The sequence below is a fragment of the Dawidia soli genome (genome assembly GCF_018598185.1).
Taxonomy (GTDB): domain Bacteria; phylum Bacteroidota; class Bacteroidia; order Cytophagales; family Cyclobacteriaceae; genus Ohtaekwangia; species Ohtaekwangia soli.
This window is the reverse complement of the sequence record NZ_JAHESC010000013.1, coordinates 57672-115342: the sequence shown is the minus strand read 5'-3', so window position 1 is coordinate 115342 and position 57671 is coordinate 57672. Positions and strand designations below refer to the sequence as shown.

Here is a 57671-nt window from a genome sequence, read left to right as displayed (position 1 = left end):
GGGCTGCGCCCCTACTACCCCTCACCCCATACTATTCGCGCTCACACTCACTCTATTTTTGCTCTCACACGATTGCGCACGCGCCGCCGGCGCAGGCGGCTTCGGATTGGAGGTCGGTGAGGTCGTCGGGTTCGAAGACGCGGGAGAGGTCGAGGTCTTTGAGGGTGCCTTCGAGGCGGGTGAATTCGGCGGCGGGGATGTCTTCGAAGGGGGCTTGTTTGTAGTTGCCGTTGTGGTAGGGAAGGACGCTGAGGCCGTTGTAGGAAGCTTTGTTCTGCCACATCCATTCGCCTACTTTTTCCCAGTCGCCGTCGGGGATGCTGACGGTGGCCGATACGTTGTTGGCGTTGCTGCCGTTGCGGTAGCCGTTGCGCACCCACTCGGTGTTGAATTTTTTGATCCGCTCCAGCAGGTCGAGCGCACTTTCGGTACGCAGGATGGAACCTGCCGGCGCCTGTTGCGGAATGCGGATGATGCCTTGTCTGGAGTTGAGCAGGTCGTCTTCGAGTAATTCAGGGTGGTTGTCTTTGAGGTAGTCGTAGAGCGCTTCGTTCTTGCCGATGCGTACGCGCCGCAGATAGTAGTCGTTGTGCCAGGCGTGGATGCCGGACGATGTACCCAGCACGATCGATGAGGTGCCCGAGGGCTTGACCGTTGTACACCGGGCGGCGAACTGGATGCCGATCTTACCGGAGGTGCGCATGTTGACGCGCTTCACGACCTCGGCGGCCTCCTGTAAATCGTATTTAAAGACTTCGCCGCTGGCGATGCCCGTCATGCCGACGCCGATGAGGGCTTCGTTCTCGGTCGTGGTCTTCCATACTTCGCGCAGGTAGTGGAAGTTGGTGAAGCCGGCCTGCAGCGTGCCGAAGAACGACGCTGCGCCCGCCCGTTGGTTGAGGTCTTCCTGGCTTTCGATGTCCGATGCGTTGACCTCGCAGAGGTTGCAGAACTGGAAGGGCCGTAGCGCGATCTCACAACAGGGATTGGTGCCCCAGTCGGCATTGTTGGTGAAGTAGAAACCGGGTTCGCCCGCGCCCGACAATTCGATCTTTTGCCAGAGGGCGAAGAACTGTTCGCGGGTGGTGGTGTCGCGGGGAAGTACGACGGAGTTGTTGGCGCGGCCGCGTTGCTCGTTCAGCTCCCACCAGTTCCCGAACTTGCAGGTGAGCATTTCCTCATCGTCATACGAGAACAGGGAGATCATGGCCGACCGCCGGATGCCACCCGCCAGCACGGCGTTGGCGATGTGGCACATCATGTCGTGGCACTCCAGCGACGAGAGCCGTTCACCGTCGCGTTTGCCGTCGAGCATGGCGGAGAGGCGGGCGATGCAGATCTTCAACGGCTCGGGGCCGGGGGCCTTGCCGCCGGCGGTCACGAGGCGTGCGCCTTTCGGGCGGATGTCGGAGTAGTCGAAGTCGGGCAGATACGCGCTCAGACCGAAATAACCTTTCAGCAATACCTTGACGCTATCGGCCCAGCCTTCGAGGCTGTCGCCGACGAGAAAGCGTTTTCGCTTCGGCGCTTTTTGAACGGCCGGTAGATTTTCGATGTGCTCGCGTTGCACGGAGAAGCCTACCCCCGTGCCGCCGAGCAGCAGGAACATGGCTTCCGAAAATGCGCGGATGTCGTCTACGGGCAGATAGGCACAGTTGTAGATGCGGCTGTTGTTGCGTTCGATGGCCGTGCCGGCAAACTGCATGGCGCGCATGGAAGGCAGTACTTTTTTATCGAGTACAAACTGCATCTGCGCGCGGATCTCTTCCTGCAGGGCCGGATAGCGCTCGATGAGCATGGTGGCATAACGCTCGCAGATCTCGGGCCACAGCTCCCGTCGTTGCAGGGCGTGAACGTACCGCGCGTATTTCATGTGGATGATCAGGTCACTCAGGATGCGCTGATTTAATTGCATAGGCTTGTTTGTTTTAGTTTAACGATAGCGATGGTGTCAAATATAAACGAGGTGATGCGCAGGCGGCATGATTTGAGTCATACATGCGGGGATGTGATATAAATCATAAGAATGATCTGTAGCCGTGAGCTATTTTTGCGTCCGTCTCATATAAAACTATATAGCTATGAACCTGGTGGCGACGGTATATGATGTCGTGGTTTTCTTCCCGCACGCGGTAGAGATCCTGGACCGGTACAATGTGGACTATTACTGCCGCGGCGCGACGCCGTTTATCGAGGCTTGCCAGGAAAAAGATCTGGACGCCGCGGTGCTGTGGCGCGAGATCGTGGCGGCAGCCCCCGCCGATAGCCGCTGGAAGCAGACGTGGGATGGATGTGCGGCGGACTTTCTTTCCGACCTGATCCTGAACCATGCGGATGTTCTGAATACGGAACTGGTGATGTTACAAGAAGTGCTCAACCAGGTGTTGAAGGAGTGTAGTAAGGCAGAGGAGCCGAAGATCTCGGCGATCCATGCGTGTTTTACGAGCTTGTGTGCGGCTTGCCGGCGGCATACACATGCAGAAGAGGAACTGTTGCTGAAGCCTTTGCGGAATAACGTCAAGGGTAGGGGGCGGCCCGCGGTGCGCGCCGGGTTGGCGAAGATGGAAAAGGAGCATTTATACCTGGCGGACCTCATCCACGCACTGCGGTGTCTGACGGGGAATTATTCGATGCAGGAGCTGTCGTCGCCGAGTGTGGCGCTGGCGGGAGTAATGCTGCAGGGGTTGGATAAGACGCTGACGCACCGGTTGCATTTGGAGAATAATGTGTTGTTTCCGAAGCTGAAAGCATCACAGGGGTGTGTTTAGTCTGTGCGTTACGATGTGCGATTTTTTTACGTTCGCAGGCAGACCGGGCGTTTAAACCGATCTCGCAAAAAAGGAACCTTCTTTTTGAGACAGTCTCTTTTGTAAGGCTATCGACAATCGTACGCAAATGTCGTGGCGGCGGCTCCGTCAAAGCTTCGAGTCAGCGGAAGTCCTTCTTCGTTGTAGGTATAGGCAGCTGTCTCGGTGACGTTTTCAAACTCCCAGTCGTTGTAGATAAAGACCGTGACGTTGTTTTTGCTAAGCGAGTACGGGTTCATGTATTCGTAGTCCCAGCCCGTGAAGCCTACTTGTGCGTATGGGTTGGGTTTGTCGTCATATTCCATCGTCTCGGACCAGACCACTTCCTCACCGGTTGAATAGCCGTCCACCTGCGTGATATTGTCGTTTGTGTAGGTAAACACGGCGGAGTCTGTGCGTGAATCTCCGTCTTTCAAAGAGTGCCGGCCATAGCTCGTGACGCGGTCGCCGTCAAGGTAATAGATGTAGTATTGGTCCGCTTCGAAGCCGTTGTTCTGAGGGTAGCGCGTGACGATAATTGCATCGGTATTATAGGTTATGGTGATGTATCTGACCAGGACGTCGTCGTGGAAATAGTCGATACGACTGTGCTTGCCGTTGGTATACTCGAACTCCGTGCGGGAATGTAAATCGACTCCTTCTTCCGTATAGGTAATGCTGGCGACGGTATTGTCGGTGTTGTAGGTAAGGTACATCGTGCGATAGTAAAAGACTTCCGGCAGCTCCGATGGATAGCACATAATTTCTTGTTCTACCGTAATGTTTACCGTGTAGGTTTGTTTACTGTCGTCTTCCGCCGTTACCGTGTAGGTAACGGGCGCAGTAAAGTCCTGTGCTATACCGGAAGCCGGCGAAACACTGGCGTCTTTTGATACTTCGATGGTGGGAACGAGTGCTGTTACATCGGTTCCGGCCGGCACGGTCGCGGCGATGGTTTTTTCGTCGGCGTTGATCGCAGCCGTAACAACCGGCGTGAGACCCGGGAACTTAAACGAAGTGATGTTTTTTTCGGAACTTTCCTGCTCCGGATCTTTCGGGGGCGTGTCGTCATCGGAACATCGGATGCTGATTACGGCAACCACCGCCGGTATGGCAAGATAAAGGAGCGTTCTGTGTAGGTACATTACGTTGCTGGGTTGAAGTAGCACCTCTAAGGTACCTTAAAAAGCGATCTTTTGGCGTGAAAGTACGCGTGTTTTTTCTCTTTGCGGAAGAACCGGAAATATCACTCGTACACGTATTTTACGGCAGGCGACCAGGGATCGGCCCCCGGGGCGGGTTAGGTTGTCCGGGCAGCGAAGTCAGCGGTGACTTTCAGGGCCGCTCGATATAGTAGGTAGTTGTCGCCGGCCGTGAGTGCTTAGCGTGCAGTTCGTGTATGGTCCAGTGCTTCGATTTCTTTTTTATACTTCGCGGGAAGGATCAGGGCTTTCATCAGGCCGTCCAGGCGGATGGCGCGGCTGATCTTGTAGGCAATCACCACGGGGTGTAACAGGGAGGTTTTCCGGAAGGCGAGAAGCTCGCGCACGCGCTCGGGTGCGACGAGGGTCTGTGCTTCGAGGAGGATTTTATAACGTATGGCGCCGAGGTGTTTTCGGTATTGTTGAAACAGATCTGTTGTGTAGTGCGAGCGTTGCATGTTTTCGAGTACGTGCGCATGGCGCATGTATTGCCAGGTTTCGAGCGTGTCGGGTAATCCCTGTACGCCGAGCCGCGTGCCCATGCGGTGGAAGACGTCGAATACTTCGCGTTTTTCGGCCAGGGTCAATGTGCGTTCGAGCACCTCGAACGACCGGATGGAATAATCGATGAGCATGAACAATACGTCGCGGTACGCCGAGTCGGGTATCTTTGTGCCGCGTTTGTTCTCCACTTCGGCGTGGATCTTTGCCATGGCGTCGACGGCACGCAGGGCGGTTTGTTTTTCGGCGAAGACGATGGTTTGCGCATACCCCACGGTGGAGAATAGTCGGCCCAGGGGATCGGCGGGGAGGCGTCCGGTGAAGTATAGCCAGTCCACGGCTTTGTTGAGTGCGAACTCGGCGGCGGCGCCGGCAAATATCAACAGGATCGTGTCGCTCTTGCCCCAGATGGTTCGCACGACGGAGTGCTCGTCTACGAAGTACTCCATCGTTCCGGAATGGGGTATCGGGTTGATTCGTGCCACCATGATTCAGCTGTTTATTGCGGGGCGTATGCGGAGCGTTTTTTTGCGTCCATATTTTTCTACCGCCAGGACAACGGCGATGCCGGCGGTATAGCAGAGGATGTCGAGCCAGGAGAATAACGTACCGATGACTATGCGGGCGATCGTTGATTTACCCAGGCCCAACACTTCGACAATCCTGAGGTACTGAAGAAGCTCTACAAAGTATGAAAATAACAAGACTCCGATAGCCGTTGGAAGGACCGGCGTGCTGAGGAACGTTCTTACAAAGCAGTAGAGGAGAATGACCACCAGGACGTCACCGAGATAGGGACGGATGAGGGCGTCATGGACGTAGCCCGCGATGAGAAATTCGATAAGCAGAATTACCAGGGCGAGCGCACCGTATCGTTTGTTGAATGTGAGCATGCGTGTTTTGTTGCCGGACTTTGTCGTCGTTGGTTACCAGATCGTAACGGGATTCTTTTTTTATTGGTTTCAAAATAGTGAAGAACTTTTAAATTAAAAGTAAAATGATCCATTTCGGGTGAAATTGAGGGTGAATTGAACGATGGGCAGGCAACGCCTATGCGGTTGATCTTAACGCTTCGTCCAATCGGGTGTGTGGATCTCGTGGATGTCGTGGTGGCTTAAAAAAAAGAGCGAGTGTGTTCGCTTTCGCGTTCACACTCGCTCTTACGCTCGCGCGTTTTATCGTGTACTTCTATTCTTTGGTGAAGTAGCCTTCCTTCTCGAGACGGGCCATGGCTTCGATGGTGGTGGCGCCGCTGATGGCGGAGCGGAGGTCGCCCCACTTGGTGTCGCCGGTCGGGGTTTCCCACCAGGAGTAGCTGAATTTTATGCCGGCGGATTTGTCGGTGCCGTAGGCCCACAAATAGTTGGCGTTGTTTTTCAGGAACGAGATGTACCGGTTTTGGGCTGTTTCGGGCAGATCGGGGTGCTGGATCAGCAGGGTGAAGTAGCGCACGAAGATGCCTTTGAACAGGTTCACGTCGTGGCCACCGCCGTTGCCGGACTGCTCGCCAAAGTCGGTCATAACACGATTGTTGGTGTTGATGTTCGCGCCGATGTGGTAGTTTGCGACTTTGATGGCGTCGTTGAGGTATACCCGTTCCTTCGTGATATTGTACAGTTCGAGGGCGGCGCCGATGAAGGTGCCCACATCGTAGGAGTAATCGCCGTTGGTGTCGTTGAATCTCTCGTAGACGCGGCCTGTGGCCAGGACGGTGCGGTTGTATTTCATCCAGTCGTAGATGCGCTGCGCCCATTGTAGATTGTTCAGGCCGTCAACGACTTCGTCGGGATACTTCTGGTAGCGGCGGGCCGCGATGATGGCCGCGGGGCCGTTGGCCGGAATGCCTTTGGAGTTGCCTTCCTCGTCGTCGGTGTCGCGCCATTTAATGCCGCCGCCGTCGAATTCGGTCCAGCCTTCGGTGATCCAGTGCCACAGATTACGTGCGGACTCTTCGTAGCGAACGTCGCCCGTGGCTTCGAATGCGCGGAGGTGAGCCAACCCGTGCCAGCCCATGTCGTCGTAATATTCGTTCTTCCAGTTGTCGCTATACCAGTTTTTTTCGCGCACACCTTCGTAGAAGTCGTAGATCGCTTGTTTATAGACATCGTCGCTGGTGCGAGCGTAGGCATCGACTAAAACGTCCAGGCCGTGCGCTTCCGGCCAGTAGTCGTTCCAGGTAATCTGGCCGTCGTAGGTATTGTTGAAGACGTGGTACGTGGAATTGAAGTAGCGGCTCACGAATGCGCTGGTGCTGCTGTCGGCAGCAGGTTGCCAGGCAAACGTGGGGAACTTGTTCACCGGTATATATTCGTCTTCGTACGAATCACACGCGATGAGCAGCAGCGCCACGCAGAGTGTTTCTAGAAATAGTTTCTTCATGTTTAAAAGCTTTAAGCGTTATACTGGCGCCTGTTACGGCCGTACGTTGGTAAAATCGTGCGTATAGTTCTTGTCGGCCGTCAGGGACATGGTCACGTCGACGGTGTACTTGTCCAGGTCGGTGCCGTCGGCCAGCTCGCTTGGGAACTTGAATTGTGAACCACCCCACTGGCCGCCTTCCGTCGGCGCCATGTCGCGATAGCCGGGCCGGTTGATGGACGGTCTGTCGTCGAAGTGCGGGCCTTTTTGTCCCCAGTGTTGTTCGCTGCCGTTGGCCATCGTGAAGACGATCTTGTAGCGTTCGTCAAAGCCCCAGGGCGCTGCGGCCAGCTGGACGTTGTAATCTATTAATTCCCATACGCCTTTTTCTTTATACGTAAAGGCGGTGCGACGCTGTGTCCAGCTTACCACGATCTCGGCTTTGTCGATCTTTTCGACGGTAGCGGCGGCCGCGCCGAAGTCGAGGTGAATGTGGTATACGCCGGTTTCGCTTACGGTAGCGCCCTCGGGTGTTTCCAGTGTCTCTTTGAACGATGTTTCGTCCGGGTTGATAACAAAGGTTCGCTGACTGCTGCCCATCGTGGAGTAGAAGTAGTACGGTTTGTCCGCTTCGAGTTTCGTGTAGATATCGTACTCGCCGATCGCACCGCTTGCTTTTACCTGTTGGCCATCTTCCGATCCTGCGCCTGTGATATACAGGGTTCCGCCTTCCAGGTCGTCGACGCTGTTGATGCGAATGACCGCGATGCTGCGGCTTTCGTTGGCAAGGTTAAAATTCAGGCCGCGGCTCGAGCGCACCGTCCATTTCAAGGCGCCTTCTTCGGCCAGCTCGATGCCGGCCATCATGGCAATCTTGTTGAGCGTTTTGTGCGTAACGGTGGCGCCGGTCGAGGTGCCTTTGTTATCCGAGCTGACAACGTAGACCGGGTTGGTGAAATCGCCGTCGGCTTTATCGAACAGTACATCGTAATACACGATGCTGTTGTCGGCCGCAGTGGCTTTCTCCCACTCGAAATAGGTACTGCCGGCAGATTGCAGTGTTATGTGTTTGTCGTCGGCGGGTTCGTAAAATTGCTCGACGGACGTGACGGTTACATCGTTGAAGGAACCTTCATCGTCTTTACAGCCGATCAGCACGGTCATGATCAGGACGAGCAGCGTGGCAGAGGCCAGTATGTTTTTATAGAGCGTGTTCATGTTTGTTCGGTTAATGTTAGTATCCATCATTTTGTCCCAGGTTCTTATTGATCAGCCACTGTTGGCGTGGAATGGCCCACAGGTAGTCGCGGTTCTCGTTGAAGGTGTTGTTTCGGTATTCATAATACTTCAGCGAGCCGGTGCTCAGATCGAATTTCGCTCCGCGACGGGGCGCATTCATGACGGTCTCGGCAATGCGCCAGCGGCGGATGTCATAGACGCGGGTACCTTCCAACGCCAGCTCTACGCGACGCTCGTCGCGGATAATGGCGCGAAGGGCGTCTTTGCCACCGCCGGGAAAATCGCGTGCGAGGGCGGTGTTGTCAAAGCCGGCGCGTTCGCGGAGGGGCTTTATGGTTTTATCCCACACGGCGGCATCCATTTGGTCCAGCTCGTTCATCGCTTCGGCATGCATCAGCAGCACGTCGGCAAAGCGCAGCACGACAAAGTTGATGTTGCAGTTCCACGACGTGCCACCGGTCCAGGCTGCCGGGTTGGGGTCATAGAACTTGCGGTAGAAGTAGCCCGTTTGCGTGCCGTTTTCCCGGCCGATCTTATCGTTGGTGTCGTTGTCGGGGTCATTCGGATCGACGTTTACGTTATAGACGCTGTCTGGGATGTCTCTGCGGTTAATAGGGCTACCGTGGCGATAGATGGTCATGTCCAGGCGCGGGTCGCGATCGGCGTACGGGTCTTTGCTTTCATCCCATTTCGTGCCGTCTTTCATGAGGTAGGTGTCCACCAGGTCCTGCGTGGGGCTGGCCTGGATATACTGTACACCCGTCAGGCTGAAGGGAACGTAGGTGGAAATCTCACTCCAGGTACGCACTTCCGGCGCATATTGTATATCGAGGATGATCTCGGAATTATACTGGTTGGCGAAGTGGAAGATGCCCTCATAGCTTGGGAAGAGCGTGTACGTGCCGTATTGGGTGCTGTTGATGAGCTTGTCGGTATACGTCTTTACACGCTCCCAGTCGTTGAAGTTCAGGGCCACGCGGGCGTTGAAGGCCATCGCTGCGCCGGCGGTAATTCTACCCTTGTCGCCTGGGCCATAGCTGGTGGGAAGGATTTCGGCAACTTCTTCCAGCTCGCTGTGGATAAAGTCTACGATGGTAGTCTGCGGCGTCGGCGAGATGGTGGTGGCAATCTCCAGGGTGATGTCTTCGGTAAAGAAGGGGACATCGCCATACCAGTTCGTGAGCTGGAAGAACAGGAACGCACGAATGAAGCGGGCTTCCGCCTTCATGCGATTCCGGAGGGCTTCATCCATGCCTTCCACGCGGTCGACATTGGCCAGGAAGGTGTGCGTGGTTTTTATACCGCCGTACATATCGCCCCAGTAATTGTCGAACATGGCCGTAGAGGTGTTTGCCTGTCCGTTGGCGGTGACGCGCACGTCGTCGTTGCCGTAGCTGTTATAGAGGTTGTCGCTAAGCCGCTCGTCGCGGAAAATCCGCCCGACGTCGTTCATCTGGCGATAGCCCATGCTAAGCAAGGACGAGGCTTTCTCTACAGACGACCAATAGGTGTCGTCGGTAAATTTATTGGTGGGCACCACGTCGAGCTCGACGCATCCGGCCAGCAAAAAGATGCAGGCGGTCAGGCACCGTGACAGGTAGTTGATGCTCGGTTTCATGTTTTTGAGTCTCATGCGTTCGATGTTAAAATTCAACCTCAATACCTCCGCCGTAATACAATAAAGTCGGGTAGTTACGCCCGCTATTGGCGCCGCTGGCGTTCATGCTGCTTCCGAATTCGGAAGATTCCGGATCGATAAAGCTGTTCTTGGAGAACGTCAGCAGGTTTTGGCCGGTGGCATACAGGCGCAGCTTGTTGATGCGCGCTTTTTGCGTGATGGCGCGGGGCACGGTATAGCCGATCTGGATATTCTTCAGGCGCAGGTACGCCGCGTTGTAGATATTCCGGTCTGACCCGTGGCCGTAATTATTGGAGTATGACGGTGACGCGCTGTTGACCAGACGCGGATACTCGGCGTCGGTGTTGCCCGGGCGCCAGTAGTCGAGCTGGTGCTCAAACATGACGTAGTAGTAGCTGCCGTGAAACGGCTCGATCATTTCGCCGCGCAACGCCATGTCGCGTTTGCCGACGCCTTGCCACATCATGCTGAAGTCGAAGCCTCTCCAGTTCAGATTGTAGATAAAACCGAAGGTATAGCGGGGAAAGGCATTGCCGAGAATAAACCGGTCGTTGTCGTCGATCACACCGTCGTTGTTGCGGTCGACATACTTGACATCGCCAGGTTGCACGTTGGCGCCCACCCAGACGGCGGAGTTCTCGATCTCGGAGGTGTTTTGGAACAGGCCGTCGGTTTTGTAACCGTAGTAGCTGTACAACGGTACACCTTCACGCACAATCCGTTCCACTTCGTCTGCTTTGGAAATGGCCTGGGGACCAAACTTCACGACTTCGTTGTACGAGTCGCCCAGGTTTGCACTGATCATGTGCTTAAAGTCGCCGTGGTTGAGACGATAGCTTACATTGAGCTCAAAACCACGGTTTCGCATTTCGCCCATGTTCTTTCTGGCCTGACCACCGCCCAGCGTTTTGGGAACCGGGGGATTCATTAATATATCGGTGGTATGCTTGTCGAAGTAATCGAAGGAAAATGCCAGGCTGTTGCTCAGCACGGCCGCGTCGAAGCCTACGTTGAACGTCGCGGTTTTTTCCCATGTCAGCTTGTCGTTACCGAGGGTATAGCCGGTACCGGTCACGCCCTTCTTGTCGAAGGCATACTGGTTGGTATAGATATCATAGGTAGTCATGTACTGATAATCTTCGACGGTCTGAGCACCCAGCACACCGTAGGTGGAGCGAATCCGGAAGTCGTCGAGGACCTTCTTTGCGGGTTCAAAAAATGCCTCTTCAGAGACGCGCCAGCCGGCAGAGACTGCCGGGAAGAAACCCCAGCGGCGCTGGCTCAGGAAGCGTGATGAGCCGTCGTATCGGCCGCTTACTTCTGCGTAGTATTTGTCGCCGTAGGCATAGTTGAGACGTCCCAGCCAGGAGTAGAGGCCCCGTTCGGCCGTACCGCTGGGCGTGTTGTAGCTGTCGGCCCCGATGATGGTATTGTCGGTATCCTGATACAGGTCGTCAACAAACGTCTTTTTAATTTCATTCCGTTCGCGACGCCACGATTCGTTGGTATACCCGAAGACGCCCGTAACGGTGTGCCGCTCATTGAACGTTCGCTTATAATCCAACAGGAACTGGCTATTGAGCGTCGTCATCTTGGCGTTGTAATCTTCGATCTGGAAGTCTGTGGCGCTGCCCGCGTTTGTGATACTGTTGCGGTTGATGAAGTCGTACACGGGGTAATAGCGCCGTCTGATGACGCGGTGCTCGGACTTGAGGTCATAACCGAGTACGGCCCGGGCCTTCAGGCCTTTCCAAATATCGAGCTCGCCGGTAACGATGCCCTGGAACTGGTCGTTGTCGTTGGTCGTGCTGCCGCCGTGGTATAGCGTGGCCAGCATGTTACCACCGGTCGTGATATCGTTGTTATAATAATGCCCGTTTTCGTCGGGGTACAGATCATACGTGTTATACGTAGGCACCCGCATGACGTCGGCCAGGAATAGCCCGCCGCGGTCGGAGAAACCTGCCTGCCGGTTGTAGGCGAGGACGGTGGTGACCTTTACCTTGCCGATTTCGTTGACGAAGTTGCCGCGTATATTATACCGCTTCAGGCCGTAGTCCGGCCCTTTGAAATTGCTCTCCTGATCGAAGTACCCAAAGGATAAATTATACGAGCCGGTTTTGGAACCACCCTGTACACCGATGTTGTAGTTCTGCTGCAAGGCGTTTTGCATGATCGCGTCCATGCCCCATTCGCTGTCGCCTTTGGCAAAATTGGCGATCTGCTCGGAAGTATAAATGGGGTCGAGACCGGCGTTAACGTAAGAGTCATTGCGCAGCAGCGCATTCTGGTATCCTTTGACGGGCTTGAGTAGAACTTTAGGATCCTGGACTCCTACAGAAGCATTGAAACTCACGACGGGCCGCATATCTATTTTTCCTTTTTTGGTCGTGATCAGGATCACGCCGTTGGCAGAGCGTGAGCCATAGATGGCGGATGCACCGGCATCTTTCAGTATCGAAATGCTCTCGACATCGTTGGGGTTAAGCAGGTTCATGCTGCCCACGTCTTCCATGATCATCCCGTCGATTACCACCAGGGGTTCGTTGTTGTTGAAGCTGTTGATACCCCGGATGTTGATATTCGTAGTATTGTCGTTGGGGTTCATGCTTCGTTGCTGGATGACGAGGCTGGGCGAGAGGCCCTGCAACGCCTGCGTGAGGTTCGACACCGGCCGGCTTTGGATGGCGTCGGCCTTGACCTGGTCTACGGCGCCTACAAGGTCTTTGCGCAACACCGTGCCATAGCCCACGACCACGACTTCGCCCAGCGCCTGTATATCGGGTTGCAGCGATATGTTAATGACGGTTTTGCCGCCGACGGCGATCTCTTGCTGGGTATAGCCTACAAAGGAGAATACCAGCACGGCATCGTCGGGCACACGCAGGCTATAATTTCCGTCGGCGTCGGTGATGGTACCGTTGGAGGTGCCCTTTTCCACGACATTCACACCGGGAAGGCCCTGTTCATCGTCGGCGGAAAGAACCCGGCCACTGACGGCGACGTCTTGCGGCGGGCCGACCACGGCTGCTTTTACAGGCACCAGGCGCACATTGATGTTCTTCTTTACCTGTTTGAACTGGAGACTGGTGCGTTCGGTGATCCACGTTAGGAGATCGAACAGCGTCAGCTCCTTGTTGAGCGTGAACTTTGTTTGGGAGTTCAACGCCTTTTTATCGTAGAAGAATCTAAACTCGGTCTTTTGCTCGATGAGCTTAAAGAGCTGTTCGATGGAGGCGTTTTGTACATCGACCTGAATGGAGACCCTTTTCAGGTCCTGGGAGACTTCGTTGACCTGGGCTCCGCCTTCGTGGGCGAGGAGCTGCGTCACCGGAAACGTTTGTAGGATTAGTCCAAAAAAAAGGCCACAGGCCATTCGGAAAAGCAAATTGCGTAAGCTTTTTTCCATAAGTTTGGGTTGAGGTAAATAGTTTCTATTTATCGCTGCTCCCCGGTATACCGTTGATTGTCCAGATCGGTCGGCGTACCCTGGAGCGTTAACACGCGGAAGGTCACTTGGTGATCTTCCGTTCTTTGTTTCAAGGGCTTTGGTTTGTCTGCTGCGTCATGTTTAGTTACATATTAGGGTTACGTTATTATCTTTTATATCGAACCTGATATCATATACAAACTGAATGCTGGCCAGGACCTCCGCCAGGGTCTCATGTTCGAAATGTCCATTGACATGCCACGCTTCGGAAGGCTGGCGTTGTACCTGGATCTCGACTCCGTACCACTGCTCCAGCTTCTCGATGGTGGCGGTAAAGTCGTTGTCACTGAATACCAGGACGCCATCTTTCCAACCGGTGACGTCTGCGACGTCGAACGTTACTTTCTCCACAGACTGGTCGGCCTGGCGAAATACCAGTCGCTCGCCCGGGACGAGCATGTGTTCTTGTTTATCGCGCCACGAATACTCCCGGGCCACCCGCACCTTGCCCTCGACGAGTGATACCGCGGTAGAGCCTTCGGCATCAAAAGACCGCACGTTAAACGATGTGCCGAGTACCACGGTCTGGATGTCCTTTGTCGTGACGACGAAAGGCTTCGCCGGATTTTTGACGACTTCAAAAAAGGCTTCGCCGGTGAGGGCTACGCTTCGGAGCGTATCGGAAAAAGACGCCGGGAATGTCAGCGTGCTGCTGGCATTGAGAAAGGCTACGCTGCCGTCTGGCAGGCTGATCCTTTTGCGCTGGCCCTTGGATGTTTGCACTTTTGTCAAGGCTACTTCTTCCGGGGAAGACACGAAACGGTACAGGTAGATGCTGCTGGAAACCATCAGCAGGAGGGAGGCGGCGATCTTTACCCACCGCATATACGTCTGTCGTTGAAGGCTTACCACCTTTCCCGCGTGGTCAGAGGTCTTCCCGGAGATAATATTCCCCAACAGCTGGTCTGCTTCCTGGGTGGACAGGAAGTCTTCTTTAAACTTGAGCTGCATCGCCAGCTCGCGGGCTTTGTTTACTGCCGGAAGCTTGTCGGGATTGGATTTTATCCAGTTTTTCCAATAAAAGTCTCTGTCGCCGGAAGGGTTCAGTACCCAGTCCTTAAAGTCCTTGTTGGACAGCAGCGATAACACAACATCTTCTTCCGGGGCGTTTACAGACATTTTTTGACCATTTACCCCTATAAGGGCGCAAACGTTGGAATGATACCGAAAAAGTTGATTTTTTTTTTAAAGACGCGAAATCGGGGTCGGAAGCAGCTTTTTTTGGGGGGCTGGTTGGGTCAGCGAAGGAATGACAGGAGGCCGGGGGCGACCAGGCAGGATAGGATGATCATCATGTCTTTAATATTAGACAGGGAGCGGTAGATCAGCCGGCGGGCAGAGGCGGTATGCGTGAAATTGAGGATTTTGGCGATATCCTGGTAGCTGAGCCCTTCATAGAAATAATAGAAGATGGCCTCGCGTTCTTTTTCTGTCAGGGCGGCGATGGCGTTGTTGAGCCGCAAAAGCTGCTGGTCGTGGAGCTGACGGTCGATAAACTTTACTTCGTCGGAGACCTCGATCTGCAGCTGGAAGATGTTGGCCAGCTGATTTTTCTGGTGTTCGCTCTCTTGTGCTTTTATGTAGTCGACGACGCGCCGGCGAAAGGCCTTGAATAAATAGAATTTAATGGAGGTGGTGTCGCCGAGGGTCTCGCGGTTTTTGCGGAGATAGATGAAAAAGTCTTGCAGGCAGTCTTTTACCAGTTCGTTGTCGCTGCAAAATTTGGTACCGTAGTTATAGAGCTTGTTGACGTAGGTCTTATAAATGTCGACAAAAGCAGCCTCATCGCCTTGCCGGAAGGCGCTCCAGAGCTCCAGGTCACTGGCCTTGTCGGCGGTGCGCTCAGGCTCCTGCGTCCTCGCAGACAGGAAGATGCTCACTTCTCTTGGGCGCGAATGGTTTTCCATCGTTTGTTATGATGAAATTATTTCTTTTTGGGGAAAAATCAAAACCGTATCGCTTTTAGCACGCGGTTGAGCGTGCGCCGATTTTTCTTTTTGCGGTAATGTCAAGCGAACGCCATTCGCTGCGTCTTGCGGGCGGGACCATCCGCACGTTCCGGATACATTCGTTTTCGATACCACTGCGACGCGATTCGCGATGCACTCTATGCGCCGGGCACGGGGGTGTACAACGTTACGTCTATGTGAATGGTGAGCAAAAATCACCGCCAGGAAGTATCGTGTCATGCCACCCCGGAAGCCTTTGCCAACGATACCACAATCATTCCCATTCGGCCTGCTTAACACCGCTTTAAAAAAGATCGATCAAGCGTAATGATTGCTTAATGAAACCGAGCGGCAGCCGTCCGATGATTTTTTCAATTTTGCCGCCTCTGAAAGGTCGCCTGTTAGTTCTCTGACATTCACAGCGCTTTAAACTTTATGTACATGAGTAAAATATCTACCAACAAATTATTACACGCGATCGCATGTCTGCTGCTGGTCGTGTTTTATTCTGCACCGCTGGATGCTGTGGGCAAGACAACCGCCGCTGCTTTTTTTCAACAACGAAAAGAAGTAAGCGGTAAAATTACCGACACCGCGACGGGTGAGCCTATACCCGGTGCGACTGTCCAGATTAAGGGAACATCGCTTGGTGCGATCACGGATGCCGCAGGAGTTTTTTCGCTGAGCGTTCCGGATGATGCCACGACGCTTGTCGTTTCTTTCCTGGGTTATAAAACGGTTGAACAAGCGATCGGTACCAGCACAAGGCTGTCCATTGCATTGGAGAGCGACACCCAATCGTTGGAAGAGTTTGTGGTGGTGGGTTATCAAACGATGCGCAAGAGTGATGTTACGGGAGCCATTGCCAGCGTGAAGGCCAGCGAGCTCAATCGTTCATCGCCCACGGTTGGTCAGGCGCTGGTGGGAAAAGTCGCTGGCGTGCAGATCTCGCAAGTAACGGGCGCTCCCTACAAGAGCACGAAGATCCGCGTGCGGGGTACAAGCTCGATCAACGCGAGCTCCGATCCGCTGTATGTAATCGATGGCTATCCGCAGAACGGCGATCTTTTTATCAACATGGAAGATGTCGAGTCCATCGAGGTATTGAAAGACGCCGCTTCGGCGGCCATCTATGGATCGCGGGCGTCCGGCGGTGTGATCCTGATCACCACAAAGCGAGGTAAAGAAGAAAAGCCGACCATCACCTACGATTATCAGTTTGGTGTCAATCAGCTTGCACGCAAGGTGGATGTTTTGAATGCCCGGCAGTTCTACGATCTCTTTGTCGACGCACATAACAAAACGTATAAAGACCTGGTAACGTCACAAGGCAAGGTGTGGAATGACGACATGGTGCGTGACGACAACACTACGCGGACCGCGTACACCAACAATACCAATGCAAATACGATCAGAATCCCCGAGTACATGTATGACTTCGCTTCGGGGACGATCAAAGATCCTGAATATGATACTGACTGGCAGGATGAGCTTTACCGGAACGCCATCAACAACCGTCATAATTTATCGGTTGTCGGTGGACGCAACGGCGTGCGGTATGCCGTTTCCGGCGGATACCAGGACCAGGAGGGGATTATCGTCAATACGGGCCTGAAGAAGTATAACCTGCGCGCTAACCTGGACGTCGACATTTCGAAACGGATGACGGTGGGCGCGAGCCTCGCCTATACAGATACGGAGTCGAGAGAGGTGACGGAAGGACGTTTTCACCAAAGCCCTGTACTCACGGCGTTGATCTACCTTCCTTTTCTGCCGGCCTACAATGAGGACGGAACGCCGGCACAGTATGGCATGGCCTCGCAAGCGGCGGATTATGCTTTTCAGGGTGACATCGAAAACCCGGTTGCGTATGTGCAACAGGTAAAGAATCTCCGTAAAACCACGCGAGCGACGTATAACGTCTACGGGCAATATAAGATCATCGAGCCGCTCACGGCCCGGCTCTCGTTCGGTACATACAACAATACCGACAACTGGGAGTTCTACCGGCCTACGAGCATCACCTCGGGTAACTTTGCGCCGTATTCGCCACAGGCGATTACCGCAGCCAATGCGCGCAATGCGCGATCGGACGAACGGGATTACCTCACCGAATTCACATTGAATTATACTAAGAAATTCGACAAGTTCGGCGTAAGCGGCGTGCTCGGAGCTTCCGCGCAATCCCATTATACAGACCTGATCGATATTTCGGCCAATGGATTTACCGACGACAAGGTACCCTATGTTACGGGCGGTGGCGCCGATCCCAGTAACTTTACCCGAAATAAAGAAAGCGCTATTACCGAATATACGATGGCGTCGGCCTTCGGTCGTGTGAACGTTACCTACCTCGACCGTTACCATCTCACGGCTACCTTCCGCGGAGACGGCAGCTCCCTTTTCGGTCCGGAAAACCGTTGGGCTTATTTCCCTTCCGTATCCGGCGGGTGGACGGTTTCCGATGAGACCTTTTACAAGGACCTGTTGGGCGAGCAAAGCACGTTGAAGATCCGGGCAAGCTGGGGGTTGAGCGGTAACAACGGTATCGGTGCATACAATTACCAGCAGACGATGACGCGCGGCGGTGTCGTGATCGGCAATAACGTTGTGACATCGATGTATCCTGGCCCTTTCCGCGATAACGAGCTGGGGTGGGAATCTACCTCGCAGACCAATATCGGCGCCGATGTGGGCTTGTTCGGCGGACGCTTGTCCGTCATTGCCAACTACTACGACAGCGACACCTACAACCTGCTGTTCTCCAAGCCGATCACGGCCGTGTCGGGCACGACGTCTATGCTCACGAACTTACCCGACTCGAAGATCAGCAACCGGGGCATTGACATTCAGCTCGATGGACTGATCGTGTCGTCAGGCGACTATGAAGTCCGCGCCAGCGGAAACTTCTCGCTGAACCGGAACAAGGTACTCGACCTCGGCGGGGCATCGACCATCATTACCAACGGAGCAGAGCGTTCGTACATGACGCACATTACGCAAGAAGGCCAACCCATCGGGATGTTCTATGGATTTGAGGTGGCCGGTATGGTAAAGACACAGGAGGAAGCAGACGCCATGAATAACGGCACGGGACATGCTCCATCGTCGGCACAGAGTACAAAGATACAGCCCGGTGATCTATACTTTGCCGATCTGTTTCCCGACGGTATGATCAACGATAAGGATAAGACGATCATCGGTAACCCACACCCTAAGTTTATTTATGGATTCAACCTGTCGGGCCGGTATAAGCGCTTCGATCTTTCGGTATCGGCAAACGGTTCATACGGCAACAAGGTGCTCGACGGACAGAACTATTACAACCTGAACATGGAAGGTTCGGGCAACCAGTACGCTGTTGTAGACGAGCGTTTCCGAACGCCGGAAAATCCCGGTAACGGAGAAGTCTACCGTGCGTCACGCGGCGGCACACAAAGTAACAGTACGCGCTTGTCCACATTTTATTTAAATGATGCCTCGTTCCTCAGAATTACCAATGTAACGCTGGGCTATTCCTGGAACATGGCGGCGCTGACGGGAAATACGATCTCGAACGTACGTTTCTATGTATCGTCGGATAACCTGCACACGTTCCAGAAATACAGAGGCTACAATCCCGAAGTGGATTATGCCAATGGCGGAAACCTGACGCCCGGCGTGGATTACGGTAAGTATCCACTGATGAGATCGTATAACGCAGGAATCAGAGTTCAATTCTAAACAGACTTTAACCATGAGAAATATAAGTTTACTGTTCGTGATCGTTGCGCTGGTGCTGGCATCGTGCAGCGATTATCTGGATGTACCTAACCCCAATGCCGTACCCAGCGATCGTTATTTTTCGTCGGAGATCGACGTCGACAAAGCTGTGGCCGGGATCTACCATGCCATCCGGAGCAATGACTGCTTAGGCGAGACCAGTGACCTGTTCAGCGAGGAACGCTCGGATAATACCGGCCGGCTGGACAACCAGGGCAACGCGGGAGAGCCTTTTCAGTTCACCAATTTTTCATTGTTGCCGGGCAACACCAACCTCAAGTCTCACTGGAGTGCATTGTATGTCGCCGTGTCGCGCGCCAACTATGTGTTGTCCTACGTGGACAATCCTTCCATTAAATTCACGAACGAGACCAATCGTGCGATCTATAAATCGGAGGCCCTTTTCCTGCGTGCCCTCACGTATTTCCATCTTGTGCGCAAGTGGGGCGACGTGCCGATGGTAACAGAAAACCTGACGTCCTATGATGCTATCGTGACACATACCTATCGCGTGCCACAGGAGGATGTGTATGCGCAGATCGTTGCCGATCTGAAAGCTGCCCTGGAATCTGAAATTCCCAACATACAGACCGCCGCGGGGAAGGGACGTACCTGCAAGGCAGCGATCAACGGGTTACTGGGCCAGGTGTACCTGACCATGGGTGAGCTCTTTGCCGCGAGCCGCCAGGAGAATCTCACCAACGCCAGGACCTACCTGGAAGTAGCGTATGGCATGCGTAGCTTCGGCCAGCTGTCTGAAATTCCGTATGCGGATGTGTTCGACGTGGCGAAGAAGAATACCTGTCCCGAGATCATTTTCCAGATCGTCTACAAGCAAGGCGATCAGAACTACGCGTCTGGCGTGGCAGCACGCAATCAATCCATCGGGGAGACCATCAACTCGCAGAAGCCGGCCACCGGACAGGGAACGTATGTTAACACCGACCTGGTGAACGACTATGAAACAAACGACATCCGTAAGGACTTCTCGGTGAAGTGGGCCGACCATGCGAAAGCAAAAGCCTGGTTTATTACCAAGTATCGCGATGCGAGCGCCGCCGCCGGTATCAACGCTTACGGCGGCAACGACTTTATCCTGATGCGGTATGCCGATATCATCCTCATGCTTGCCGAAGTGAACGAGCGCCTGGGGAATACCGCGGAGGCTATCGGCTACCTGGACCAGGCGCGTACACGGGCCGGTCTTCCGCCGTATGCCGCGGCGAACGCAGACGCAGCGTATCATACAAAATATCCGACGCTGCAGTTGGCCATATTGCACGAACGCCGGGTCGAGCTGGCGTTTGAGAACCATCGCCTGTTCGATCTGCTCCGTATCTTCGGCTCGGAACCCCAGGGATTTGTCGATTATATGAAGAGCAAGGATCCGGCGGACCACGGTATTTCGGATCTGAATAACGTGACGGTCAAAGATATTTATTTTCCAATCCCCTTCGACGAATACAAGCTCGATCCCGAGAAGATGTACCAGAACCCGGGATATAATTGATATGCCGGCGTCACCAAACCCACGCTGTGTTATTATCGTGATGCAGCGTGGGTTTCTTTTTGCGGGTGTCATATCGTGAAGTTTGCAGCGTCGTAACCTCCGGGGCTGATTATCCGTTAAAGTCAGATTCACGAACCCCCTAAAGTAGTATGATGCAAGAATATATTGAGATCCGCGGTGCGCGCGAGAACAATCTTCGGGACATCTCTCTTCGCGTGCCGAAACGGAAGATCACGATCTTTACCGGCGTTTCGGGCTCCGGCAAGTCGTCGATCGTCTTTGACACGATTGCCACGGAGGCGCAACGGCAGCTGTATGAGAACTTCACGATGTTTGTGCGCAACTTCCTGCCACGGTATGCCCCGCCGCACGCCGAGGCCATTGAAAACCTGAGCATGCCCATTGTGGTGGACCAGAAGCGACTGGGGGGCGGCTCGCACTCGACGGTCGGGACGATCACGGATATCGCCCCCGTGTTGCGGTTGCTATATTCCCGCGTAGGCCAGCCGCACGTAGGGTACTCCAATGCCTTTTCGTTTAACGATCCGCAGGGCATGTGCCCCGAGTGCAGTGGACTGGGAAAAAAAATGGGCGTGATTGCGGATTCGTTCGTGGACCTGGACAAGTCCTTAAACGAGGGCGCGGTACAGGTGCCGGTGTTTGCGGCATGGGAAAATTCCATGTACCCCGGCTCGGGGCTGTTCGACAACGACAAGAAGCTGCGCGACTTCTCGGCGGAGGAAATGGACCTGCTGCTGCACAGCAAGCCGCGCAAGGTAAAGATGCAGTTTGGCGGGGGCGAGATGAACGTTACCTACCAGGGGGTCATTGAAAAATTTACGAAGGCCTTTATCAAGCGCGATCTTAAGACGATGTCGGAGCGGACACAAAAACGCGTGGCACCGTATATCGGCCTGCAGTCGTGTCCGTTGTGTAAAGGCGCACGGTTGAGCCAGGCGGCGTTGCATTGCAAGATACAAGGCAAGAACATCGCCGAGCTGTCGGCGCTGGAGATCACGGAGCTGATCAGCATTCTCGGGGCGATCGATAGGCCCGTGGCAGGGCCGATGCTGGTTACGCTGCGGGAGCGGTTGCAGCACCTGGTCGACATCGGGCTGGACTACCTGAGCCTGGATCGCGAGACCAGCACCCTGTCGGGCGGCGAGTCGCAACGCATCAAGATGGTGAAGCACCTCAGCAGCAGCCTGGTGGACGTGATGTATATCTTTGATGAGCCGAGCGTGGGGTTGCACCCGCGCGATGTGCACCGGCTGAACGATCTGCTGAAGAAGTTGCGGGACAAGGGCAACACGGTGATCGTGGTGGAACATGACCCGGATGTGATCAAGGTGGCCGACCACATTGTCGACGTGGGGCCACACGCGGGCAAGCGCGGCGGCACCATCATGTTCGAGGGCACGTTTGATGCGCTGCTCACGTCCGACACACTTACCGGGCGGCATATGAAGCAAACCACACCGATTAAGAAAACGTTTCGGTCTTCCACCGGCGCGCTGGCGGTCCGGCATGCGCGGGTCAACAACCTGCATGATGTGAGTGTCGACATCCCCACCGGTATACTGACCGTCGTGACGGGAGTGGCGGGTTCGGGTAAAAGCTCGCTGATCCATCACGTATTCTTAAAGCAGCATCCTGGTGCCGTGGTGATCGACCAGTCGGCCGTGGGCACGTCGACACGGTCCAACCCGGCGACCTATACGGGCATTATGGACGACGTGCGGAAGGCGTTCGCTGTGAAGAACAATGTGAGCGCTTCGCTCTTCAGTTTCAACTCCGAGGGGGCGTGTGAGAAGTGCCAGGGGGCGGGTGTGCTCTATACCGATCTGGCATTTCTGGACGGCGTCAAGGTACCGTGCGACGTGTGCGAAGGAAAGCGGTTTAAGGAGGAGGTGTTACAGTATACCTTCGACGGCAAGTCGATCGCCGATGTGTTGGCGATGACCATGACCGAGGCCAGCGATTTCTTTCATCAAAAAGAGATCCAAAAGAAGCTTCAGGCGTTACGCGATGTGGGGCTGGATTACCTTACGCTCGGGCAGCCGCTCAGTACGTTGTCGGGCGGAGAGTGTCAGCGGATCAAGCTGGCGAGCGAGCTGCACAAGAAGGGCAGTGTCTATGTGTTAGACGAGCCGACCACCGGGTTACACATGTCGGATATCGAACACCTGTTGAGCATTATGAACCGTCTGGTGGATGCGGGCAACACGGTGATCGTGATCGAGCACAATGTGAGCGTTATGCGGAATGCCGATTGGATCATCGACATGGGACCGGACGGCGGACACAAGGGAGGGCGCGTGGTGTTTGAGGGGACGCCCCGGGAGTTGTTGGGAGTGAAGGAGTCTATTACGAGTGGGTACCTGGAATCCGTGTGAGAGGCGAAGAAAAGGCGCGAGTGTGTTCGACGGCTGCTCTTTTAGTATACACCCGCTGCACAGCATTCGGTTGGCTACAATGCCAGCCGATTCGGCTAACGATGCCGGTAATTCCCGGCGGAGATTTGTATTATGAAAAATCAAAGCATTAAAGCCAGGACGAATCTTTCGCCGCTGGAGTTCAGGCAGTCGTTTTAGGGGATGTATGGTCACGACGCCATCGGGCGGGCAGACACCGCGATTTATCCTATGAATACCCCGCATTTTGCCAGGGCGCGCAGGGGGAGTGCTTTTGTTTGCACCGGGGTTTTGTCACCTTTGGAGGTATGAAAAAGCGGGCTGGTATTCCGACGTTTAATCTTCGGGGGCGGGGCAAGGAGATGTTCGAGATCGCGCGGGTCGTGTCGAACGAGCTGGGTCTGCAAAGCACCAGTCCGCACCGGGATGAAAACTATATCTTGATGTTCCAGGAAAGCGGCAAGAGCCGGGTGATGATCGATTTTCACGAAGTGGAGGTGCACGGATGTGCTGCCTTGTGTATCCTACCCGGACAGGTGCATCATGGAATTTATACCCGGAACGCTGTCTTCTGGTTCATTGCAGTGGATTCGGACTGGATCCATCCTTCGTTCCGGTCGGTGTTAATGGAAAGCGCGGTTCGGAACCGCTCCATTGCCGTCGATCCGGCTCAGGTCTCTTTTTTCAAAGACAGCTTCCGGCTGCTGCTGCAGCTGGATGGGCGGTGGCAGCAAGATCCTCCTGTAGAGCTGACGCTGCGGTCGATGCTGGACGTTTGCCTGAACTTATTTTCCCTGGCTATTCAGCGGGATCTGGACGTACAGGCACGTCACCAGACGCGCCCGGCGCTGATCACGGAGCAATTCCGGAAATTGGTACTGGCCAATTTTCGCGTGATGAAGAGTCCGGCGCAGTACGCCGCGGCATTGCATATTTCTCCGGCTTATCTGAATGAGGTGGTGAAAGCGACCACGGGAAATCCGGTGAGCTACTGGATTCATCACGAAGTTATCCTGGAGGCTAAACGCACGCTCTTCTATACGTCGCAGTCCGTCAAGGAAATTGCGTTCAGGCTGGGATACGATGATCCGGGCTATTTTAACCGGTTGTTTCGTAAGACGACCGGACAGACGCCGCTGCAATTCCGGGAGAAGATCGCGATACCGTGATTTGTCCTATCATTGCCGTGGATGTGTCATTGTTGCCGGACAGCCCCTGCTCGTCCTTTGCGTTGTGTATCATTCATCGCACCGACGGACTATGGCAAATGTTATTAAGAAGGCAGTATTTAATCTGATCGAAAAAGCGATCATCGATGAAGGGAAGGTTTTGGAAATCCGGCGCTGGGAGCCGGCGACGATGGTCGAGATGGTGCTTTATCTTCCCGGCGTCGACATGACAGGCTGGAAATATATTCCCCGCCTGAAGTGCAAGGTGGGGGAGTTCGAATATCGCGATTATAGCCCTGCAACCTGGGACGTGGGAAAGAAACAATGTACCATGCTGGTGGAAACCGGGCACAAAGGGTTCGGCAGCGCGTGGGCGCAACAACTGCGCGTAGGCGACACGATACAATTTTCGCCGGCAAGCACGGTTTCGTTACCGTCGTCGGATGGCAACGTGTTGGGCCTGGGTGACGGAAGCGCGTTAGGCCATTTTATGGCGTTAAAGCAAATGATCTCGCCCGAGCGTTGCCCGCTGGATGTATATGTTTACTTGAGCGAGGCGTACACACTGCCCGCATCCCTGCTGGCGGAGCATGGCGGATTTAACTTTATGATGAAGCCGCATGCTGACGCGGGAGAGCTGTTGTTGAATTCCATTCGCGGGCGGAACCTGTCGGCGTATAGCTCGGTATATATTGCAGGGCACATTCCGATGGTGCAGAAAGTGCGAAAAGCGTTGAAGGCTACGTCGGGGTTTCGGGGGAAGGTGTTTGCGAACGGGTTTTGGTCGTGAGGGGTCGCGGGCGCTGTCGTGTACCCCACCGTTAGGAGGATCGGATCAAAAGTTGCATCTTAGATCGCGCAAGGGTGATTGTGGTATGTGTTGAATCCGGCGTGAGCTTATCGTTTCTTCTTTTTGCTGAATTGCTCGTCGATCAGGGCCGCTTCGAATAGTAATGCCCGGAGTTGATTTTCGTCGATGTCGCCCGGTTTCTTGAAATACATGTGATAGACTTGTTTGCGTCCTTCTGCTTGTAATACTCCATTTTCATGGGACATTAAATTACCCTGGTTGAAGCCGAGAACTACTCCTTTGGCTTTTTGTTTTTCATAATCGGTGTTTGCTTCCAGCGATGCAGACGGCGGCCAGATGAAGCAGATCAACCGGTGTCGGGTATAAAAGGGCATGGCCTGGCCCTTGTAGGCCTTCTCTGTTGCTTGGGGAAGGCATTCGGTGATCAGATCACGCAGTCGCCTGACGAGTACCTGCTCGTCAGGCGGAAGGGCCGCGATCAGCTGATCGATGTCGGTTGCGTTGGCGAAGGTCGGCATGGCTGTGGTAACCACGCGTTACCGGGCGGATCGCATGGCCTTTACTTTTTTTGTCTTTGCGTCTTTTAGGAATTTTTCATACTCCGGCGTCTCCACGCCATAAATGGCGACCTTGCCTTCGCTGTTGCTGTGAGCGCCAAAGCCATAGGTCTTCGTCAATGGTGAGGCCCGGAGGCAGGCTTGCCCTTTTGAGAAGAATTGTTCGCGGGCTGCCTTTTGCTCTTCCTTGGAAATGTCGTTCCGTTCAGCATATACCCGGAAGAGGATATCGTCGGAAGTGTACTTATAAGGGTTACGGGCGAGCAGAGCGTACTGCATTTCGGCAACGGTTTTTTTGTCTCCCTTGGAAGGCGGTTGGGTGCCGCTGCTGGCTTTTGTGTCGTCGGCTACTTCAATGAAGGTGTCGATGTAGTTGGTGGTGTGAACTTTCATTTCTGTCGATACTGTCGTACAATATAGTAAGGGGATGATTTGAGTGCAAAAGGAGGGCGGGGACACGCGCAGATGGCTTTGCACCGGCGTCGTGTTGGGCTTTTGTCAAAACTTTGTACCTTTAGAGGAGGGAGCCCATCGTGCGTGAATGAAAATGACGCAGGATGGGTTTTTGTATTTCCAATCTGAGGCTATGAAGAAACTGACCTTCGTTTATCTGTCTTTGGTGTGGCTGATAGGTGCATTGCCTGTGGCCGGGCAGCGTAGCACCGGGAGTTTACATAACACTTCTGTTTCCGCGCAGGCACCCAGGCAACCAGGACCCCAGCTACAACGGGTGTCGCCCACGGTACGTGCGTATTTAAAGCCGACGCAAAAATTGGAGGTGTTACAGCCTGATGGTTCGAAGGAACTGTTGCGTCGGGATGAGATCAAGGTGATCGATGGAAGACAGACGATTCGGTTAGGCGATGCTATCGGCAAACTGGATGAAAGACAGGTGCAACGGGTGGCGGGGAAAATGGATGACTCGCTGGCCGCTACGATCGATGTTACACAGTTGAAGATCCTTCCGGAATTGCATTTTGAGAAGTCCATGCACGATGGTGCCAGCACGACGTACCGCATTGCCTTCGCTTCGAACGTGCCGCTGGAGTTTGATGCGAAGAAGGAATTGTTCACGGGAGCGATCAGCTTCCTGTTGGTAGACGAATCGGAAGGTGCGGGCGTGACCACGCTGGATAAACCGGTACCGTTGCAGATCACCTCCAACACGATCCGCACGATCACCCCGAAGAATATCGAGCTCTCGCATCTGTTCCTCCCGTTGTCGGATGTCGTGTTGATGGAGCGCGATGTGCAGGACTCGGCATTGGTAAAGCTCGTGACTAATTTTAACCCGAATGGTTACGATGTGTTCGTGCCGGTTAAGCCGGCGTTGCAGCTCTCCATCGACCGGAAGTCTATTCAGGGCCTGGGGATCCAGGAGGTGCCGGTAACGATCCGGTATATTGGCTCTGCTTCGGACAAGTCGCGGAAGGTGAGCTTTCAGGCAGAGCGTGGAACGATCACCCCGTCTACGCTGGATCTGAAGTTTAACGAACCGGCTACGGTAATGCTCCGCTCCGAGGGCATCGGCACCGTATCGATCTCGGCAGAGGACTACACACAGCGGTATGAGATGACGGTGGCCTATACATTTCCCTGGATGTTCCTGGTGGCAGCGTTGGGTGGCGGCTTGTTCGGGGCGCTGCTTACATTTCTGAAGGGTGGGAAGAAATTCAGCGTGAAGCCTTTTGCCTATGCGGCATTGATCGGGTTGTTGTGCGCGGCGGCGTATTATGTTTTGGGATTGAACCTTCTGGACCTGAAAGTGAGCGAAGCGTTTAACGAAGTGGCCGTCGGCACGTTCTCCGCTCTCGGCGCTTTTTTCGGGGTCAATCGAAAGAAGGAGGAGGCCGCGTGAAAGGAGTATGACAGATTTTAATTATTTGCGCATCCAACCTTCGCCATCCGATGGGGTCCGTCACATTTTAGCTCACAACGTTATCGGTACCCCCGGATTGAGTATGTGCTATCAGCATACACAGGTCGCCCGAAAGATCGAAGGAATTGCAGCCCCGTATTTCGTCAGCCTCCAGCGCGGCAGCCAAACGGTGGGAACATGTTGCTTTTGCTTCCGGAGGGTCACGACGGGGCGCGGCGACATCCCTGCGTTTTACATACGGTATTTTGCTTTCCTGGATCAGTTTAAGCGTGTTGCTGCTGGCCGTAGGCCCGGCCGGCGCCCGAGTGTTTTGCGGGCAGAGATCGCCACGCTGCTGGAGACCGACACCTGGGCGCAGTCGACCGGTTCATATTTTCACTATGCGTATGTGGATCCGCGCAATGTGCGATCGGTGAGTTTGTGCCGTGCGTTCGGGTTCGAGAAGGTACGCCAGTACACCACGTTCATATTCACCCGCTTTAAGCTTCGCAGCGACGCTCAGCCCGAATCGTTGCAGTACGATGCATTGGCCGATATACAGCAGCGCCTGGGGCAGTTCTATGCAGACTACACCATGTTCAGTACCGAAAACTTGTTTCGTGACGGGCAGTACTTTGTGCTCCGGGATCCGCGCGGGCAGGTGGTGGCGGGGGTGCAGGCCACGCCGGACCGCTGGCAGGTCCACTCACTGCCTGGCCGTTATGGCAAAGCCTTACTGTCGGTTGTGTCGCGCATACCGATGCTGAACCGCGTTATAGGCCACCAATACAGATTCCTGGCACTGGAGGGTCTTTATTATGCGGAGGGCTGCCAGAATGATCTGCAACGGTTGGTCGAGGCTTTGCTGGCAAAATACCAGGTAAACTCCGCTATTACCGTGGTCGACCGGGATTCTGCGTTGTGTGAGACGTTAAAGACGCTGGACCTGGGCGTTGTGCAAAAGATCATGAAGAATGCCGGCGGCGATGTGATCTGCAAGTTTATCCAAGTGCCTGAGGAGGTTCGGTCAGGTCTCCGCACACGGCCGGCGTATATCTCCGCAACGGATGTCACCTGATATTACATAACCTGCCCCGAGCGGGCTTCTCTCCCCGTCCGGACGGGTTAATAGTGCCTTACTTTTTGATTATCAATGCGTTGTATCGATCCGGAACAAGGGTTAATAAGCCCGTTTTAACACCAGAAGCAGAAATATGCCCCCAATCGATTGCTGAATGGATTTAGCAGGCGAAAGTTTCTACTGATTCCACCTTACGCCACCGATTAATTCGACCTTAATTTTTCCGGTTTGCGGTTCAAAATTTTTCTGCGACCGCAAACAGCAAAAGTGCGTGGAAACGCAGATTAGCAATTTTTTCCGGCTCATTAACCCGGTTCTAACCCATTATCTAACCACCCCGCTGGTAAAATCGATACGATTTGCAATCGATAGAAAGCATTTCGCAATCGATAACACACTAAACAACTAAACTGAAGAAGTTCTTTTTATCTAAACCTAAAAACCAATGAGTAAAACTTTACGATTCTTACAGTACGTTATGCTGCTGGGGACATTCGTTGTGTTGTTGAGTTCCTGCGAGGACGACGAGGGGACGAGCGTTGCATTAGGGACCATTTCCGGTACGGTGACGGGCGAGCAGGGACAGCCTCTGTCTGACGTCACGGTGACCGTGTCGGGCGTCAAAGAGGAGGACATCGTGGTGACGACCGATGCCAACGGGAAATATTCCGTTGACGGAGTGTCAGTGAAGCTGCATGCGGTGACATTCTCCAAAACGGGACTGTTGCGCACAAGCCTGAGCGTAGACGCTGGTGATTTTGACGAAAACAACCGCGCAACGGTGGACGCGTCTATGTTGGATGCGTCGAAACTGATCGTGGGTGTTGTGAAAGACGCCAAGAATGGTCTGGCACCGCTGGAAGGCGTACGGGTGTCTGTAGGGGTAGCTGGCGAAGCGGTTACCGGCGCCGACGGCAGCTTTACCATCGAGAACCTCATCGTTGACAATTATTCTGTCACGTTCCATAAAGACGGCTACGTCGACGTGACAAAAACGGTCGGCAAAGGCGACTTTGATGTTGCCACCGGCATTGCCAATGTCGGCGATGTGAACATGGGCGGCAAAGAGATTCTGCGTGGATTAACAGCCGACGATTTAGCTGCCGCTGAAAAGTGGTACTTCAACGAATACCGCGGCGGCCGAAACGCTGATTCTTACCCGCACTGGGACTGGTCGACGAACTATATGGGTACGCTTGATTTCCGGGGTAACTGGGAAGAGCAGAACGAAGGCACAACACTACGCATTCGCAATGACGACGCTGATCGCGCGAATCCCGCCAATCTGGATGTATTCGACTCTTTCGTATTTGGCAGCAAGAAAATTACGGACGATAACAAAATCCTGTCGCTGCGCGTGCGTACACACAGTGCATCGGATGCCGCACCGACGATCTGGGGCGTGCAGGTGGTTGACCTTTCTGCAGCGGATCCGGTTGCCGTTAAGATCGGTGAAACCAAAGGCTTAAACTCCGAAGCGTATCAGGATTTCGACTTTGACCTGAGTGCCTATGTAGGCAAAGAGGTTATCATCGCTGTCGGTACCTATCGTGCAGCAACCGGTGACTACTGGAAACAACTTGTTCTACGGGCTATTCGCTTTTCTAACCGGAAGGTTATCGGCTGGGAGTGGCTGCCGGGTACTGAAATTGTTAACGGCTGGAAGCTGACCACAGAGACAGCAGCGTCGACAATGCCGCAGACGAAGAAGATTTTCTCCGGGCTGACCACCTACACCGGCGATAAAAACCGTGATCACTATATCGAAGCGTATCGCAGCTGGAGGGATAATAACCACATCGGCGCGAACTGGTCGTTGTTGCCAGTGAAGAAAGACCCGGAGCCTTTTGCCGGACAAGGGTTCATTATCAAGACGCGCGACGATAACGAAACGAGCTCTACCGTACCGGAAGCACAAATCTATGCCAAGTTCTCCATCAGCGGTGGCAGCGATCAACTGGTATTGCATGCGCGCAATTTCAGTGGCAGTCCCACCTACTTTAAAGTAAGCGCCGTACAGAATGACGGGACGTTAACGCATCTCTCGCCTACGTCAAACACAGCAAACAGCGCGAGCGCCGACGTGGACGGACTCTGGAAGTTTTCACACCAGGCAGGCGAAGGAAACGGTGAGCTGAGTGCTTACGCCAGCTTTGAATATGACTTATCGTCGTTTGACGGCCAGGACGTAACCATCGTGATTGGCGTGTACAACATGGTTAAGTCCGGCGAAAACAAACTGAGCATCCGACAGATTGAATTGAAATAACGAAAGAGGGGATTAGACAAATGATACGACTACGCAACTTATTAACTACCTGCAGCCTTGTTTTATTGTTCATTTTTGCTGCCTGTAGTGATACATCGTCGGACAACGGACCGGATAAAGATCCGGACGGCGATGGCGACGTAAACCAGCCCGAACAAAACCTGAAGCGGGCCATGGAGCTGACCGACGCGACGATTGCCGGTCACTTTACAGGTGACGGCATGGCGATGGCCCGCTACTACAATCCGTATACGGGTAATCGCCCCGACGAAAAGGGTAGTGTCTGGATGTATACAGCCGGTATCGAAGCGGTAAACGCTATTCTTCACGGTCTTCAGGCACAGAAGGAACACGGCAAACCTGCCTTGTATGATGCAAACTTTAACAAGTACAAAGAGCTGTTGTCCAGCCTGTATGAGAACGCGGATTACTACAAAGGAACGTTTGAGCTGACATCGTACACACAGACCAAAAGCTGGTCGGTGTACGGTGTGAATCGCGGCAGCGGGAAGGGCTCCGCGGAGGTAGAAGGCGTCATGAACGTGTATGACGACCAGATGTGGTTTATCCGCGAGATGCTCGAAGCCTATAAGCTGACAGGCGACACGAAGTATCTGGAGAAAGCAGAATACCTGACCGAGTATGTGCTGGACGGCTGGGATTGTACCCGCAACGACGACGGCACCGAGCGTGGAGGTATTACCTGGGGACCGGGTTACATTACCAAACACTCCTGCAGCAACGGACCGATGGTAAGCCCCCTGGTATGGCTGCACGAGCTGTACAAGGATAAAGACGATGTGACCACACGCCATTACGTCGACGCGACCGACAAGAAGACGCGTTTGACGGAAGAGGTAAAGAAGAGTGACTACTACCTGGATTTTGCCAAGAAGATCTATGCCTGGCAAAAACAAGCGCTGTTGCGCAGCAGCGAAGGAGTATACGACGACCTGATGGGCGGATGTGCTCCCAATAAGCATGAGCTCGAGGTTGTCGACGGCGTAAGCTATCGCAAAGGCGTTGCTTGCAACAGCCCGGCAGGCCCTCCGTATTCGTACAACAGCGGATCCATGCTTTCGGGCAGCGCCGATCTGTACCGTGTTACGGGTGAGGCAGCGTATCTGGCCGATGCCAAGAAACTGGCGGACGACACCTTCAAGTACTTCGCGAAGCCGAACGCCACCAAGCAAGGGTATTATACCTATGCCATCACAGGCTTTAACACATGGTTCAATGGCGTACTGGCGCGTGCCTATGTAGATGTTGCTCCTTCATACGAAGCGGCCGGTACATATGCTGAAACGTTTCAGAAAAACCTGGACTACGGCTACGACAACTTCGCCTACAAGGGATTTTTGCCCATCAATTTGTTGCTGGGCTGGTCTCGTGACAACAACCAGAACCAGGTGGAGGGCATGTTCAATTTTACGTATGCCGCCGAATACGCTGTATTGGCGCGCTATCAACTGGAGAAATAAGTTCTAAGATCTTTAGCGTATGCAGAAAAAATACAAATCATTGTCAAAGAAACTGCTGAAGTATTCCGCCTACGGAATCGTGACGCAGTGCGTTGTCGTTGCTTCTGTTTTTGCAGCGGAAGCAAACGACGCCAACCCTATAATAAACCATACAGCCGCCATCACTGCCGTTTCGCCGTTGCAGGGCATTACCGTAACGGGTACGGTCACGTCGGCGGACGATGGCTCGGGCTTGCCGGGTGTGAGCGTGATTGTGAAAGGTACAACCCGCGGCACCACGACCGACGCCGATGGCAAGTATGTAATTAATGTCAACAGCGCAGACGAGGTGCTGGTACTTTCGTTTATCGGTTATGTACAGCAGGAGGTTGCAGTGGGTGCGCAAACGAACATCGACGTAGCACTGGTGTCGGATATTACGCAGCTGGGCGAGGTGGTGGTCGTGGCATACGGTACACAACAAAAGGTTACCCTGACCGGATCGGTAGCCGCCATCAAGGGTGAAGAATTACGCCGGACCAAAAACGAAAACCCGCAGAACATGCTTACGGGTCGCGTAGCCGGTGTGCGTTTGTGGCAACGAAGCGCAGAGCCCGGTACGTATAACACTAGCTTCGATATCCGCGGTATGCAGGGCGATCCACTGGTCGTGATCGACGGTGTACCCCGCACCATGGCGGATTTTCAACGCATGAATCCTGCCGACATCGACGACATCTCGGTACTGAAAGATGCGGCGGCCGCCATCTACGGCGTGCGCGCCGCGAGCGGCGTGCTGCTGGTAACGACCAAGAAAGGAACGAAAGGAAAGCCGGTCATCAGCTACAACGGTTCCGTTACTATTCAGAAGCCGTCTAACATGCCCAAGCTGGCAGACGCTTACGGTACCATGACGCTTTATAACGAGCAGAGCAGGAACAACATCAATGGTGGCAATATCATCTATGACGAGGCGGACTTTGAAGCCTTCCGCACCGGGCAGCGGCCTACCACCGATTGGAACTCACTGATCATCGCCAATACGGCTCCGCAAACGCAACACGATATCAGCATCGCCGGTGGAAACGATAATACGCAATATTATATCGGCGGCGGATACCTTTATCAGGAGGGGATCTTCAAATCGGGTGACCTGAACTACAATAAGTATAACCTGCGTACCAATATCACCACGGAACTTTACAAAGGCGTATCGCTGAATCTCAACCTGGCGGGAGTTTCGGACGAACGTAATACACCCTACGCAAGCTCGGTGGACATCATCCGGAACTACTGGGCGCAGGGTGTCCTGTTTCCCGCGTATGCGGATCCCGAAGGTACGATGCTGAACTATGAGGGCCTGGCGCTGGAGCAAAATACGGTGGCGATGATGACCTCTGATATCTCCGGGTATCGGAAGTTCAGACAAAAGGATTTTCAATCTTCCGCGTCGCTTACATTCGATTTTGGCACGGTGTCACCGGCGCTGGAAGGGTTGTCTGCGAAAGGTATGTTTAGCTATGATTACCGTCAAAACAACAACGACGCGTATCGTCGCGAGTATTTCCAGTATGCGATTGACCCGCTTTCCGGCGAATACGTTTCCAAATTGTACAACCTGAGCTCACCCAACCAGTTGCAACGCGAAATGTCGGAGAGACGGCAGTGGTTAGGTCAGTTCCTGTTGAATTATAACCGCACCTTCGGTGAAACAAAACTGGTGGGATTGCTTGGCTGGGAGAGCCAGAATAAAACAGGCGACAACTTCTTTGCACGCCGGAACCTGGCCTTCGGCTTACCGTATTTGCTCGCGGGCGTAAACGACGAGGGTATGGTGAGCGGGATGGGCTCGACTACAGACGACGTATATGAGATCGCCAACGCGGCCGCACTCGGCCGGGTGAACGTTACACACAAGGATCGCTACATTGCCGAGTTCCAATTCCGCTATGATGGTTCTTCGAAGTTCGTGGAAGATAATCAGTGGGGCTTTTTCCCTTCGGGGTCCATCGGCTGGCGGATTTCGGAAGAACCTTTCTTTCAAAACATTTCGGCATTGTCGTTCGTGGACCAGTTGAAATTCAGAGCGAGTTACGGTGTAACTTCCAACGACGGTACACTGGGGTATGATTGGTATCCCGGTTATAAATATCCGTCCACCAACTCGAACGCGGCAAACGGTTATTATAACCAGTGGGCTCCCGGTAATGTGTTTGGCGGTCAGTTTATTAACGGCGCCGATGTAATCGTTAGTAATAGCGAGTTAACGTGGTGGGAAGCACATACGTTCAACGTCGGCGTGGACTATGAAGGCTGGAACGGTTTGTTTGGCTTTTCGTTAGACTATTTCCAACGCAAACGGACCGGACTCCATACACAGCGTAGCAGTGAAATTCCTACGATCGTAGGTACCGCCGCTCCCGTTGAAAACCTCGACCGTGACCGTCAGTTTGGTCTTGATCTCGAGCTCAATCACCGTAATAAAATCGGTGAGCTTGCCTACAAGGTGCGCGCGATTGCTACCATTACGCGTCGCGAATGGCTGTTCGGTGCTGCCAATGGCCCGTACGGAAACTCATACGACAAATGGCGTAACGACAACCTGAACAATCGCTATCAGGGCATCCAGTTCGGCTTCGAGTCTGCCGGACGTTATACAAGCTGGGAGGATATCTGGAGCTATCCGATCTACAAAGATCGCGACATTCTGCCGGGTGATTACAAATACGAAGACTGGAACGGCGACGGCGAGATCAACGATCAGGATCAACACCCGTATGCATTCGATCAGACACCGTGGTTGAATTTCAGCCTGGGCGCGGACTTTAATTACAAGAATTTCGATTTGAACTTCCTGTTCCAGGGTACCGCGATGGGTTCGATGGCCTACCAGGAACCGCTCTACCGTATTTGGGGTAGCAACGGTGGTGGCGCGTTGGAGCAATACCTCGATCGTTGGCACCCGGTAGATCCGAATGCGGATCCCTACAACCCGGAAACCGAATGGGTGAGTGGTTACTATGGTTACACCGGACATTATCCGCGTGACAATTCATCCTTCAACCGCGTGAGCACAGCCTACCTGCGTTTGAAGAGCATAGAGCTGGGGTACTCCTTACCGAAGCGTTCTTCGTCATCCCTGGACGTCCGCGTGTTCGCTAACGCTTACAACGTGTTTACAATCACCGACGTGAAATTTGTCGATCCCGAGCACCCCGACAGCGACCTGGGACGACTGTATCCGCTGAACAAGACCTATACGCTGGGTGTATCGGCTAAATTTTAACGTTAAAGACTAACGAGCTATAATCTGAACTATATATGAATAGGTTATATATTTTATTGTTGATCGGAGTGTTCTGTGTATCCGCTTGTACGGATTTGGACATTCCGCCGAAAAATGTGATCGGTGACGAGACGTTGCTGACGAATGAGTCGGGTATGAAAGTGTACCTTGCCCGGATGTACAGCCGGATGCCGTTCGAGGACTTTAAGTACATGGGCGAATGGGGTATGGAATACAACGGCTGGTTGAACGCATCCGGTATCGAAGGTACCGGCGAGGCCGTGAACCGTGACGGAATCTGCCGCGCGTTTACCAGCGAGCGGACCGCCTACTGGAAAGATGCCTTCGTGTTGATTCGCGATGCGAACTACTTGATCGAAACGTTGCCGGAGTATAAAGAGTCATTTCCGGAAGTCACCTATAACCATTACCTGGGAGAGGCCTACTATGCTCGAGCTACCGCATTTTATGCCATGGCGCGTCGCTTCGGCGGCGTGCCCCTGGTGACCCGCGTTATTAAATATCCGAACGATGAAAATCCGGAAATAGCCCGGTCCACAGAGGAGGAGACCTGGGATCAGGTATTGGCCGACTTCGATATGGCCATTTCCCTGCTGCGTTCGACCAACCCTGACACGGAAAGAGGTTACGCTACCAAGTATGTGGCGTTGGCATTCAAGTCGGAAGCGATGTTGTATGCCGGTAGTGTCGCGAAATACAATGAGACCGTTCCGGGCCGCCTCACAGGTCTCGGCTTGAAAACGGGTGTGCGTGTGATGGGCTTTGACCCCACGACCTGGGACGCAGCATCGCGCCGCTATTTCCGCGAAGCGTATCTGGCAGCCCAGGAAGTGATTAAAAGCAACCGATTCTCGTTGTACAAGAAGAAGTGGGCCGCCAATGACAAAGAAGCGCAATACCAGAACATGGTCGATATGTTCTCAGATCTCAGCAGCACGGAGACCATCTATGCGCGAGAATACACATACCCGATTTCCACCCACGCGTATGACGCATACAATTCACCGTATATCTTCAAATCGCCCCTGGCATCGGGCACTTGCCCGACACTGGATTTTGTCGAGCTGTTTGATGGTTTCCCCCGCTATCCCGACGGTACGATTAAAGTTACAACCGGTGATAGGAACAACGAGGGAACGTATGTCATGTACGACTCTCCGATGGATTTCTTCGAAAATGCCGAACCCCGTCTGCGCGCGTACGTAATCTTCCCGGGTGATATGTTTAAGAACCGCGAGATTGAGCTCCGTGCAGGTATTTATACCGGTAGCACGCCGATCAGTCCACTGTTCAATGACTATTCTTATGCCAATGCCGAAAGACACTATCAACAGCTGAATCAGTACACGGGAGTTCCCAAGTCGCTGTACCTCAGCCCGCGCGAATTGACCGATCAGGAAATCGTGCCGGTGAACGGAGTACCCACGGCAGCAGCGGGCGAAAATGGCCCGTTCTATAACAATGGCGAAGGCTGTCTGACGGGTCTTTTAGGTCGCAAGTGGTTGAATCCGGATCCGGCATTTGTACCGGCGGAAGGCAAGTCGGCGCAGCCGTACGTCCTGATGCGTTACGCAGAAGTGCTGTTGAACGCTGCTGAAGCGGGTGTAGAGCTGAGCCTGGCGGGTGAACCTTCACCGGACGGATCGGACATGCTGCAAGTGGCAACGGATGCGATCGCCGCCATTCGCGAGCGCGCGGGCGCTAACCCGTTATTGGGAAGCATTACCGGCAGCGAAGCAGGGCGCAACCTCGTTCGGAAAGAACGTCGCAAGGAACTGGCGATGGAACACAAGGCCAAGTGGGATCTGCGTCGTTGGAGAGTTAATCACTATGAAGCGCGTGATTTGTTCTGGGGCGAAGCGCGTGATAAAGACATGTTCAGCAATAACTCGCGTTACAAGTTCCGCGGCCTGTATCCGTTCATGTCTTCACAGACCGGTCAGTACTTCTTCGATGCCCACTTCCAATGGGTGAGCCAGAAGACGTTCGAATATAACATTGTAGATTATTATTTCGCGATTCCAGGTGGCGAGGTGTCGAAGAGCCCGCTCATTGACCAGCAACCGAACCGATAGGGAATGATGAATTGCCAATATTTAAGAATTACAAACATGAAGAAAATATCAGTATATATAGTTTCGCTGGCGCTGCTCTCGCTCAACTCCTGCGGGCTGTTTGAATTGGATAATAAAGATGAACCGTCGGCAGCGATTCAGGGCGAAGTGGTGGATGCTGAAACCGGCGCGCCGATCCTCACCGACCAGGGAAGCGAAGGTATTCGCGTGCGCTTGCTGGAACTCAGCTATGGTGAGAACGTGCTGCCGAATCCTGACTTCTATTGCAAACCTGATGGCACATTTCAGAATACCAAGATTTTTGCCGGCACCTATAATGTGCGTGTAGATGGTCCGTTCATTCCGCTGCTGCGTGAAGATGACCGGGGAACTCCACTGGCCGACGAAACACAGGAGGTTGCCATTGGTGACCTAACGAAGGTAAAATTTGAAGTGCAGCCCTTCCTGAACATTGAATGGGTCGGCGAGCCTCAGATTATCAATGGCAAGGTGAAAGCGCAGGTACGCGTTACCCGCGGCGTGTCGGAAGAAGAGTTCCGTTCGAAGATCGAGCCGATGGGAGGTTATAACGCGAACTTTCAAAACGTAACCGATATCCAGCTGTTCGTCAGCTATTCTTCAACGGTGGGGTATCGTGCACGCGACGAGCGTTGGTCCAGCAAGATTGAATATGCCGGGGGCGCTTTTAACGCCTTGCTGGGCGAAGTGGTGACGATTGAATCCATCGGTACGATTCCTTCGGGAAGATCCGTATTCGTCCGTGCGGCCGCGCGTATCAACTACGACACACCGAAAGGTAGTGGTACAAGAAGATGGAATTACAACGAATCCAAGCAACTGCTGGTTCCGTAAGCTGAATTTGGGATTAACGCCAGAGGTTACAGCCGGCGTTAGTCGTTGACCGTCTCTGAAATAATAGGAAGGTCATGTTACTGGAAGCTGTTCGAAAGCAGCTCGCCGCGGGCATGACCTTCTTTTCTTTAACAAGGAGTATAGAGTTCTCATGTGCAAGTCGATTTTATTTTGTCTTTTAGTAGCGTTTTCGGTTCAGGCGTTTTCTCAATCAACGCCCGCGGCGTCTAAGGTGTCAGGCCAACCCGGCGAAAAGACCGTTTTTCAAACCTCCAATCCCTGGAAGCCCGTAACAGACGTGCGGGCCGATGTGGCGATCGTTTACAGCGTGAAAGATCATCACGGCAAAGGAAATATGACCTTTGAGCAGCGCGTGCAAAGCTGGCGCGACAAAGGATATAAAACTCATTTCATGACCGGTATTGCCTGGGGCGAATACCAGGACTATTTCACCGGCAAGTGGGATGGCAAATGGCACCTCGACGAAGGGCAGGTGACCCAAAAGGGAGACACCCTCTGGCATGGACGCCTGGTGCCGTACATCGTGCCGTCCATGAACTTCATTAAATACATGAAGGAAGCTGTCATCAAGCGCGTGATCGACGCGGGTATCGACGCCATCTTTCTGGAAGAGCCTGAATTCTGGGCACGGTCTGGCTACAGCACAGCCTTTAAGAAAGAGTGGAAAGAATATTATGGATTTGACTGGAGGCCGCAGCACGAGTCGCCGGAAAACACCTACCTGTCAAATAAGTTAAAATATCATCTGTACTACCGCGCATTGAACGAATGCTTCACGTATGCGAAGGAGTACGGCAAGACCAAAGGCATGAACGTACGGTGTTATGTGCCCACCCATTCGCTGGTGAATTATTCGCAGTGGATGATCGTCAGCCCCGAGGCGAGCCTGGCATCGCTGCCCTGCGTGGACGGCTACATCGCACAGGTATGGACCGGCACGTCGCGCGAGCCCAATTTCTTTAATGGAGAGAAGAAAGAGCGCGTGTTTGAAACGGCGTTCCTGGAATATGGCTCCATGGAGTCCATGACGGCGCCCACGGGAAGAAAGATGTTTTTCCTGACGGACCCGATCGAAGACTGGCCCCGCGACTGGGCGGACTACAAGAAAAATTACCAGGCTACGTTCACCGCGCAGCTGCTGTATCCGATGATTGCGGATTACGAAGTGATGCCCTGGCCGGACCGCATTTATCAAGGTCTCTATCGCACCAGCGCCAACAGCGACAAGAAAGCGCAGATCCCTCGTTTTTATTCTACGCAGATGCAGGTGATGATCAATACGCTGAACAACATGCCGCTGTCGGAGAACAAGGTGAACGGTTCGCAAGGTATCGGCATTCTGATGTCCAACTCCCTGATGTTCCAGCGGTTTCCAACGCACAGCGGTTACGAAGACCCGCAGTTGGCTAATTTTTATGGTCAGGCACTTCCGTTGCTGAAGCGCGGCGTACCTGTCAAGACCGTGCATATTGAAAATGTATCGTTCCCGCAAACCTGGAAGGACGTCAGCATCCTGATCATGTCGTACGCCAACATGAAACCCATGGATAAGACCGCCCACGACCACCTGGCGGCATGGGTGAAGAACGGCGGCGTGCTGATATACAGCGGCCGGGATGACGATGCCTTCCAGCGCGTACAGGAATGGTGGAATACCGGCGGCAACACATTCCAGGCTCCGTCGGAACATTTATTCAGGACGCTGGGTTTGAAAGAACCGTATCAGGCCGGTGAATATACCTGCGGCAAAGGCAAGGTTGTGATTCTGCGCAACGACCCGAAGGAATTTGTGTTGAAAGCAAACAGCGATGAAGAATATATCAACACCGTCAAAAAGCTATACGAAGCAAAAGCGGGTGAAGCAACGCTGCAGTATAAGAATCACTTCGCCCTGACACGCGGCCCCTACGAAATTATTTCGGTTGTAGATGAAAATTCAGACGCGTCGCCATATGTCCTGAAGGGGAAGCTCATCGATCTGTTCGATCCCGAAATTCCCGTACTGGATCAAAAGCAGGTGAACCCGGGTGAGCAGGCGTTTTTATACAATATCGGCAGCGTGAAGAACCCGAAGACACCACAGGTACTGGCTGCCGCCGCGCGCGTTTACGACGAGAAAGTCAGCAAGAAGTCTTATACGTTTATAGCCAGGAGCCCGGCGAGTACGACCAACGTGATGCGGGTACTTTTGCCGGCCCAGGCAAAGAAGATCCAGGTAACCGATGCTGCCGGAAAGCCGGTGGAGTCGAAGACTTCGTGGGATGCCGCGAGCAAGACCTGTTTCCTGAGTTTTGAAAATAATCCCGACGGAGTTCAGGTGAAACTGAGCTGGTGACGGGATCGACGATACGTTTTAGTTAGTTAGTTTAGGTAAGTTGTTAAGTTTAGCGTTTAGCTTGGGTAAGTTTACGTTAAGCTTTTATAGGCGTGGGGATAATCATTCCCCATCGCCTTTTTGTAATCGATCACAAATGTCTGGTACCGGATCCGCGCTTCATCGTTCATTTTCAACCGTTGCATCGCTTTGATCTGGAAGGCGAGCGATACATCGTTCAACGGATCGATGTTGGCAATGGCTTCGGCGAACGCGATCGTTGTGAGGTAAAGTTCGGCATCAAAGCTTTTTTCCATCTCCCATAGCAATACCGGTTCGAGCTTCTTTTCCACTTCTTCTTTGAAAGAGTCATAAAGCGGATGGTCGGAGAGTTGCAGGAACTTGCCGCGCGAAACGATTTCGATCAGCTCGTCGCGGCGTGTCTCCACTTCGTTGGCGGTGATGATCTGAATGCAGCGGGTATAGTCACAATAGAAGCTTTCGGTTTGGGCTATTTTGAAAAAACCTTTTTCATAGACCAGTTCGATCCCGTCGAGCTCGCTCAATACCTTGCGCAGGTGATTGATGGTAACGCCTCTGGAGTTTTTTACTTTGTCCGCTGGCTTGTCGGGCCACAGGATGTTGCTGAGCCGCTGCGACGCGATACCATCTTCGGTGGTCGTGTACTGCAGAATGAGACAGAATATTTGTTTCAGCTGGGCGCTGAACATATACGTGATGTCGCGGTTGCTTCGGTCTCTTACCGTGAACTCGCCAAAAAGATAGATAGCGTTGGGCCTTGCTGTTGTCGGTTCCGGTTTTTCCGTTTCGATATACAGACTTTGTGTGTCGTCGTCGTTCTCGGTGAGCTTGGACTGTTGCTTCTTATAGAGAATATACGCCGTGCCGGCGGCTAACAGTGACGCAAAGATGGCGACCGCCCAGGCATAGTTCCGCTTTTCTCTGGAATAACTGGCCAGCTCGTCGGCAGTGATAGGCGGGAACGACAATGAGTATACCTTGAGATCGGAGGAAATGTCATCGTCAAATTCCTGCACGACGGCGTACAGGTTGTTCAGCGCGCTGTCGTAATATACGTTGGCATTGGTCGTGATCTTGTCGGAGTAGATGGGGATGGAATCGCCCAGTATCTTGTAGCTGCCGTCTTTCAGCGAGAACTGGTACAGCTTGAGGAACGACTCGGAAAAATGCTCCGGGTAGCACAGCGTATAAAAGCAGGAGTCGTCCAGTACCACCATGCCGCGTACGGGCACCATATTGTCGTGCTCCCAGGGAATTTCCCACAGCTTGGCAACGCGCTTGGTGTTTAAGTCTACTTTATAGAGATCGTAGTAGTATTTTCGGCCGACGGTTTGTTCACCCGATTCGTTGCCCATACCCCCGAAAATGTAGATGGAGTTGTTCTTTCGTAAATACCCGACGGAAGAAAAGTAGCGTGGCGACAGGAAGTCTCCGGTGAAACCGGCCAGCGTGTCCCATTTATTTTTATTCAGATCGTAAGCATAGAACGTGTTGCTGTAGTGCATTTTTCCGAAGCCTCCGAAGATGGTATATTGATCGGTGGAAGGGTTGAAGTACGAGCCATGATGGTGCAGGGGGCTGATGAGCTGGCTGGTGTTTTCGGCCGTCCATTGATGGGTGTCGAGGTCAAGACTCGCGACGGTGGGACCGGTGTAATTGTCGCGCGGTGGCGCGTAGTAAGTTTCGTACGAATACAGCTTGTTGTCCCGGGTGTCGATGAAGTTCGTTCCCAGGATGAGCTCGACCGGGCATTTTTCTCCAAAGACCTGGACGGTTGTTTCGCCCGACCGTACATTGTATATATGCAACGAGTCGCGGTTGAAGTAGTATATCTCCTTCTTTTCGGGGTTGTAGTTAGCGCCCGCGACAGACTCTGATTTAAAAGAAGCTTTATACCGCCAGTGATAGGCGTCGTTCACGAGCCACTCCGGGTTGGATACATGGCCGAAGGCCGTGCCGTTGGCATCGTGCACGATGTCACCCGTACTCTCTTTCAAGGGAAAGAAATAGCGCTCTTTACCGCCGATGGAGAGGTTTTTGATCGCAAACGACGGCACGTCGATGATGTGATCGCTTTTGCCGAAGAGGATCGTAGGACGATAAGTATCGGGCAGGGCGTTGGCAGCGCTGAACTTCTGGTTGTGGATCGTTAAATAGATGGAGTCGCGCTTCAGGTCAAAGGCGATCTTCATTTTAAACCAGGGCAGGTTCAGCAGCTCCTTTTCGCGGAAGGTGGCAACGATCAGGCTGTATTTACCCTCCTCGTTAAACTTAAAGACCAGGTTGCTGCCCTGTGCGTCGTAGAACAGGTTGTAGATGCGGTTGCTTTCGGCATTTTTGATGCGGATGATGTAACCGATCCGGGTGGTGGCGTAGAGCGACAGATCGAACTCAATGGTCAGGCTGTCGGAAAATTCTACTATTTGATCACCGAAAACGTTGTACGACGTTCTTTGATTGATGGGCTGTTCGCTGCCATGAAACTTTAATCCGCCCAGCGAGGCAGCTTGCAACGGCATAAAACCAAATACTAGAAATATATAGCAATATGATTTTATCAGTGAAAGCATAGCTTTAAAATTCCGAAAGAAACTCCGTTCGCCCCCTTGCTCTGTCATCCTAAAGGTCTTAATCGATTGGTTTTTGGGACAAAATAAAAAAAAAGATCATTTTCATTCCTGTCTGCACTTTGTTCTGCGGGTCATCTAGCTCTGCCAGCACGGAACACACGCTAGTGCAAGAAACCCGGGTAGGTCCCTAAAAAGCGATTATTTTATTTGCTAAAGCATTGATTTTCAATTTATTATTTCATGTACCGACAGGGTTTAATCTCCCAGGGGTTAACGCGGCCAATTTTCGCTGAAAGACGCTTATTCAGTCTGATTTCCAATGAGTTACGTATTTTAAGCGCCTTATACGGCCCGAAGTTTGGTTCATCCGGAGTTAGCCTGAAAGATTTGTACGAATATCAGAATTCTTGGCGCGCGGCGAAGCGATTCAGGGATTTCCAGGAGGTGAACGGTGTTAGCGATAACGTTGCAAAAGGACGTTTTGAACGAAAGCGTTTGCCGGGCCGGACCGGTGGCGACGGCTAAAACTATGTATATTCGACAGGGGGTATCATGTTATGGAACCTATGGCAAACGATCCGGCGCCGGTATTCTCGCATGCCGAGCCTGTACTGGCGGTAAAGAATGTAATGGAGTCTGTGACTTACTGGCAGGATGTACTCGGTTTTCCCGACAAGTGGATCTGGGATCCACCGACGTTGGGGGCGGTGTCCTGGCGCGGGGCCGCCCATATACAATTTTCGGAGGAGCCGGAGCTTGCCGCGGCGTCGGTCGGTAACGCTGTGTGGATCCGCATGCGTAATATCGAAAGCCTGTATGCGCTTCATCAACGGAACGGAGCGACGATCGTGGACCCTTTGCAGATAAGGCCGTGGGCTCACAAGCAATATACTATACGCGATATCAATGGTTATTATATCCATTTCGCCGCCGTGGCCAAGGCCCGGAATCCGGCGCCCGAAGCATCGCCGGTTCGCATTGCGCTACGACTGCCCACACTCGCAGAGCACTCCGGTCTCTTGCGGGCGGTAGGTTGGCTGGCAGCGGAGGCTGAACTAAAGCAGCACCCTGCGGTATTTCGTATGGCCTCTGTTGCAGAAGATATAGCCACGGGCGCGGCTGTGGGATGCGCCTTCCTGGTAGGAGACAATATGAGCTTTTATTATATACGCGAAGTGATGGTGCTGCCGGCCTGGCAAGGGCGCGGCATCGGTACCGCGCTCATGCAAGGGCTCATCGATTGGCTGAAAGCGAATGCTCACCCCAAAGCTACCGTGGGTCTTTTCACAGGTGATCACCTGGCGCCGTTCTATGGGCAATTCGGATTTATACAGGCGTGTGGGATGTATCGCGAGGTAGGGGATCTGTAAGCATGATCCGTACAATGTTATAGGCGGCGAGCTTTTAACCCCCGGGATTCCGTGGGAAGGGTAGTGCTCGCAGAAGCACGGTTAAAAAATCGGTTGGAATGATTCCTTTCGCGAATTAATGCCTACCTTGATTTCCGGGAATACTCAATCACTATCCTCTATGAACCGCCGGGATTTTATCATCAACTCATCCATGGTTTTAGGCATGCCGTTGTTATCGCAGGCTTTCGCCGGCGCAGCCAAACCGCTGAAAATGGGCTTGCAGCTGTTTACCATCCGGGACGCACTCGCCAAAGATCTGAACGGCACGCTGAAAACAGTGGCATCCCTGGGATACCAGGACCTGGAAACCTATGGATTTGAACCGGAGACTAACCGGTATTATGGTATAGATGCATCAGCCTTTAAAAGCATGCTGGATCGCCTGCAACTGACCACCAGCAGCGGCCATTATGACTTCTATCGGTACTTCCTCCAGCCGGAGGATGTATTGCGTCGTTATGTCGACCAATGTATCGAGGGGGCGAAGGCCCTGGGACAGAAATATATCACGTGGCCCTGGCTCGATCCGGAGTCGCGTACGATCGACAAGTTCAAACTCCTGGCACAAACGCTGAATAAGGTCGGTGAGCAGGTGAACAAGGCGGGACTGGGCTTTGCCTACCACAATCACGATTACGAGTTTACAGATCAGCAGGGCGTGAACGGGTACGACGTACTGCTGGCCGACACCGATGCATCGCTGGTAAAATTGCAGATCGATCTGTATTGGGTTATGCATTCGTCCAAGCTCACGCCCGCGGAGCTTTTTAAAAAGCAACCGGGCCGCTTTGTGATGTGGCATATCAAAGACATGGATCGAAAAACACGCGATTATACCGAGCTCGGCAATGGGTCGATCGACTACACCGCCATACTTCCCTATGCTTCTCAGTCAGGGCTTCAGTACTATTTTCTCGAGCAAGGCGGTAACTTCGCGGTGAACTCCATGCAAAGCATTCGGGACAGTGCCTCGTATTTCAAGACCAACCTGCAAGCATTGTTACGATAGTACGTTTCGTTCAAAGATATGCAGTACAGCTTCCTGGGCTAATACATAAAGTTTGTCTCCTTTTACGCCCATGTCTTCGACCCAGAAATAGCCTTCGGTGACGGGAATATCGATATGCCACAACAATTCACGAGTGCTGATCTTGACAACACCGATGACATGCGCTCCTTCGCTGGTATAATGCGGTACTCTGTTCATAAAATACAGCTCATCGCCCTGTACGATAAAACAGTTTGCCTGAAAATGAAAATTATGGCCTTTTAGGGTTTCTGAAAAGTCGACGGTGCGCCACGTCAACGTTTTTGGATCTAGTATGCCCAATTCCCGACCCCCGGTACCGTAGATCAGTCCGTTGTGGAGCTGTATTCTACTTTTATCAAACGGAATCTTTTCGATGATCTCGCCCGTGGCGACATTCAGACAAAGCACGACACCCGTGACCAGACTGATAAACAGTTTTCCGTCGAGCAGTATGCGATCGTACATAACGGATCCCTCCGTTTCACCGGACACTTCATACACGTTCATGGTCCAGAGCTCCTGGCCGTCGGATAGCCGATGACAGGAAAACAGGGCTCCCTGTCTGACAAAAAAATACTCGCCGCGGATGTCGCTTGGGAAGTTGTCGTCCCAGGCATACGTCACAGCGTGCAGGTTGGCGTCCAGCCTGATAAATTTCTCTACGTCGTCAACTTCTTGAAATACAAATACATGATCGGCGTTCTGGTATATCGGTAAACGGCAAAATGTGCCATCGAAGTGCTTTATCTTTTCGCCCTTTCGGTACACTTCCAGGTTATCCATTTTGTTAAAGCAAAAGATATACGACAGGTCGGCCCGGAAGTCTTTCATGTTTTCGGCAATGACACAGGTGCCATTGTCATCTTTACAGATAACCGTGCCGCGTCGGTCTATATAGATCAACGATCCCTCTGAGAAATCGGCATATCGTACCTGTTCCACTACTTCGGTTAACCTGAAAAGCATGTATCCTGTTTTCAGGTAAAGATCAATCTAAAACGGTATAAACATATCGATTGTCGTTAAAATGTAGCTGTAATGGATGAACGGTTGATTCTTGGATCCTGAGGACACGTGTTGGCTAAACGCAGCGTTGATCCCCCGGAAAGCTATAGTTTAATACTAATAAAGCCTTCAGGTACTGTACCTTGAAGGCTTTATCGAGCGCTCCTAAGCCTGCTTTTTCCGTTTGATACCAAAGTCGGATTTGCGCAGTTTACACATGCGGCAATAGCTTGTCCCAACGTCTGGGTTGGGCTACTTTACCACGGTTGCCTCCAGCTCGACTTTCAACGTTTCAAACAGCGCTTTTACTTCAAAGAAGGTAGCGGCCTGCCGGATCTCATTTTTGGCGATCCATTTTCCGAATGCCTCAAAACAGGGGAAAAATTCTTCATGCGAAGTAGTATAAACGTTCAGACGCACGATGTTTTTGCATTCATACCCGGCCTCGCGGATTACCTGTTCCAGGTTCTGGATCGCCAGCTGTAACTGTGTTTGCATGTCTGCCGAACTGGACGTTCCATCCGCATGCACGGCTGCCTGCCCGGCGCAATACAACGTGCTTTGTACCTGTTTTACTTCCACCGCCTGAACGTAATGACGTTCGTCCTGCCATTTCCATGGATTGATAACTCGTTTTTCCATTGTGTTTTTGCTTTGCGTTATAATGGCCATACACCTATATGACCGATTTGTAGGACAAAGCTACCGACACCTCCCGAGTTGTGACCGTGACCTACCGCACGATTATGGTGTGCGGCAGGTCACACCGCCAACCGGCTCAGGGTCTCCCGTGAAACTCCTAAGAAGGCCGCCAGGTGGGTTTTAGGCACGCGTTGCAGGAGCGATGGATGCTGTTTGACCAGTTGGTTATAACGCTCTTCGGCGCTGGAGGTCATCAGGGAAAGGATCCGCCGCTGGGCGGCGAGGAACCCAAAGATTGCCTTCTCCAGAAAAAAGTGCTCGATCTTGGGCAGGCCGGCACAGAGCGCTTGGTAATTGTCCAGTGATAGGCAAAGGACTTCCGTATCTTCTAAACATTCCATAGACAACGTCGCCTTTGTCCGGGTATAGTAGGCCTGGAGGTCGGTGTCCCACCAATCTTCCATGGCAAACGCCAGGATATGCTGCCTGGATTCGTCGTCTGTATATACCAGTTTTGTCAACCCCGATAGCAGGAAATAGTTATACGATACCGGCTCTCCCTTTTGTACGAGGAACTGATGTTTTCTAAAGCTCTTTGCGGTAAAGTGTTTGCTTACGAATGCGAACTCGTCGTCTGTAAGGGGAGCGATCTTGTCGATATGTGCCTTTAATTTCTGATGCATAGCGTGACAAATATAACGCCTTTTAATACCGGATAAATTGTAAGCAGGCCTGCCGTCTGCCAGATCGGGAGCCGACAGCCCGCTGTTTCCCGAGGCAGGATTTGCGAAGACATTGTCTAATTCCTAACTTCGTTGCGTGTCAAGAGATTTTCATCACAAGCCCGGTTGCATCTTGTATGTATGCTGCGGAAGCAAATGCAAAAAGCGCGGCGGAAAGCATCTGTACAAGCAATTAAAAAGCACGGTCAAAGAGCAACGGTTGAGACGGGAAGTACAGGTCATTAAGACCGGTTGTACCGATAACTGCAAGCGCGGTCCCGTCGTGGCAGTAATGCCAAAGGACGTATGGCACTTTGAAGTGACCGAACAGACAGCCATGTCTCTTCTGGAAGATAACGCGCGGTGATCGACCCTATTTACCTTGGGGCGCTGCCTGCTGCGTGGTGGTAGGCCCTTCTACCACGAGCGTTCCGTTATTCAGAATCTTCATACGATCGATAAAGACAACCCGTTCGTCACCCGTCGCCAGCGTACGCGCATGATATACGCAGAACATCTCTTTCCCGTCCGGTGAATAGGTAACACTATTGTGTCCCGTTCCCGTCACCACGCCGCCCTTTTCTGTGTTTTTCTGTAATACCGGGTTGTTGGCCGCTTTGGTGAACGGACCCAGCGGGCTTTTTGAAGTGGCATATCCTACGGCGTAGTTCTTGCCGCCGAAATAGTTGGCGGAATACATCATGTAGTAGGTGTCTCCTTTTTTGAAAATGACGGAGCCCTCCGTCCAGCGGCGGTTGACTTCTTTTGACGTCACCGAGCGGCTCTCCCAGTCCGCCTGTTTATCATTCATTTTTACCGGGGGACGCAACTGCAGCACGGGCTCGCCTATTACGCCGCTGAAATCGGGCTTCAGCTCCACGCCGTACACCCAGCTTTCTTCTATCGTATCGAACCACCCTTTTTGTTTGGCCCAGGCGGCTACTTCGCTTTCCACGGGGTGCTTATAGCAACACCGCGAGTAGTACAGGTAAATTTTACCGCTGGCATCGAAAAGGACGTTGGCGTCTATGACAGGATACCCCGGATCAAAGACAGGCTTATCGGTCAGGTCGATAAAGGGACCGGTCGGGCTATCCGCCACCGCGACCCCGATCCGAAAATTCTCCAGTTCCTTGCCAGGGTTGTGCTTCCATTGCGCACTGTAGAACATATAGTACTTTCCGTTATATTCATATACTTCGGGTGCCCAATAGGCGCCGTCCCAGGCGGCGGTGGAATCGCTCCAGCCATTGCGATTACCCGCATAGAACACCTGCCCCTCATCTTTCCAGTGTACCAGGTCGGTCGACGAATAGGCGGCAAATCCATTTTTGGCCCTGCCACCGGTACCGTACATATAATATTTATCTTTTGTATGCAGTACATACGGATCGCCAAACGTCACCTGCAACGGGTTCTGATACGTGCTGCCGGTCTGTGCAAACAAGCCGCTGTCATGGAGGACTAGCGTTAAAAGAAGAGAGGCTATTAAAATCTTTGCTGCAGGTTTCATTCGTTATTGTGTATACATACAAATATAACGGCAGGAACTTACATACGAAAATGGAAGGGATCGCTTATTGCTCGTGCCGGTAGGTGGCAAACAGCTTCCAAAACTTTTGCGCGAGCTTGAAGTCGAATCGCTCTTTCTTGAAATCATTCAGGACCAGATAAATTTTTTCGTCTTTCATTTCGTATTGACCGATCATAATCTCCCGCTCGGCAACAAAAAGCCCGGTCTTGTGCTGACAGAGGTGGATATTCTGTTGGGTCACCTCCTCGAAAATCAGTACATCGCCCATCTGGTAGAGCGGAAGCGATTCGTGGTGGGGAATATTCGAGTTAACTCCCAGCGCGAACAGGTTGCGATTGTTTACTTCCGGCAGGGTGAGCTTCGGAAAACTGTTCCAGTCGTTGAATGACAGTTCCTGGTAGCAACATTTCATGTAAATGGCGTCATTCATGAATGGAACTTGTCGAAGTTGAAGATTTATGATGTGATTTTCATCCTCGATCAGCTTATCTCCGTTATACTTCAGTATTGCATGGATGGACAGGTTCTCTCCGATAAACTGGTCTAGCGGAATGCTAAAATAATTGGCAATTTGCGCGACTGTCTCAATTCTAGGCTCCGCCCGATTCTCCTCATAAGAAGAAATATTCCCTCTTGTTAGCTCAAACAAGTCTGCAAATGCCTGTTGGCTAAGGCCTTTCGTAGTTCTGATCTTCTTAATATTAGCGCCGATCTTTGTCATACCCCTCAAAGATAGTTGTAATTTTGGTTATCACAATGCTAATATTTTTTGCATTAACGAAAATAATCGGTAGCTTTGTTCCTGTCAGCAGACACCACGCGCATGAACCCTTTTGAGACTATTGAAGACTTCGCACGCAGGCTTAACTGCAGAATCCTGTATAAGAACGAACAGCATGGTATTCTCAAGATCGATAATCAACCCGACGGCATCCACAATCTGATTCTCGGCATTGCGCCTCCGATTCTCATTATGGAGCAGTTTTTATTCTCCTTTCGGGAAGATAATCTGAACATGTTCAAAAAGCTGCTGCAAAAAAACCGGGACACCATCCACGGCGCCTTTGTCATAAATGAGGAAGGCGATCGGGTATTATTCCGGTATACCATGCAGCTTCAAAATATCGACTTCAATGAGTTTGAAAGCGCGTTGAACTCCCTCGGTTTACTACTGAGCGAATTTTCGCAGCAGATCATTGACTTTTCGAAGCTGTAATAGAGAACCAGCGATTGTTTCACCAAAAAATTATCAGTCATGAATATTTTCAAAAGGCTTTTCAGGATCGGACAGGCTGAAATCCATGCCGCGGTTGATAAGATGGAAGATCCCATTAAAATGACGGAACAGGGCCTTCGTGAGCTTCGCGCGGATCTAACGGAAGCAACGGAAGCCTATGCGAAGGTGAAAGCCCTGGCGATCCGTGCCGAAAACGATCAGCTTCAGCGTCTGGAAGAATCAAGAACTTATGGCGAAAAGGCTATATTGATCATGCAAAAAGCGCAGTCCGGGCAGGTTGACTTGATCAAAGCGGAAGACCTTGCGCGGGAGGCTTTGTCGCTCCATCGAAAGTATTACCTGGAATCAGAAGAGCTCGCGGTTCAAGTCGTGGCCTTGCAGCGATCCTCCCGGGAGATGTTGCAGAACACCGAGATCCTCAAGGAAAACATGGAGAAGTGGGAGAAGGAGTTGCGGACATTAAAGGCCCGGATGAAAGTCAGCAAGGCGACAGAACAAGTGAATAAGCAACTCGCCCATGTCGATAGCAACGGAATAATCGCCATGCTCGAACGCATGAAATCAAAAGTAGAAGATCAGGAAGCCCTTGCCAAAGCCTATGGTGAAATGTCCCGCGAACGACATAGCAAAAAAGATGAGCTGGACAGTTTGTTGAAGAATGATTCATCCTCTATTGAAAAAGATCTTCAGGCAATCAAAGAAAAATTAGGCATTTCATAAAAATACTCAACATCCCGATGTCAAGTATAAAAGATCTCCTGTTTCACCCGCTGAGCAACGCGATCATGACCATTCTTACAGGCGTGACAGCTATTTATTGGATCATCACATTTTTCGCAGGAGACTTGTTCGGGGATTCTGGCGCGGACAGCGATTTTGCCGGGCACGGAACAGACCTCGATACCGACGTTGACGCAGACGCGGCAGACGCATCTTTTTTCCAGAAGACGCTGGAATTCGTAAACATCGGGAAGGTCCCGTTCATGGTCGTATATTCTGTATTTAAATTACTGGCCTGGGTTATTACCTTGACGTCATCGATATTTTTAGGCTTGGCAAGCTGGGGCTGGAGATCTGTTGCCATTCTTCTGCCGGTTTTTTTTATCGCGTATCTGATTACCCGGTATGCAACCAAACCGTTGGTCAAAGTTTATCATTCCATGGGCTATAATGGAGAAGAACCGCAGGAATTGTTAGGGAGGATTGCCCGAATGAAAAGTACCATTTCAGGCGATACCATCGGCGCCGCGGAGGTGAAAATACAGAGTGATATCATCCGTGTCAACGTAAAAAGCAAAACAGGCGAATCGATCGCATACGATTCGGAGGTAATGATTGCCGGCGAATCAACCGATAAGAAATTTTACCTGGTTGTACCGGAAATCACGCTCTCCAGCATTACCTGAAGCGTTTCGCAATTGATTTACACACATAATAACATCTAACCTTAAAACTTTTCTGACTATGGACCTACTTGGCGGTATTAGCTTATTGCTTATTGGCGGAATCGCATTCATTATCTTTATTATTCTCTTTGCGTTTGCGACTTTTTACAAAAAAATCCCGCAGGGCAAGGCAATTGTGCGTACCGGGGTTGGTGGTGGCAAAGTCGCCTTCAACAAGGGAATGTATGTAGTTCCCATCCTTCACCAAATGGAGATCATGGATATCTCGGTGAAAAAATTGCAGATAGACCGCCTCGAGCAGGATGGCCTGATTTGTAAGGACAACATCCGCGCGGATATCAAAGTAGCGTTCTTCGTTCGCGTAAATAAGAACGTAGACGACGTGTTGAATGTGGCGCAAATCATCGGTACCGAACGCGCCAGCGATACCGAAACACTCCGCAACCTTTTCGAGGCAAAATTCTCGGAGGCCCTGAAGACAGTAGGCAAGAAGTTCGACTTTATCGAGCTGTATGAAGCCCGCCGCGAATTTAGGACGGAGATCCTGAATATTATCGGAACCGATCTGAACGGTTACATTCTGGACGACTGTGCGATTGACTTTCTTGAGCAGACCGAGATAAAATTCCTCAGCCCGCAAAACATCCTGGACTCCGAGGGCATCAAGAAGATCACGGAGCTTACAGCCGCGCAGAATATAAAATCCAATCTCATCAAACGGGAAGAAGAGCGTGTGATCAAGAAGCAGGACGTTGAGGCGCGCGAGTCCATCCTGGAACTGGAACGTCAGATGGCCGAGAAGGAAGAAAAGCAGCGTAGGGAGATCGACAACGTGCGTGCACGCGAGCAAGCGGAGATTATTAAAGTACGCGAAGAAGAAAGACTAAAATCCGAAACAGTGCGGATCAAAACGGAAGAGTCCCTGGCCGTGCAGGAAGAAAACAAGTTGCGCCAGATCATCATCGCAGAGAAGAACAAACAACGGACAGATGCCGTTGAAACGGAACGCGTGGAAAAGGATCGTGCTCTCGAGGCCACCGAGCGCGAGAAGATCGTAACACTGGCACAAATTGAAAAAGAGAAAACCGTAGAGGTAGAGCGTAAGAACATCCAGGATGTTATTCGTGATCGCGTGCGTCTGGAGAAAGGCGTAGTGGAAGAGCAACAAGGCGTAAAAGACCTGGAAGCTTTCCGTCAGGTGGAGCGTAATAAGACGGTGGGGATCACACAGGCCAGCCAGCAGGCCGAAGAGAAGCTCATCTATACGGTGAAGGCTGCCGAGGCTGAAAAGAAAGCCGCAGAAGAAAAAGCGAAACAATTGGTGATCGATGCCGAAGCGAAGAAAGAAGCCGCGGTGAAACAGGCGGAGGCACGGAAGATACTTGCAGAAGCGCAAGCACGGGAAGAAGCAACGCGTGGCCTCTCGGAAGCGGAGGTTATGATGGCCAAAGCGGAGGCATCCGAGAGACAGGGTATTGTCGATGCGACGGTTATCGAGAAAGTGGCGGAAGCAAAACGCAAAGAAGGTTTGAGCCAGGCGGAAGTTACGAAAGAGAAGGCGCTGGCAGAGGCTGCCGGTATTCAGGAGAAGGCAGAAGCGATGAAAAACCTGGACGCCGTTGGAAAAGATCACGAAGAGTTTAAGCTGTTACTCACCAAGGAAAAAGACATCGCGCTCGCGCAGATCGATATTCAGAAACACATTGCCGATTCACAAGCCGTCATCTTGGGCGAGGCGTTGAAATCTGCGCGAATCGATATCGTGGGTGGTGAAACGATGTTCTTCCAGAATATTGTCAACCAGGTCTCGAATGCAAAAGGTTTCGATCGTCTGATCAATGAAAGCGAAAACGCCACACAGCTCAAAACAGCACTCTTGGGTGACGGCGAAAATGGTGGAGACCTGTTACCCCGTATCCGTCAGTTCGCCGAGAAATACAATATCACCACGAACGATATTAAAAACCTGACCATTTCCAGCCTCATCCTGAAAATGCAGCAGAATAGCTCGGAAGAAGATCGTCCGTCGCTGCTGAACCTTGCCAACCTGGCCAGCAGCCTGGGGTTGTCTAACAGGAAGTTGTAAGTATATCTAACATCGATGGTTAGCTCCCTGCGTCGGAATCCATTGAAGCATGGAGCAAACCATCGATGAAGCTCCCCGTTCGGATCGGGCATTAATTTGCACAGGCATGGCGTTTATCGGTGTTTATATTTTTTCGTAATGGCAGGCACAGAGAATACAAATAATACATTGGATTCCGGAACATTTGAAATCCTCCGGAAGCGACTGGAAGAACAGAGGTTGAATTTGGTAGAAAGGCTGGCAAAGCTGAATGCCGCCCGTAAGGAGATCTTCAATTCCACGGGATTTCAGCTGATCGCCAATCAACGCATCACTACCGTCAACAGCGGTGTGGCGCGTGGTATTATGGCCTTTGATAATCTCACCCTCTTCGGTTATAATGTTCACTTTGGTTTGCGCGAAAACATCAAGCTCAGCGATGTATTCAGCATCTATAAATTTACCAGCGACCATTTCGATCCGGTGCCGCCGACGCTGATTGAGGACGAGAGTTTTGCGACAGACTTCAGCAATTTATATAAATACTATAGGGACTCGATCTTTGCCAAATTTGTCAAGACAGAGAATCACCTTTACATGGTTTTCCAAACCAGTAAGAGCCCGGACGACCGGAAAGCCTTTAAATGGCTGATCAAGGACGACAAGCTCGTATACCTCGATGACCGGAGCATTCACGAGGTAAAAAAAGCACCACAGCATGAATTCGATTGGATCAAGACCGATCTCAATAATCGTCGGCTGGGGTTATATCCGCACATATCGATCTTAGACAAGGTATTTATCGAAGCCATCCATGGCGATATCACCTTTAAAATTGAGAACAATACGGATTCAGGGCAAGGGATCTATTCGGAGCCCGTTTTAAACAAAGATCAGCAACTGGATGATGCGGAATATCACTATGCGGATCTTGGGAATATCATTCCCATCAAGATAAGACCCTATGGCGAGAGCTTTCGCGCCTATGTTTTTAATGTGCGCACGCGGCAGGTTATTTCCATCAATAGTTTGCTCGATGCCGCTGTTTTGCTGCCCGACAACCAGGGGATAATTTTTCCGAATGGCTATTACCTTCAAAACGGGGAGCATAAGATATTTGAGCTGCCGGTTTCCGATTTGGAGTTCGATACGAGCGTCGCGTCCCCCAACGGTGAGGATTTCTTATATGTATTCTATCAAAAGCAGGCCAATACCTATGTGCTGATGTCATACAATATGATCGCGCAGCAAGTGGAGACGCCGATCATCTGCAGCGGGTTTACAGTGTTCCACGATGGAATGTTGGTTTATTTCCGATCCGAGAATGAAGCCGTGCGACATCACCAGGTACAGATCTGGCAAACGCCGTATACCGCGACGCTCCAGGAAAATACGACGATGAGCAGCAATGTCTTGTATAAGATCGGGAACAAGGATATAGTGAGTGCCATGAGCGAAAGTCAGGAGGTCATCCAGCTTTTGCAAAAAGAAGATACCTATGAAGATCTTTACGAAGACATCCATAAGCGCGCGAACGATATTGTCGATTCGTATTTCTGGTTAAAAGACCAAAGCACGTTCGACCTTGCAACGCCGCTGATTCAGATCCGGAATATCGCCAACACAGCCATCGACGAGTTCGCCAAGGTGCAGGCCCAACGCCAGCACGCCAAGGACAATCTCGTGGCGACGCAGAAGCGGGTGGACCAGCTGGTGGTGGATATCAAGGGCGCAACGATCACGTCGCTGGATCAGTTGGTAAGTCTGCTCGCCGGCATCCGAAGCACACAGGGGACCGTCATCGATTTGCAAAATGTGCGTTACATTGATAACGCCGCGGTCGCGGCACTCAAAGAGACGCTTGCGCAGTATAACAGCTCGCTTTCGCAGGATACCGTCGCTTTTTTGCTGAAGGAAGAAGCGCTCGCGCCCTATGAGGCCAAAGTTTCCACGCTCAAAAAGGCAGTCGGCGCCGTGACAAAAGTGATCGATGCACAGCCCGTGCAGCTCGCGATAAAGGAGATTTCCACCAGCCTGGAGATGCTTATCGATATCCTGAACAGCCTGAAGATCGAAGACACGACGCAAACCACCCGCATCGTCGAAAAGATCTCCCTGATTTTCGCATCCCTGAACGAGGTGAAGGCAGAGCTGGTGCGCATGACAACCGCGTTGAGAACGCAGGAGTCGACAGGCCAGTTTTATGCACAACTTACGTTGCTCGATCAGAGTATCGTAAACTTCCTCGATCTTTCGACGTCCCCCGAGAAATGCGAAGAGTATTTTACGAAGGTGAGTATTCAGGTGGAGGACCTCGAAAGTAAGTTCGCTGACTTTGATGAGTTTGTGCTTAAGATAGCCGATAAGCGTGATGAGGTCGTCAAGGCGTTCAACGGCAAAAAGGAAATGCTGGTCGCACAGTTGAATAAACGTACGACGGCGTTGGAGCAGGTTGGTTTACGGGTTCTGAAGAACATCGAAAATAAGGCGCAGTCCTTTAACGATAAGGAAAGTATCTATGCGTTCTTTTCGACCGACCTGATGGTCGATAAGGTGCGTAGCCTCGTGGATGAGCTGCGAGATCTTGGTGACGTAGCGAAAGCGGAAAACCTGGAAAACCTGGTGAAGGTGGCGCAGGAGACGGCGTTGCGAAATCTCAAAGACAAAACCGATCTTTTTGCTGATGGTCAGAATATCATCGCACTCGGCAATTACAAGTTCGTGGTCAATAAACAGGTGCTGGATCTGACGATCATTCGCAAAAATGAGAAGTTGTATTTTCATCTCCTGGGCACCAGCTTTTATAAACAGGTTACCGCGGAATCCCTCTATCAGCACCGGGCCATCTGGGAGCAGGAATTGATATCAGAGAACATGGCGATCTATCGTTCTGAATACCTCGCGTATCAGACCTACCTCGAAAGTCTTCAGCAGCCTGCATCGTGGAACTACGAGGCTTTCCTGAATGACCGGACAGAGCGTGATTATGCAGCAGCCTATCTCAAGGGCGTGCATAATACCGATGCAGCCCTTATTTACCAAGGCCTCCGGAAGCTTCAGGCGGAATTGGGGATCCTTCGATTTTCGCCTGCCGTACGTGTCGCCGCGCAGCTGTTCTGGTTTGGATTGGACGAAGGTTCCGGCAATAAGCTTCAGCAGTTGATTGCCGCAGCCTATGCCATACAGGAGAGTTTTCCTGAGAGCAAACGCGCCGGATTCGTGGAAAAGGAACTGTCATCTCGGTTCGTGCAGTCAAAGATTGCGTATGGATCCGTAGAAGCAAACGAGGTAGCACAGTATTTATATGCAGAGCTTTCGACCGGCAGGTATTTCACCTGTAGTCAACAAGCACTGCATCTCAAGAAGGCGTTCGACGAGTATT

General features: G+C 52.4%; 40 protein-coding genes and 1 pseudogene (1 of these 41 only partly in view). 22 read left to right on the top strand and 19 right to left on the bottom strand.

Going from position 1 to position 57671, the window contains the following annotated elements; translation table 11 throughout:
* Window positions 1–64: 64 nt before the first annotated feature.
* On the bottom strand, window positions 65–1915 hold the full coding sequence (locus KK078_RS11025) for a glycyl radical enzyme family protein (protein WP_254090328.1): 1851 nt from the start codon (window positions 1913–1915) through the stop codon (window positions 65–67).
* Between the two features lie 166 nt (window positions 1916–2081).
* On the opposite strand from KK078_RS11025, the gene KK078_RS11020 reads away from it, so the two are divergent.
* A complete protein-coding gene (locus tag KK078_RS11020; RefSeq protein ID WP_254090327.1) occupies window positions 2082–2768 on the top strand; it encodes a DUF542 domain-containing protein in 687 nt (228 codons plus the stop codon).
* 107 nt (window positions 2769–2875) lie between these two features.
* Here the strand turns inward: KK078_RS11020 and KK078_RS11015 are convergent, their stop codons facing one another.
* The 9 genes from KK078_RS11015 to KK078_RS10975 all read right to left on the bottom strand — a co-directional run bounded on the left by KK078_RS11015 (window position 2876) and on the right by KK078_RS10975 (window position 15122).
* Complete coding sequence (locus KK078_RS11015) at window positions 2876–3931, bottom strand: DUF5018 domain-containing protein (RefSeq protein WP_254090326.1); 1056 nt, start codon at window positions 3929–3931, stop codon at window positions 2876–2878.
* 236 nt (window positions 3932–4167) lie between these two features.
* A complete protein-coding gene (locus KK078_RS11010) occupies window positions 4168–4938 on the bottom strand; it encodes an oxygenase MpaB family protein (RefSeq protein ID WP_254090354.1) in 771 nt (256 codons plus the stop codon).
* A 42-nt stretch (window positions 4939–4980) separates the two neighbouring features.
* Complete coding sequence (locus KK078_RS11005; protein WP_254090325.1) at window positions 4981–5382, bottom strand: ribosomal maturation YjgA family protein; 402 nt, start codon at window positions 5380–5382, stop codon at window positions 4981–4983.
* Between the two features lie 295 nt (window positions 5383–5677).
* The gene (locus KK078_RS11000; protein WP_254090324.1) at window positions 5678–6868 is read right to left on the bottom strand and encodes a glycoside hydrolase family 76 protein; all 1191 of its coding nucleotides are present in this window, start codon (window positions 6866–6868) and stop codon (window positions 5678–5680) included.
* 33 nt (window positions 6869–6901) lie between these two features.
* Window positions 6902–8065: a SusE domain-containing protein gene (locus tag KK078_RS10995; protein ID WP_254090323.1), complete on the bottom strand. Its 1164-nt coding sequence runs from the start codon at window positions 8063–8065 to the stop codon at window positions 6902–6904.
* A 16-nt stretch (window positions 8066–8081) separates the two neighbouring features.
* Window positions 8082–9719, bottom strand: coding sequence for a RagB/SusD family nutrient uptake outer membrane protein (locus KK078_RS10990; protein WP_254090322.1), 1638 nt, complete (start codon window positions 9717–9719; stop codon window positions 8082–8084).
* A gap of 10 nt (window positions 9720–9729) precedes the next feature.
* Window positions 9730–13056 (bottom strand): SusC/RagA family TonB-linked outer membrane protein, encoded by a 3327-nt coding sequence (locus tag KK078_RS10985; protein WP_254090321.1) that lies wholly within the window; start codon window positions 13054–13056, stop codon window positions 9730–9732.
* Between the two features lie 240 nt (window positions 13057–13296).
* The gene (locus KK078_RS10980; RefSeq protein WP_254090320.1) at window positions 13297–14334 is read right to left on the bottom strand and encodes a FecR family protein; all 1038 of its coding nucleotides are present in this window, start codon (window positions 14332–14334) and stop codon (window positions 13297–13299) included.
* A 119-nt stretch (window positions 14335–14453) separates the two neighbouring features.
* Window positions 14454–15122 carry an RNA polymerase sigma factor gene (locus tag KK078_RS10975; protein WP_254090319.1) on the bottom strand — a complete coding sequence of 223 codons (669 nt, stop codon included), beginning with the start codon at window positions 15120–15122 and terminating at the stop codon, window positions 14454–14456.
* Between the two features lie 483 nt (window positions 15123–15605).
* Here KK078_RS10975 and KK078_RS10970 point away from each other — a divergent pair, with 483 nt between their 5' ends.
* The 5 genes from KK078_RS10970 (at window position 15606) to KK078_RS10950 (ending at window position 24809) form a co-directional block, all read left to right on the top strand.
* Entirely contained in the window at window positions 15606–18887 is a 3282-nt protein-coding gene (locus tag KK078_RS10970) for a SusC/RagA family TonB-linked outer membrane protein (RefSeq protein ID WP_254090318.1), read from the top strand.
* A gap of 13 nt (window positions 18888–18900) precedes the next feature.
* On the top strand, window positions 18901–20436 hold the full coding sequence (locus KK078_RS10965; RefSeq protein ID WP_254090317.1) for a RagB/SusD family nutrient uptake outer membrane protein: 1536 nt from the start codon (window positions 18901–18903) through the stop codon (window positions 20434–20436).
* A 149-nt stretch (window positions 20437–20585) separates the two neighbouring features.
* On the top strand, window positions 20586–22832 hold the full coding sequence (locus KK078_RS10960; RefSeq protein ID WP_254090316.1) for an ATP-binding cassette domain-containing protein: 2247 nt from the start codon (window positions 20586–20588) through the stop codon (window positions 22830–22832).
* A 326-nt stretch (window positions 22833–23158) separates the two neighbouring features.
* Window positions 23159–24019 (top strand): helix-turn-helix domain-containing protein, encoded by an 861-nt coding sequence (locus KK078_RS10955; protein WP_254090315.1) that lies wholly within the window; start codon window positions 23159–23161, stop codon window positions 24017–24019.
* A gap of 91 nt (window positions 24020–24110) precedes the next feature.
* Complete coding sequence (locus KK078_RS10950; protein ID WP_254090314.1) at window positions 24111–24809, top strand: SIP domain-containing protein; 699 nt, start codon at window positions 24111–24113, stop codon at window positions 24807–24809.
* 107 nt (window positions 24810–24916) lie between these two features.
* Here the strand turns inward: KK078_RS10950 and KK078_RS10945 are convergent, their stop codons facing one another.
* Both KK078_RS10945 and KK078_RS10940 read right to left on the bottom strand, forming a co-directional pair.
* The gene (locus tag KK078_RS10945; RefSeq protein ID WP_254090313.1) at window positions 24917–25348 is read right to left on the bottom strand and encodes a DUF1801 domain-containing protein; all 432 of its coding nucleotides are present in this window, start codon (window positions 25346–25348) and stop codon (window positions 24917–24919) included.
* Between the two features lie 18 nt (window positions 25349–25366).
* Window positions 25367–25780, bottom strand: coding sequence for a DUF6157 family protein (locus KK078_RS10940; RefSeq protein ID WP_254090312.1), 414 nt, complete (start codon window positions 25778–25780; stop codon window positions 25367–25369).
* 193 nt (window positions 25781–25973) lie between these two features.
* Here KK078_RS10940 and KK078_RS10935 point away from each other — a divergent pair, with 193 nt between their 5' ends.
* The 8 genes from KK078_RS10935 to KK078_RS10900 all read left to right on the top strand — a co-directional run bounded on the left by KK078_RS10935 (window position 25974) and on the right by KK078_RS10900 (window position 40645).
* The gene (locus KK078_RS10935; protein WP_254090311.1) at window positions 25974–27245 is read left to right on the top strand and encodes a hypothetical protein; all 1272 of its coding nucleotides are present in this window, start codon (window positions 25974–25976) and stop codon (window positions 27243–27245) included.
* A gap of 103 nt (window positions 27246–27348) precedes the next feature.
* A complete protein-coding gene (locus tag KK078_RS10930) occupies window positions 27349–28323 on the top strand; it encodes a hypothetical protein (RefSeq protein WP_254090310.1) in 975 nt (324 codons plus the stop codon).
* Between the two features lie 448 nt (window positions 28324–28771).
* Window positions 28772–30595, top strand: a complete 1824-nt coding sequence (locus tag KK078_RS10925) for a carboxypeptidase-like regulatory domain-containing protein (RefSeq protein ID WP_254090309.1) — start codon at window positions 28772–28774, stop codon at window positions 30593–30595.
* Between the two features lie 20 nt (window positions 30596–30615).
* A complete protein-coding gene (locus tag KK078_RS10920; protein WP_254090308.1) occupies window positions 30616–32076 on the top strand; it encodes a glycoside hydrolase family 76 protein in 1461 nt (486 codons plus the stop codon).
* 19 nt (window positions 32077–32095) lie between these two features.
* Entirely contained in the window at window positions 32096–35341 is a 3246-nt protein-coding gene (locus KK078_RS10915) for a SusC/RagA family TonB-linked outer membrane protein (RefSeq protein WP_254090307.1), read from the top strand.
* A 35-nt stretch (window positions 35342–35376) separates the two neighbouring features.
* Window positions 35377–37437: a RagB/SusD family nutrient uptake outer membrane protein gene (locus KK078_RS10910; protein WP_254090306.1), complete on the top strand. Its 2061-nt coding sequence runs from the start codon at window positions 35377–35379 to the stop codon at window positions 37435–37437.
* 36 nt (window positions 37438–37473) lie between these two features.
* Window positions 37474–38289, top strand: coding sequence for a DUF3823 domain-containing protein (locus tag KK078_RS10905; RefSeq protein ID WP_254090305.1), 816 nt, complete (start codon window positions 37474–37476; stop codon window positions 38287–38289).
* A 232-nt stretch (window positions 38290–38521) separates the two neighbouring features.
* Complete coding sequence (locus KK078_RS10900; RefSeq protein ID WP_254090304.1) at window positions 38522–40645, top strand: hypothetical protein; 2124 nt, start codon at window positions 38522–38524, stop codon at window positions 40643–40645.
* Window positions 40646–40716: 71 nt separating this feature from the next.
* Here the strand turns inward: KK078_RS10900 and KK078_RS10895 are convergent, their stop codons facing one another.
* On the bottom strand, window positions 40717–43185 hold the full coding sequence (locus KK078_RS10895; RefSeq protein WP_254090303.1) for a Kelch repeat-containing protein: 2469 nt from the start codon (window positions 43183–43185) through the stop codon (window positions 40717–40719).
* A gap of 617 nt (window positions 43186–43802) precedes the next feature.
* Here KK078_RS10895 and KK078_RS10890 point away from each other — a divergent pair.
* Window positions 43803–44606, top strand: coding sequence for a GNAT family N-acetyltransferase (locus KK078_RS10890; RefSeq protein WP_254090302.1), 804 nt, complete (start codon window positions 43803–43805; stop codon window positions 44604–44606).
* A 160-nt stretch (window positions 44607–44766) separates the two neighbouring features.
* Window positions 44767–45657 carry a sugar phosphate isomerase/epimerase family protein gene (locus KK078_RS10885; RefSeq protein WP_254090301.1) on the top strand — a complete coding sequence of 297 codons (891 nt, stop codon included), beginning with the start codon at window positions 44767–44769 and terminating at the stop codon, window positions 45655–45657.
* Here KK078_RS10885 and KK078_RS10880 read toward each other — a convergent pair.
* From KK078_RS10880 to KK078_RS10870, 3 genes are all read right to left on the bottom strand, one after another.
* Window positions 45649–46644 (bottom strand): hypothetical protein, encoded by a 996-nt coding sequence (locus KK078_RS10880; RefSeq protein ID WP_254090300.1) that lies wholly within the window; start codon window positions 46642–46644, stop codon window positions 45649–45651. The two genes, KK078_RS10885 and KK078_RS10880, sit on opposite strands and share 9 nt — an antisense overlap.
* A gap of 291 nt (window positions 46645–46935) precedes the next feature.
* Window positions 46936–47325: a RidA family protein gene (locus tag KK078_RS10875; protein WP_254090299.1), complete on the bottom strand. Its 390-nt coding sequence runs from the start codon at window positions 47323–47325 to the stop codon at window positions 46936–46938.
* Between the two features lie 119 nt (window positions 47326–47444).
* Window positions 47445–48008, bottom strand: coding sequence for a Crp/Fnr family transcriptional regulator (locus KK078_RS10870; RefSeq protein ID WP_254090298.1), 564 nt, complete (start codon window positions 48006–48008; stop codon window positions 47445–47447).
* A 136-nt stretch (window positions 48009–48144) separates the two neighbouring features.
* On the opposite strand from KK078_RS10870, the gene KK078_RS30780 reads away from it, so the two are divergent.
* Window positions 48145–48414 carry a (2Fe-2S) ferredoxin domain-containing protein gene (locus KK078_RS30780; RefSeq protein WP_394370557.1) on the top strand — a complete coding sequence of 90 codons (270 nt, stop codon included), beginning with the start codon at window positions 48145–48147 and terminating at the stop codon, window positions 48412–48414.
* A 6-nt stretch (window positions 48415–48420) separates the two neighbouring features.
* Here KK078_RS30780 and KK078_RS10865 read toward each other — a convergent pair whose 3' ends face one another.
* From KK078_RS10865 to KK078_RS30775, 3 genes and pseudogenes are all read right to left on the bottom strand, one after another.
* Window positions 48421–49560 carry a glycoside hydrolase family 43 protein gene (locus KK078_RS10865; RefSeq protein ID WP_254090297.1) on the bottom strand — a complete coding sequence of 380 codons (1140 nt, stop codon included), beginning with the start codon at window positions 49558–49560 and terminating at the stop codon, window positions 48421–48423.
* Window positions 49561–49624: 64 nt separating this feature from the next.
* Window positions 49625–50011, bottom strand: coding sequence for a hypothetical protein (locus KK078_RS10860; RefSeq protein ID WP_254090296.1), 387 nt, complete (start codon window positions 50009–50011; stop codon window positions 49625–49627).
* A 117-nt stretch (window positions 50012–50128) separates the two neighbouring features.
* A pseudogene (locus KK078_RS30775) lies at window positions 50129–50302 on the bottom strand (helix-turn-helix domain-containing protein); the annotation flags it as partial.
* A gap of 102 nt (window positions 50303–50404) precedes the next feature.
* On the opposite strand from KK078_RS30775, the gene KK078_RS10855 reads away from it, so the two are divergent.
* The 5 genes from KK078_RS10855 to KK078_RS10835 form a co-directional block, all read left to right on the top strand.
* The gene (locus tag KK078_RS10855) at window positions 50405–50797 is read left to right on the top strand and encodes a YbjN domain-containing protein (RefSeq protein ID WP_254090295.1); all 393 of its coding nucleotides are present in this window, start codon (window positions 50405–50407) and stop codon (window positions 50795–50797) included.
* A gap of 39 nt (window positions 50798–50836) precedes the next feature.
* A complete protein-coding gene (locus KK078_RS10850; protein ID WP_254090294.1) occupies window positions 50837–51538 on the top strand; it encodes a PspA/IM30 family protein in 702 nt (233 codons plus the stop codon).
* Window positions 51539–51555: 17 nt separating this feature from the next.
* Window positions 51556–52224 (top strand): OB-fold-containig protein, encoded by a 669-nt coding sequence (locus KK078_RS10845; RefSeq protein WP_254090293.1) that lies wholly within the window; start codon window positions 51556–51558, stop codon window positions 52222–52224.
* 58 nt (window positions 52225–52282) lie between these two features.
* Window positions 52283–54310 (top strand): flotillin family protein, encoded by a 2028-nt coding sequence (locus tag KK078_RS10840; RefSeq protein WP_254090292.1) that lies wholly within the window; start codon window positions 52283–52285, stop codon window positions 54308–54310.
* Window positions 54311–54448: 138 nt separating this feature from the next.
* Window positions 54449–57671 carry the 5' portion of a DNA repair ATPase gene (locus KK078_RS10835; protein WP_254090291.1) on the top strand. 1619 nt of this gene lie beyond the right edge of the window, so 3223 of the gene's 4842 nt are visible here — the first part of the coding sequence; the start codon lies at window positions 54449–54451; its stop codon lies beyond the right edge, outside the window.

Bases quoted from the DNA above. Each gene is read 5' to 3' on its own strand.
- KK078_RS10845 (WP_254090293.1), top strand. From the start codon at position 51,556: ATGTCAAGTATAAAAGATCTCCTGTTTCACCCGCTGAGCAACGCGATC.
- KK078_RS10995 (WP_254090323.1), bottom strand. From the start codon at position 8,065: ATGAACACGCTCTATAAAAACATACTGGCCTCTGCCACGCTGCTCGTC.
- KK078_RS10925 (WP_254090309.1), top strand. From the start codon at position 28,772: ATGAGTAAAACTTTACGATTCTTACAGTACGTTATGCTGCTGGGGACA.
- KK078_RS10850 (WP_254090294.1), top strand. From the start codon at position 50,837: ATGAATATTTTCAAAAGGCTTTTCAGGATCGGACAGGCTGAAATCCAT.
- KK078_RS10955 (WP_254090315.1), top strand. From the start codon at position 23,159: ATGAAAAAGCGGGCTGGTATTCCGACGTTTAATCTTCGGGGGCGGGGC.
- KK078_RS10870 (WP_254090298.1), bottom strand. From the start codon at position 48,008: ATGCATCAGAAATTAAAGGCACATATCGACAAGATCGCTCCCCTTACA.
- KK078_RS10875 (WP_254090299.1), bottom strand. From the start codon at position 47,325: ATGGAAAAACGAGTTATCAATCCATGGAAATGGCAGGACGAACGTCAT.
- KK078_RS10960 (WP_254090316.1), top strand. From the start codon at position 20,586: ATGATGCAAGAATATATTGAGATCCGCGGTGCGCGCGAGAACAATCTT.
- KK078_RS10860 (WP_254090296.1), bottom strand. From the start codon at position 50,011: ATGAATGACGCCATTTACATGAAATGTTGCTACCAGGAACTGTCATTC.
- KK078_RS10935 (WP_254090311.1), top strand. From the start codon at position 25,974: ATGAAGAAACTGACCTTCGTTTATCTGTCTTTGGTGTGGCTGATAGGT.
- KK078_RS10990 (WP_254090322.1), bottom strand. From the start codon at position 9,719: ATGAGACTCAAAAACATGAAACCGAGCATCAACTACCTGTCACGGTGC.
- KK078_RS10895 (WP_254090303.1), bottom strand. From the start codon at position 43,185: ATGCCGTTGCAAGCTGCCTCGCTGGGCGGATTAAAGTTTCATGGCAGC.
- KK078_RS10840 (WP_254090292.1), top strand. From the start codon at position 52,283: ATGGACCTACTTGGCGGTATTAGCTTATTGCTTATTGGCGGAATCGCA.
- KK078_RS11010 (WP_254090354.1), bottom strand. From the start codon at position 4,938: ATGGAGTACTTCGTAGACGAGCACTCCGTCGTGCGAACCATCTGGGGC.
- KK078_RS10910 (WP_254090306.1), top strand. From the start codon at position 35,377: ATGAATAGGTTATATATTTTATTGTTGATCGGAGTGTTCTGTGTATCC.
- KK078_RS11005 (WP_254090325.1), bottom strand. From the start codon at position 5,382: ATGCTCACATTCAACAAACGATACGGTGCGCTCGCCCTGGTAATTCTG.
- KK078_RS10880 (WP_254090300.1), bottom strand. From the start codon at position 46,644: ATGCTTTTCAGGTTAACCGAAGTAGTGGAACAGGTACGATATGCCGAT.
- KK078_RS10905 (WP_254090305.1), top strand. From the start codon at position 37,474: ATGAAGAAAATATCAGTATATATAGTTTCGCTGGCGCTGCTCTCGCTC.
- KK078_RS10920 (WP_254090308.1), top strand. From the start codon at position 30,616: ATGATACGACTACGCAACTTATTAACTACCTGCAGCCTTGTTTTATTG.
- KK078_RS10915 (WP_254090307.1), top strand. From the start codon at position 32,096: ATGCAGAAAAAATACAAATCATTGTCAAAGAAACTGCTGAAGTATTCC.
- KK078_RS10975 (WP_254090319.1), bottom strand. From the start codon at position 15,122: ATGGAAAACCATTCGCGCCCAAGAGAAGTGAGCATCTTCCTGTCTGCG.
- KK078_RS10855 (WP_254090295.1), top strand. From the start codon at position 50,405: ATGAACCCTTTTGAGACTATTGAAGACTTCGCACGCAGGCTTAACTGC.
- KK078_RS10950 (WP_254090314.1), top strand. From the start codon at position 24,111: ATGGCAAATGTTATTAAGAAGGCAGTATTTAATCTGATCGAAAAAGCG.
- KK078_RS11025 (WP_254090328.1), bottom strand. From the start codon at position 1,915: ATGCAATTAAATCAGCGCATCCTGAGTGACCTGATCATCCACATGAAA.
- KK078_RS10885 (WP_254090301.1), top strand. From the start codon at position 44,767: ATGAACCGCCGGGATTTTATCATCAACTCATCCATGGTTTTAGGCATG.
- KK078_RS10970 (WP_254090318.1), top strand. From the start codon at position 15,606: ATGAGTAAAATATCTACCAACAAATTATTACACGCGATCGCATGTCTG.
- KK078_RS10865 (WP_254090297.1), bottom strand. From the start codon at position 49,560: ATGAAACCTGCAGCAAAGATTTTAATAGCCTCTCTTCTTTTAACGCTA.
- KK078_RS11015 (WP_254090326.1), bottom strand. From the start codon at position 3,931: ATGTACCTACACAGAACGCTCCTTTATCTTGCCATACCGGCGGTGGTT.
- KK078_RS10965 (WP_254090317.1), top strand. From the start codon at position 18,901: ATGAGAAATATAAGTTTACTGTTCGTGATCGTTGCGCTGGTGCTGGCA.
- KK078_RS11000 (WP_254090324.1), bottom strand. From the start codon at position 6,868: ATGAAGAAACTATTTCTAGAAACACTCTGCGTGGCGCTGCTGCTCATC.
- KK078_RS10945 (WP_254090313.1), bottom strand. From the start codon at position 25,348: ATGCCGACCTTCGCCAACGCAACCGACATCGATCAGCTGATCGCGGCC.
- KK078_RS10940 (WP_254090312.1), bottom strand. From the start codon at position 25,780: ATGAAAGTTCACACCACCAACTACATCGACACCTTCATTGAAGTAGCC.
- KK078_RS10930 (WP_254090310.1), top strand. From the start codon at position 27,349: ATGTGCTATCAGCATACACAGGTCGCCCGAAAGATCGAAGGAATTGCA.
- KK078_RS11020 (WP_254090327.1), top strand. From the start codon at position 2,082: ATGAACCTGGTGGCGACGGTATATGATGTCGTGGTTTTCTTCCCGCAC.
- KK078_RS10980 (WP_254090320.1), bottom strand. From the start codon at position 14,334: ATGTCTGTAAACGCCCCGGAAGAAGATGTTGTGTTATCGCTGCTGTCC.
- KK078_RS10890 (WP_254090302.1), top strand. From the start codon at position 43,803: ATGGCAAACGATCCGGCGCCGGTATTCTCGCATGCCGAGCCTGTACTG.